This window comes from Streptomyces sp. NPDC090077 (assembly GCF_044747545.1).
In the GTDB taxonomy this organism is placed as follows: Bacteria; Actinomycetota; Actinomycetes; order Streptomycetales; family Streptomycetaceae; genus Streptomyces.
In genome coordinates, this window is the sequence record NZ_JBIVEG010000036.1 from 1 (window position 1) to 55,540 (window position 55,540).

The window sequence follows — 55,540 nt, forward strand, 5'->3', positions numbered from 1 at the left end:
TCCGCCCCTGACCCCGTTGCGCTCAAACGCCGCGCGGGCTGGAGGATCCAGCCCCGCCGGCGTTTGAGGCGCGGGGGTCTGGGGGCGGAGCCCCCGCAAGGGGTCCGGGCGCAGCCCGGGGAACGGGCGAAGGGCGGGTAGGGGACCCAGCCCCGCGCAGCGGGAGCCCACCCGCACCCCGGTACATCACGAACCGGCGGCGCCCCCGCCTACACGGCCGACTCGGGGGTGATGCGGCTGCGGACCGCCGACTGGACGTCTTCCTCCTCCGCCGGGTCCGCCGCCAGGCGGCGCAGGCGGGGGGCCACGCGGGCGTCGGCGGTCTCCGCGTGGCGGGCCGCGACCTCGCGGGTGGTCTCCTCGCAGTCCCAGAGGCACTCGACGGCGAAGCCCGCCGCGAACGTGGGGTCGGTGGCGGCCAGGGCGCGGGCCGCGCGGCCGCGCAGGTGGGAGGAGGCCGTCTCGCGGTAGACGTGCCGCAGGACCGGGGCCGCGCAGCCGATGGAGAGCCGGCCCGCGCCGTCGACCAGGGCGAAGAGGCGGACGGAGTCCGGGCCGGAGCCGCGGACGGTGTTGCGGAGGGCGCCGAGGACCAGTCCGGCGTCCCCGATGCCGCCGCGGGCCGCCAGGAGGGCCGCGGCGGCCGCTCCGAGCGCGTCGGGGCGGTGGACCCAGAGCCGGGCCCGGTCGAGGGCGGCGGGGCCGCACATGCGCTCGTAGGCGGCCACGGCGGGCTCGTCCCCGGCGGCTTCGATGAGGTCCAGGACCGCCGGGTTCTCCGGTTCGGCGAGGACCAGGTGGTGCAGGGCGGTGGCCCGGGCGGCCTCGCCGGAGGCTCCGGCGGCGGCCGCGAGGATCGCGGGCCGGTCCTCGGGGGCGGCCACGGCGGCGAGACACCGCGCGGCGGGGACGTGCAGGGGGGTGCCCCGGCGCAGCCCGTCGGCGGCCCAGTCGAACACGGCCTGGACGCCCCAGCCGGGGCGGGGGCCGCTGGGGGTCATCTGGCGCTGCCAGCGGTCGAAGGAGCCCTGCTGGCGGGCGGCGCGCAGGCGTTCCGCGTAGGCGGGCGACTCCTCCCACAGGGCCCAGGGGCGCGGCTCGTAGGCGTCGCGTACGGCGGCGGCCAGCCGCGCCTCGCCCTCGGCGGTGGCGGGGAACCGGGCGAGGACGGGCTCGGCGAGGGAACGCAGGCCCGCGTCGTCGTCGCGCAGGGCGAGCTCGTCGAGGGCCCAGGCCCAGTTGGAGCCGGAGGCGGCGTAGCGGCGCAGCAGCATGAGGGCGTCGTCGCGGCCGTACGAGGCCAGGTGGCCGAGGACGGACAGGGCGAGGCCCGTGCGGTGGTCCTCTTCGTCGAAGAGGTCGTCGGCGCCGAAGAGGTGGGCCTCGATCTCGCCGAGGGGGCCGTCGAGGTCCAGGTACAGGCGCGCGTAGTACAGGGAGCGGTTCTCGACCTGCCAGTCCTGGCGCGGGTCGCGCAGCACGCACTGGTTGAGCGCCGCGAGGGCCTCGGGCCTGGGCGCGGCGAGGGCGTGCAGCGTGCCGTCGCCACGGCCCCGCTGGAGGAGCCCGAGCAGGGTACCGCTCGGCGCTATGACTGGTTCGAACATGGGAATGGCCTCAAATCAAGCTGGGGACGCGACCGGGAATCGGGATTCACAGAGCCGCGTAACAGCATGTGAGGACGTCCGCCGTCTGGTTCCGCTCGATGTAGACCATTGCCTTCTCACTCTCGTCGGTGCTTCGCGACCACGGCGGCCGGTGCGGCAGGGGTGGGTGTGGACACCCGTCGTGTCCAGCCCGCTCCTGCCCGTCCGTCATGTCCGCGAATCGAATCCGACGCCATGATGACCCAGGCGGTTTGTGCGCCGCGACCACATTTAAGGGCGCCGTGACCAAGCCGTGAGGTGGCGGGGCCCGTCGGGACCCGGCCCGCCCCGGGAAAAAGCGGACTACTTGGCTCCGAAGAGTTCCAGCAGGTCGGCCTTGTTGAACATGCGGGCCGTGTCCACGGCGGAGGGGGTTCCGGCGTTCGGGTCGGCCCCGCCGTCGAGCAGCGCGCGGATGACGGCTTCCTCGCCCTTGAAGACGGCTCCCGCGAGGGGGGTCTGGCCGCGGTCGTTGGCCCGGTCCGCCTCGGCGCCGCGGGCCAGCAGCACCGTGACGGCCTCGGCGTGGCCGTGGTAGGCGGCGAGCATGACGAGGGTGTCGCCGCGGTCGTTGGTGAGGTTGGCCGGGACCCCGGCGTCCAGGTAGGCGGCCAGCGTCGCGGCCTCACCCTGACGGGCCAGGTCGAAGATCTTGCCGGCCAGTTCGACGACGTCCTCGTCGGGGGCGTCCTGGTGCTCGCTCATCGGTCGTACCGCCTTTCGGTCTCTGGCTTCCCGGCGCGCCGGCCGTGGCGCGCCGCCCGCGCGCTCCCCGCGGCCTCTGGAAGGAGTTTCCCCAGGCCGGGAGGGCAGGACGGCGCACGGCACTGCGTCCGTACGGGTGAATCGCCAGGGTAGCGCCCGTCCGGGGACATGACGGGGCCGGTCCGAGGCAAGGATGCCCGGCAGCGGTGCCCCCACACCGCGGACGCCCGGGGCGCCAGTCAGGCGCGTCCGGTCAAGTGAAAAAACCCAGGATTCACCTGTATGCACCTTTTATCGCATTGATACTTCCTGTGAGCCTGGAACAACTGATGGTGACCGTAACCACCCACCAGGAGCCTCGACTCATCAGGAGAACGTCACATGGTCCTGTCCATCTCAGGTGTCGTCCTGCTCGGCATCATCTGCTTCCTGTTCTTCAAGAAGGACGGGATGAAGCTGACGCACGCGTTCGTCTGCGCGCTGTTCGGCTTCTTCCTGGCCGGCTCCGCCATCGCCCCGAGCATCACGGCCAGCACGGCCAGCCTCGCGAGCCTGCTGGGCGGGATCAAGCTCTAGCCCGCCCGGGCTCCAGGCCCGCACGGGTGCCGGCCCCGCCGGGGCTCCGGCCCCGCACGGGCCGCACACGATCAGGCCCGCGGCCTCGGCCGCCTGGGTTCCGCCCAGTCCCGCAGCGCCCGGGCCCTGACGCCACACTCCCGCACCACCACGACTCCAGGAGACGACCGTGGCCCGGCGCCCACTCCCCCGCATCCTCAGCAGCGGCAGCGCGTCGCTCACCCGGGGCCGCGACCTCGCCCGCACGGCCGCCGACAGCGCCACCGACGTGCTCCACCCGCTCCTCGTCATCGGGCGGGGCCTGCGCGTGCTGGCCTCGGCCGGGCGGCGCAGATGGGCGGAGACCCCGAAGGACAAGCGCGGTCCGGCGTTCTTCCTCGGGGCCGCCTGCGTCCTGGTCGTGGCGATCGTCCCCTACGGCCCCCTCTGCGCCCTGATCGGCGTCATGGCGGCCGCGGCCTGGCACGGCCGCGACCGCTCCCCGGCCCGCACCGGGCCCGGTGACGCCGAGGCCGAACGGCTGCGCTCGCTGTACGAGGCGCTGGTGCCGTACTTCTCCGCCCCGGAGGACCCCAGCCCGCTTTTCACCCACGGCGGGGCCTGGGAGGAGGCGTTCGGCGACTACGAGTTCGACGACGCGGGGCGGGTCACCCGGCTCCGCATCCGCTACCCCGCCTACTTCACCGACGGCGAGACCGCCTCGCGGGCCCGGATCGAGGCCCTGTTGCACGCCAAGGCCGGGCGCGGCCGGGAGTACCTCTTCGACTGGGACGAGGAGGCCAACCGGCTCGACCTGCGGGTGCTGGCGGCGCTGCCGACCGACATCGCCGCCCAGCGCTTCGTGACCTCGCCGGGCGAGACCGTCCTCGGCTTCACCGACCCCGGCGGCGTGCAGCGCACCGTGCCCGTCCTGGAGGGGGAGGAGCCGGCCGACGTGCCGCCGGTGATCTGGCGGACCGGCCCGCGCTCGGCCGAACCGCACCTGCTGGCCGTCGGCCAGCCCGGCAGCGGCACCTCCACCCTGCTGCGCTCGATCGCCCTCCAGGCCCTGGGCCAGGGCGGCGACGTGATGGTCGTCGAGGGCGGCGGCAGCGGCGAGTACGCCTGCCTGGCCGGCCGGGACGGCGTCCTCGCCGTCGAGTGCGGGCCCACGGGGGCGCTGGCCTCCGTGGAGTGGGCGGCGCACGAGACCGAGCGGCGGCTGATCGCCACGCACCGGGCCCGGGAGGCGGGCCGCCCCGCGCCCGAGGACTCCCGGCGCCCGTTGTGGATCCTGCTGGACCGGCCCAGCGTGCTGGCGCACCTGGCCGCCGCCGAGGGCCGCCCCGATCCCCTCGCCCAGCTCCAGGTGCCGCTGCGGCACGGGCGCGCCGCGCACGTCACGGTGGTCGTCGCCGAACACTTCGACCACCTGGAGCTCCTCAACGACGCCGTCTGGCAGCACACCCGCGCCCGAGTGGTCCTGGGGCCCGCCCCGGTCCAGCAGGTCGCGGACGTACTGGGGCTGCCCCCGCACACCACCCCGCCCCCGCAGCTGCCGCCGGGGCGCGGGTACGCGCGGCTCGGCACCGGACCCGTGCACCGCCTCCAGGTGCCGGCCACGCCGGACCCGTACGACGACGCCGCGCACCCCGCCCACCGGCAGGCGGTGCTGGAGCTGCTGCCCGAGCGGCAGGCGCCGGGCCAGGGCGGCGAGGACGCGCCGGCCCCCGGCCGGCCGCTGCGGATCCGGCCGCAGGGGTCGCCGGTCGAGGCCTCCGACATCCCGGAGGTCCCGGCGGAGGCTCCGTAGCCGGCCCGGCGGGAAGGGCTACGCGACGAAGGTGCGCGGGGGCTCCGACCCGCTGCCGCCCGCCCCCGTGCCGACCAGCCGGGCGGCCGCGGCCAGCCGGGCGGCGGCCTCCTCGGCCACCGGCCCGCCCACCGTGAACGGCAGCCGCACGTAGCCCTCGAAGGCCCCGTCCACGCCGAACCGGGGGCCCGAGGGGACGCGGACGCCGACCCGCTCCCCCACCTCGGCCAGCCGCGACCCGGACAGGCCGCCCGCCCGGGCCCACAGCGTGAGCCCGCCGCTCGGCACCTCGTACTCCCAGTCCGGCAGTTCCCGGCGCACCGCCGCGACGAGCGCGTCCCGGTTCTCCCGGGCCTGGGCGCGGCGCATCCCGACGGCCTCGGCCCAGCCGCCGGTGCGCATCAGCCAGTTCACCGCGAGCTGTTCGAGCACCGGGGTGCCGAGGTCCGCGTACGCCCGCGCGGCGACGAGGCTGCGGATGACGTCGGGGGCCGCCCGGACCCAGCCGATGCGCATGCCCGCCCAGAAGGCCTTGCTGGCGGAGCCGACGGTGATCACCGTGGAGCCGGCCGGGTCGAAGGAGCAGACCGGGCGGGGCATGGCGAGGTCCGGGTCCAGCCGGAGTTCGGCCATGGTCTCGTCGGCGATCAGCACGGTCCCGGCGGAGCGGGCCGCCTCGACCATCGCCCGGCGCTTGTCCTCCGAGGCCAGGGCCCCGGTCGGGTTGTGGAAGTCGGCGACGACGTAGGCCAGGCGCGGGGCGGAGTCGCGCAGCACCTGCCGCCAGACGTCCATGTCCCAGCCGGTCAGCCCCGTCCCCATCGCCACGGGTACGAGGCGGGCCTCGGCGGCGCGCATCAGCTGGAGGATGTTGGCGTAGGAGGGGGACTCGACGGCGATCCGCTCGCCCCGGCCCGCGAAGAGGCTGCAGATGGCGTCTATGGCGCCCATGGCCCCGGTCGTGACCATGATCTGCTCGGGCATGGTCGGGATGCCCCGCTCGGTGTAGCGGTCGGCGAGCATCCGGCGCAGCGCGGGCAGGCCGGCCGGGTAGTCCCCGTGGGTGTGCGCGTAGGGCGGGAGTTCCTCCAGGGCGCCCTGGACGGCCTTGGTCAGCCAGGGCTCGGGGGCCGGGAGGGCGGCGCAGCCGAGGTCGATCATCGAGCCCAGGGACTCGGGGGGCAGCGGTTCCAGGCCGCGGGCCGGCAGCGGATTCCCGGCCGGGACGGAGGTCCAGCTGCCCGCGCCCCGGCGGGATTCGAGGAAGCCCTCCCCGCGCAGGGCCTCGTACGCGGCGGCGACGGTGGTGCGGCTCAGCGACAGGGCGACGGCGAGCTCCCGCTCGGCGGGCAGCCGGGCGGCGACGGGGACCCGGCCCTCCAGGACGAGGAGCCGGATGCCGTCGGCCAGGGTGCGGTAGGCGGGCGGCTTGCGGGCGCCGGGCGGCGCGGGCCGCTCCTGCTGGGAGCCGATGAGCCGGGCGAGCTGCGCGGCACCGACCGCCGAGGTCCACTGAGCCATGGTGTCCGGTCCACCTTCGTCGGATTGGCCCCCGGACGGTGGTCCCGGGGCCGGTATTGGATTGGTCGTGGGGCCCCAGACTGTCACGGGCCGGTCCACCGGGGCCAGAGGGGGTGCCGCACGGCTCCGGCCGTTCACACCGCGGCCGCTCCCCGGCCCCCGTGGCGCTCCCGCCCGGCGGGGCCGATTGGGCATACTGCCGCCGTGACTCACGTACGCCTCCGGCACCCCTACCTCGACCACCCGGCCCCCATCCCCTTCGCCCACCGGGGCGGGGCCGCGGACGGGCTGGAGAACACCGCCGCCGCCTTCCGCAGGGCCGCCGGGGCGGGCTACCGGTACTTCGAGACCGATGTGCACGCGACGGCGGACGGGAAGCTGGTGGCCTTCCACGACGCCACGCTGGACCGGGTCACCGACATGGGCGGCCGGATCCGGGAGCTGCCCTGGAGCCGGGTGCGCGAGGCGCGGGTGGCGGGGAGCGAGCCGCTGCCCCTCTTCGAGGACCTGCTGGAGGAGTTCCCCGGGGCCCGCTGGAACGTGGACCTCAAGGACGAGTCGGCCCTGCACCCGCTGGTCAACCTGATCGCGCGGGCCGGGGTCTGGGACCGGGTGTGCGTGGGCTCCTTCTCGGAGAGCCGGGTGGCCCGGGCCCAGAAGATCGCCGGGCCCCGGCTGGCGACCTCGTACGGGGTGCGCGGGGTGGTCGGGCTGCGGCTGCGTTCCTTCGCGATCCCGGCGGCGCTGCGCGTCGGCGCGGTGGCGGCCCAGGTCCCGGAGACCCAGGCGGGGATCCGCGTGGTCGACCGGCGCTTCGTACGGACCGCGCACGAGCGGGGGCTCCAGGTGCACGTGTGGACCGTGAACGAACCGGAACGCATGGAGGCTCTCCTCGACCTGGGTGTCGATGGCATCATGACCGACCGGATCGACATCTTGCGCACGGTGCTGGACCGGCGCGGCGCCTGGGCCTGACACCGCCCGGAGGCCGCGCCGGCGCCCGCGGCCGTGCGGCACGGGGACCAGCGAGGGGGCTCTCGAATGAGCGCGCAGACGACGGACGGGACGGAGCCCGGGGCCGAGGACGGCAGACCGCCCGGGGAGGCGGCGGCCGCGCGCAAGCGCGAGCAGCGCGGCTGGTACTTCTACGACTTCGCCGTGTCCGTGTACTCGGCGAGCGTGCTGACGGTGTTCCTGGGCCCGTACCTGACCTCGGTAGCGAAGGCCGCCGCGGACGCGGAGGGCTACGTCCACCCGCTGGGCGTCCCGGTGCGGGCCGGGTCCTTCTTCGCGTACTCGGTCTCGGCGTCGGTGATCCTCGCCGTGCTGCTGATGCCGCTGGCGGGGGCGGTAGCCGACCGGACCGGGCGCAAGAAGCCGCTGCTGGCCGTGGCCGCGTACACCGGCGCCACGGCGACGGCGGCCATGTTCTTCCTGGGCGGCGAGCGCTATCTGCTGGGCGGGTTCCTGCTGATCGTCGCGAACGCGGCCCTGTCCGTGTCGATGGTGCTCTACAACGCGTACCTGCCGCAGATCTCCACCCCGGACGAGCGGGACACCGTCTCCTCCCGGGGCTGGGCCTTCGGCTACACGGCGGGCTCGCTGATGCTCGTCCTGAACCTCGCCCTCTACACGGGCCACGACTCCTTCGGCCTCTCCGAGGGCGAGGCCGTGCGCATCTGCCTGGCCTCGGCGGGCCTGTGGTGGGGGGCCTTCGCGCTCGTCCCGCTGCGCCGGCTGCGGGACCGGGCGGTGGTCCGGGAGGCGGGCGGCGCGCCGGCCGTGAGCGGCTGGAAGCAGCTGGTGGCCACCTTCAAGGACATGCGGCGCTACCCGCTGACCCTGTCGTTCCTGCTCGCGTACCTGATCTACAACGACGGCGTGCAGACCGTGATCTCCCAGGCCTCGGTCTACGGCTCGGAGGAGCTGCAGCTGGAGCAGTCCACGCTGATCGGCGCGGTGCTGCTGGTCCAGGTGCTGGCGGTGGCGGGCGCGCTGGCGATGGGCCGGCTGGCGAAGGTGTACGGGGCCAAGCGGACCATCCTGGGTTCGCTGGCCGCGTGGGCGCTGACGCTGGCGGCCGGGTACTTCCTGCCGGCCCGGACCCCGGTGTGGTTCTTCGCGCTCGCCGCGATGATCGGGCTGGTGCTGGGCGGCAGCCAGGCGCTGTCGCGCTCGCTGTTCTCGCACCTGGTGCCGGCGGGCAAGGAGGCCGAGTACTTCTCGGCGTACGAGATGAGCGACCGGGGGCTGAGCTGGGTGGGGCCGCTGGTCTTCGGCCTGACCTACCAGGTCACGGGAAGCTACCGGGACGCGATCATCTCGTTGGTGGTGTTCTTCGCACTGGGTTTCGTGCTGCTCGCGCGGGTGCCGGTGCGGCGCGCGGTGGAGGCGGCGGGCAATCCTGTTCCCGTACGCCTCTGACGCGCGGATCCGGGCCCGGGCCGGGCCCGGATCCGACCCCTCCGCCGCCCGTCGAAATCCGGACTCACGAACGAATCCCGAACGAATTTCGACGTTGCGGCAAAGGGCCGGTAGTGTACGCCTTTGGCCTGCCAGGCGGACCGTTACTGCGCGCTCAAGAAATATGGACGTTGGGTGACATCTGCTGCCAGATGTGACAAAACGGGCACTGGTGGGTACAACAAGGGGCGGCACGACGGGCGACGCATGACCCGGAGCGGGAATCTATACCGCCGACCGGACGTTGACCGGATGACGACGACAGCGACACCTGTCCTGTGGGCGACAAGCCCGGGAGGCACGATTCATGAGTGAGCGAGCTCTCCGCGGTACGCGGCTCGTGGTTACCAGCTACGAGACGGACCGCGGCATCGATCTGGCCCCGCGCCAGGCGGTGGAGTACGCATGCCAGAACGGACATCGATTTGAGATGCCGTTCTCGGTTGAGGCAGAGATTCCGCCGGAGTGGGAGTGCAAGGCGTGCGGCGCCATGGCACTCCTGGTGGACGGGGACGGGCCCGAAGAGAAGAAGGGCAAGCCTGCGCGAACGCACTGGGACATGCTCATGGAGCGGCGCACCCGCGAGGAGCTGGAGGAGGTGCTGGCCGAACGGCTGGCCGTCCTGCGCTCCGGCGCCATGAACATTGCCGTGCATCCGCGCGACAGCCGCAAGTCCGCCTGACCCGCGGACACCGCGCAGTAGCCGAGGGGCCCCGCCACATCAGTGGCGGGGCCCCTCGGCGTCGTGCTGCTACGGCTTACGGGGCCAGCGGGGGCCGGTACCCGTCGTCCGGGCCCTGCTGCCGGGCGGGGCCGTCCTCGCGGATCACCTCGCCCTGGACCACCTTGCCGTCGGGGTAGTGGATCCGGGCCTGGGTGAAGGCGTCACCGAAGCCGCCCGGGGCTCCCGAGGCCATCTTCCGCTCCAGGGTGCGCTCGGCCCGGCGGGCCGCGAAGGCCCGTACCGGCGGCAGCAGCAGGAGCAGGCCGGCCAGGTCGGAGAGCAGGCCGGGCATGATCAGCAGCAGGCCGGCCAGCATGGTCAGCGCGTTGCCGGAGCCCTTCTGGGGCTGCGGGGCGGACGGTATGCCGCCCGCCATCGCCTGCTCCTGGGCCTGCTGGAAGCTGCGGGTGAGGTTCTTGAAGGCGCGCCTCCCGGCCCGCTTGATGACCACCACGCCGAGCACCAGCCCGCCGGCCAGCAGCGCCGCGACGGTGAAGCCGCCGGCCGCACCGGCGACCAGGCTGAGCAGCCAGATCTCCAGGATCAGCCAGGCGGCGACCGCCAGGGGGATGAAGGTACGGGCGGGCGAACGCCGCCGGGGGGCGGTCGGGGTGCCCGTACGCGAGGAGCCAGTGCCGGTCGTCATACCCCCCAGTGTGCCTGGACCCCGGTGAAAGCGGGCTCAGCCGGAGGTACCGGACACCCCCTAGGGGTCGCCCCCCGTCAGCGGCGCTTGCCGGCGAGCTTGGCCGCGCGCTCCTTCAGGCCCCACTGGGTGACCCGCCAGAGGGCCTCGACCACGATGTCCTTGCTCATCTTGCTGTCGCCGAGCTCGCGCTCGACGAAGGTGATGGGCACCTCCACGACCCGGAAGCCCATGCGGACGGCCCGGCGGGCCAGGTCGACCTGGAAGCAGTAGCCCGCCGAGGCGACCTCGTCGAGGCCGAGACCCTCCAGGGTCTCGCGGCGGAAGGCGCGGTAGCCGCCGGTCACGTCGCGGATCGGGACGTCCAGCATCAGCCGGGAGTACGTGGACCCGCCGCGGGAGAGGAACTCGCGGCTCTTGGGCCAGTTGACCACCCGGCCGCCCGGCACCCAGCGGGAGCCCAGCACCAGGTCGGCGCCGGCCAGCGCGGTGAGCAGCCGAGGCAGCTCCTCCGGCTGGTGGGAGCCGTCGGCGTCCATCTCGACGATGACCCCGTAGCCCTGCTCCAGGCCCCAGGCGAAGCCCGCGAGGTAGGCGGCGCCGAGGCCCTCCTTGCCCTTGCGGTGCAGGACGTGGACGTGGTCGTCGGCGGCCGCCAGCTCGTCGGCGAGCTTGCCGGTCCCGTCGGGGCTGTTGTCGTCCGCGACGAGGACGTGCGCGTCGGGGACGGCGGCGCGGACCCGGCCGGTGATCAGGCCGATGTTCTCGGCCTCGTTGTACGTCGGAATGATCACCAGGGTGGTGCCGAGCGGTCCGTGGGTCCGCTGTCCGCCGTCGCTCACTGGTTCCCCTTGCGTGTTCTTCGTCCGTCCCGTCACAACAGGACGATTTTAGAACAGCCGGAGACCGGGACCGGCGGCCCTTCGGGCCGGCCCGGCTCCCGCTGGCCGCGGGCCGCCGTGGCCGTTGTCTACTGGGCCGCCGGGCCCGGTCCGGGGCCACCCTGCCCGGCGGGTGCCGGGGGCCGCCCCACCGGCGAAACCTTCCCTCGCCCCGGGGCGCGGGCGGAGCCGTCCGGTGGGGACGTCCTGGGGTGGGCCCGGCCGAACCTATCCGGGCCGGGCGCGCGGTACCGCACCGGTGCCCGGCGGATCACCCCTGTGGCCGTACGAAAACCTCCCGGCCGCCGACCACGGTGGCCAGGCACACCGGCAGGGCCCCGCCCGGGCTCAGGTCGGGCAGGCCCGGCGTGCCGGAGCGGGGGTCGGTGGACCAGCGGGCGACCCGGTCGTCGGGGGCCTGGACCACCAGTTCGCCGGTCTGCCAGACGGCGTAGTCGGCGGGGGCGCCGGGCACGAGGGTGCCCGCGTCGTCGCGGCCCAGCGCCCGCCAGCCGCCCCGGGTGTGGGCGGCGAAGGCGGCCCGCACGGAGATCCGGTGCTCGGGGGTCCGGTGGAAGGCGGCGGCGCGGACGGTGCCCCAGGGGTCGAGCGGGGTGACGGGCGCGTCCGAGCCGAAGGCCAGCGGGACGCCGGCCTTGAGCATGGCCGCGTACGGGTTGAGGGTGCGGGCGCGCTCGGCGCCGAGCCGGTCGGCGTACATGCCGTCCTCCCCGCCCCAGGCCGCGTCGAAGGCGGGCTGCACGGAGGCGGTGAGGCCGAGCTCCGCGAAGGCCGCGATGGTCTGCGGGGTCATCATCTCGGCGTGCTCGACGCGGTGCCGGGCGGCCCGGATCCGGTCCAGGCCCACCGTTCCGGCGGCCGCGCGGACGCCCTCGACGACGGCGCTGACGGCGGCGTCCCCGATGGCGTGGAAGCCGGCCTGGAGCCCCGCCCGGGTGCAGGCGGCGACGTGCTCGGCGACCTCGGCGGCGTCCAGGTAGCCCGTGCCGGTGTGCGCGGCGTCGGCGTACGGGGCGTGCAGGCAGGCGGTGTGCGAGCCGAGGGCGCCGTCGACGAACAGGTCGCCGGCGGCGCCGACCGCGCCGAGCTCCTTCGCCAGGGCGAGGTCCCGGTCGGCCCAGTAGCCGTGGACGCGCGGCCCGGGGTGCTCGGCGGCCAGGGCCAGCAGGCCCGTGAAGTCCTCCGCCGAGGAGATGTCGGGGCCGCCGCACTCGTGCACCGAGCCGATGCCCAGGGAGGCCGCCCGGTCCAGGGCCGCCCGCTGCGCCTCGGCGCGCTGGGCGGGGGTGACGGCGGCGAGCGCGGCGCGGCGGACGGCGTGGTGGTCGTCCTTGGTCAGCGGCGCGTCGTCGCCGTGCGGGTGCACCTGGGGGACGAGGTCCAGGAGGGCGGTGGTGACCACCGCGGAGTGGACGTCGATGCGGCTCAGGTAGAGCGGGCGGCCACCGGTGGCCTCGTCGAGCTCGGACCGGCGCGGGGCGCGGCGCTCGGGCCAGCGGGCGGCGTCCCAGCCGTGGCCGAGGAGCACCCGGTCGGCGGGCCGCCGGCCGGCGTACGCGCGGACGAGGCCGAGGGCCTCGGTGAGGGAGCGGGCACCGGTCAGGTCGAGGCCGGTGAGGGCGAGGCCGGCGGAGGTGGTGTGGACGTGGGCGTCGGTGAAGGCGGGGGTGACGAGCGCCCCGCCGAGGTCGACGACCTCGTCCACGCCCTGTGCGAAGGCGTCGGCGGCGCCCTCGGAGCCGACCCAGGCGACGTGGCCGCGCTCGACGACCATCGCGGTGGCGAAGGGGTCGGCGGGGCTGTGCACCTCGCCTCCGCGGAGGAGGACGGTTCGGGTGGCGGCTCCGGCGGCGTCGGCGGAGGCGGGGGTGCGGTCGGTCATGCCGACCAGTCTCGCCCCTCCGCTCGCCGCGGTTTCCCCCGGGTGGGGTGGGGCGGTGCCGTGGGCGGGTGCGGGCGGGATGCCGCTGCGGCGGGCCGGATTCGGCTAGACGCGCGGTGGACGGGCCTCGTAGGGGGTGCTGAGGACCACTGTGGTGCGGGTGGAGACGTGGGCCAGGGCGCGCAGGCGACCCAGGAGGTCCTCCAGTTCCAGCGGGGTGGCCACGCGGACCTTGAGGATGTAGTTCTCGTCGCCCGCGACGCTGTGGCAGGCCTCGATCTCGGGCACGCCCGCCAGCCGTTCCGCGATGTCGTCCGGCGCGCTCGGGTCGAACGGCTTGACCGAGATGAAGGCCGTCAGGGGGAGCCCGACGGCCTCGGGGTCCACCACGGCCGCGTACCCGCGGATGACCCCGCGCTGCTCCAGCCTGCGTACTCGCTGGTGGACCGCCGACGTGGACAGGCCCGTGGCCTTGCCCAGGTCCGTGTAGCTCATCCGCCCGTCCCGCACGAGCAGATCCACGATCTGGCGGTCCAGCTCCTCCATTGCGCTCATAGCCGCACAACCTATTGCCCCGAGCGGCTTCCGGCACAGCGGTGTCCACGCAGAAGTGGCACCTGCGGCGGGCATGTGACCAAAGCCACAGACGTGTACGGGCGTACATCCCGCTCTGGTGGTTACTCGTGCCGCGCGGCGGGAAGTGCTTGGTGTGGCCGTGGCCGAAGTACCTGCCCGCCCGGCCCACCCAAGGGGGAGTACATCCATGCTGAACACCAAGCGCGCCGGTCGCACCGAACCGGAGCCCCTGGAATCCGTCGAATCCGACTACGCCGACGACGGGGAGTACCTCGAACCCGGCGACGCCGAGGACTTCGACGTCCACCACGCGGTCTGCCCCGACTGCGGGCAGTCGATCGCCCTCGTCGCGGACGAGGAGCACCTCCCGCAGCACGCGCTGTGCCTGACCCCGTGGAACCCCTTCGGGCTCACGGTGTGCGCCGGCACCGGCCGTCCGGTTGCGGACGCGCTGCCGACGCTGGGCGCGCTCCTGCCGGAGCAGCAGGAGCTGGACGCCGTCGTGCACCTCGACCTGCCGCAGGGGCTGGACTGGCGGACGCAGCCGTTCTCGCACGTCGGCGGGCCGGGCTCGCGTCCCGTGCGGCCGGTGGCGGCCCCGCTGCCGAGCCGGAGCCAGCACGCGCAGGCCGCCTGATCCGCGGCTACCAGTACGTGCCCTGCACCATGTCGGCCAGGCTGGCATGGTGCAGGATCAGCCCGTCCGGGTCGGACGGGACCTCGACCTCGCCGAAGTGGGCCTGCCGGTAGGCGATGCGCAGCATGACGATCCCGTGGCGCAGGGCCGCGTACAGGGTGTGGAACTCCATGTCCCTCGGGGTGTGCCCGGTGAGCTCCGCGTAGCGGCGTTCCAGGTCCTCGCGGCGCAGGAAGTCCGGCAGGCCGGGCTGGCCGAAGCCCACGGTCAGGTCCTGGAAGAACCGGTGCAGGTAGACGGTCCAGCCGAGGTCGACCTCGCGCGGGGCGTAGGCGGCCATCTCCCAGTCGAGGACGGCCGCCGGCCGGAAGCCGTCGTAGATGACGTTGCCGATGCGGGCGTCGCCCCAGTTGAGGACGGGGTCGCCCTCGTCGGCGGGCCAGAGTTCCTCCAGCCGGTCGAAGGCCCGCTCCAGCAGGGGCGAGCGCGCCAGGCCGGACACCACCCACGCGTAGTAGGCGCGCTGCGCGTCGACGTGGCGGCGCAGCGGGCTGCCCTCGCCGGCGGGGAGCAGGAACTCGGCCTCCTCGGCGGGGAACCGGTCGTGCAGCCGGGCGAGGAGGGAGATGCTGGCCTCCTGGAGTTCGGCGCGTTCGGCGTCGGTGGCGGAGTGCAGCCAGTTCCCCTCGTAGGTGTAGGGCATGACGTCGGGCGGTACGCGGCCTTCGGCGCGGGCCATCACGAAGAACGGCGCCCCGAGCGGTGCCGGGTCCTCCTCCAGCCACAGCACGCGGGGGACGGGCAGGTCGGTGTGTTCGGCGACCAGGCTCATCACGCGGTGCTGGCGCGGCATGTCGTAGGTGGGGAAGACGGTGTAGGCGGCCGGGTCGGCGGCCAGGCGCAGGGCGCAGGCGCGGACGGGGGCGTCGGGGTGCTCGATGTCGAAGAGCAGGGTCTCGCTGGACATGCCGTTGGAGCCGGGGACGGAGGTGTTGACGACCTTCGCTCCGGGGAGGCGGCCGTCGAGCCAGGCCGCGAGGCGGCGGCCGAGTTCCTCGGGTTCGCGGGTGGAGGTGCGGGGGCGGGGTGCCGTGGCCATGGCCGGCCCTTCCTGTCGGGGTGGCTGGTCAGGGTGCGACGGAGGAGTAGTCGGCGAAGCCGCTGGGGTCGTGGCGGCCGAAGCTGCCGTGTTCGAAGATCCCGAAGCCGGTGCGGCCGTCGAGGGTGAAGCGGGCGGAGTGGTCGGTGACGCCGAAGGCGGCCATGGGGTGGGCGGCCGGGTCGGAGAGGTCGTAGGTGCGGCGGTCGGTCCAGCCGCGGCCCTGCCAGGTGCCGTGCTGCCAGTCGGCGGCGGGCGGGTAGCCGGCGCCCACGGCGAGCGGGGAGGAGTTCAGGATCTCGACGCCGAGTTCGAGGGGTTTGCGGGAGGGGTCGGCGAGGTGGACGACGGCGCTTTCGGGGTGGCGGCTGCCGGAGCGGTAGCGGATCTCGGTCTGGGGCCAGCCGAGCTGGACGTCGTGGCGGCCGCTGTCCTCGGGGAAGACCTGGACCGCCTCGTTGAGGGTGCGGTGGCCGTCGGCGTCCTCCTGGGCGATGACCATGAGGAAGCGGTCCTCGAAGCGGACGGGGATCCAGAGCCAGTGGAAGCCCTCGGGGCGCAGCTCCTCGGCGGCCCGGCCGCCGTCCTCGCCGGGGATCGGGCGGACTCCCCAGCTGCGGTCGCGGGTGCCGGTCCACTCCCCCGGCGTGAGGACGAGCTCCTCGCCGCGGGCCCGGACGGTGCCGGTGACGTTGCCGGCCTGGACGAAGCGGCGGCCTTCGAGCATGAGGCGGTCGCCGCGGCGCTGGACGTGGTGGGGCTCCCAGACGGCGGGGAACTCGGCGGTCCAGGTGAGGTCGTACGAGAGCCCGTGCGGGTCGGCCGGGTCGGGTGCGCAGCGCAGGGTGAGCCGCCGGAGCGGTACGTCGACGGTGATCGACAGGGGGCCGACGGAGAGGTTCATCCGGTCGTCGGTGAGGGCGTCGGAGGCGCGGACGGCGAGGAGTTCGTCGCCGAGGCGCAGGGTGGCGTAGGCGTCGATGACCCCGGCGTTGGGGTAGACGCCGAGGCCGAGGATGAGGACGGCCCGGCCGGCGTGGTCGAAGACGTGGAAGATGCAGCGGTCGTAGGCGTTCCGGTCGCCGCTGACGTGGTGCTTCATCGACAGCGGGGCCTGGTGGACGGGGTACTCGTCGAGGGGGACGGGGCGGTCCGCGGGCACGGCAAACCTCCTGGGGCACGGGGGCGGTCAGGGCTGCTGAGCGGATATGACGGTACGTCAGAAACCGCGCCCGGTGCCAGGGTTCCGGCACGCTCTGCCAAGGCGGCACGGCGAGCCACCGCACGGCTCCGCGAGACCCCGCCCCGCCCCGCGCCGGAGGTCAGGGGCAGGTCTCGCCGAACCTGACGACGTTCAGCTCCACCGGCCCGCCGTTCAGGGGGTTGCCGGCTTTCGGGAGCTGGGCGCACACCTGCCAGTTCGTCTCCTGGAGGACGGCCCGGCCCTGCCGCGCGTCCTTCACGGTGACGCTCACGCCGGAGGGCAGGGCGTCCCGGGCGGCCTTGACGGACTTGCGGTAGAAGTCCGGCGTCGTACCGGCCGCCGCCGAGGGCAGGCCGGGGTCCGAGGCCGGGCAGGCCTCATCGGCCTTCACCGCGCCGAAGTCGATCCTGGCGTCGGTGGACGCGGCGCCGGGACCGGGGCTCTGGAAGCACACCTTCCAGTTCCGGTCGAAGGCCTGGGCGCGACCCCGGCCCAGGCCGTCGTGCGAGACGAGGCGGTGGAAGCCGGCGGCCTGCGCCTCGTCCTGCGCGGCCTGGAGCCCCTTGCCGACGAGGTCGGGGAGGGTGCCCTGCTTCGCGGCAGGCGGGGACGCGGGGGCGGGGGCCGAGGCCGGGGCGGAACCGGCCGCGGCTCCGCCGGCGGGCTTCGCCTCCTGGCAGCCGGTGAGCGCGAGGAGCGCGGCGGCGGCCAGGACCACCGGTAGGGCGTGATGTGTACGCATCAGCCCATGATCGCCACTCCCCGGCCCCGCGGACAGTGGGACGCCTCGAACGGATGGGCGCGGACGGGGACGGGTTACCCCCGCGCCGGATCCGGCGTTGGCGGTGCATGACCACTCTCGAAACGCCGTCGGCGAGAGCGGGGCGCAGGCGGCGTCCCACCCCGCCGGATTGCGAAGAATCGGTTCAGCAGCCGGTCCCCGCGCCGGGCGGGCAGCACGGCCGGCCGGGCCGGCCCGACCCGCCGATCTACGGCGACCTCCTGGCCCGCTGGGCCGCCGACGGCCGCACCCTGCCGGGACGGCGCGACCCGGAGTGGTCCCGCATCGCGTCCTCCCCGATCTGGCCGAGCGGGCCGCTGTACGGGGGCTGAGCGGATGCGGCCCGGGGTCCTCAGGGGGCCGGGGGTGGCGCCAGCGGGCCCCCCTCCCGCAGCGTCTTCCAGATCGTGGCAAGGGCCAGGAGCTGGGCCAGGGCGAACGCCACCGACGCGAAGCGCATCTGGTAGACGTACGCGACGAGGCCGGCGCTGGTCGGCCAGTAGCGGCGCTCGCTCTGGAACGTCTGCACGTCCATGACGAGGCCGGTGAACGTCATGACCGAGGCGAAGCCGGCCATGGCCGGGGTCGACCCCTCCATGCTCTGCCCGATGGCCTGGGCGATGACCTGGTGGACCGCGACCGGTACGGAGAAGGCGGCGGCGACACCGAACGCCTTGGTCGGCCCGTGCCGGCCGGGAAGGTCACGCCAGAGCGCACCCAGGAAGAACCCTCCGGCCACCCAGGTCGACTGCCAGAAGGCGATCTCAAGGACGATGTCGAGGAAGCCGGTGCTGGCCTGGGTCGTCAGGAGCCACGATTCGTTCCGGATCATGTCCGTCCAGTACATCAGCGCGGTGGCGGGCAGGCCGACGAAGCAGGCGACGAGGGCCCCCCGGCACGCGTTGCCCCACCAGGTGGGCATGGGCCCGCAGGCGAACGGCAGGTCGACCGGCCGCACCCCTTCCGGCAGGCACCGGTCCAGCTCGTCGATCTCGTGCTCGATCGACTCCTGTGTCGGGGTGCGTTCGCCCGACGAACCCGCGCCCGCCCGCTGGAGCCGCGACTGGAGCTGCCGGAAGCGCCGCGCGAGGCGCAGCAGTTCGGAGCGGTCGGTCCGCGAGACGGTCTTCCCGAGCGGGGCGTTGTCCGCAGAAGGCTGCTCCAGTACGGATCTGGCCTGGCCCAGCGCCAGCAGGCCCCAGGCCACGGCGAGGCTGACGATCATGACGATGATGTCCCCCGAGAACCCGTAGTACGAGGCGTAGCTGGGTACGACGGTGAGCGCGAACAGCACCACCAGCAGGAACTTCTCCGCCTGGTTCGGCGTGAACGAGTCCTCCTCGCGCTGTTCGGAGCGGCAGACACGGAGCACCCCCACCAGTGCCAAAGGCGTCAGGTATCCGGCGCCCTCCAGCAGTGATGCGACAGAGTAGTAGGAGAACCACCACCACCATCCGTCGTAGAAAAGCGCCCACTGGTCCCCGTACATCTGCCAGCCGGGGTCGGCGAGCCAGCTCGCGCGTTCCCACGTGCGCTCGAAGGCGAAGTAGGACCACAGGAGGATCGAGACCGCCACCGCGAAGGAGATCGATGCCAGCACTCTTCTCGGCAGCCCGCCGTCGCCCATGATCAGGAGCCGCTGCCCCGACGAGAGCAGCCCCTGGACACACACGAAGAGCACCGCCAGCAGGACGAGCGGCACAATCCAGGAGCCGGACCGGTCGATCGGGAAGTCACTGTTGAACAGCAGACCGGACTCGGACCATTCGACGTAGGCATAACCTGCGGCCAGAAGTAGCGTGAAGGCGCACGCCCCGATGAGAATGGGCTTCCCCACTCTGCCCAGGAAGCAGAGGGCGAGCCCGAGCAGCAACTGGATGAACAGCCAGAAGGTCGGCTCGTAATCTCCCTTCCAGGACACCTGTCTGCGCAGGAAACGGAAGGCGTTGTCACCCAGGTAGACCATGAGGACGAGCAGCACCTGCAGGAGCGCCCAGGTCTTCATCAGCTTGAGCGACCGCTCCTCCCCCGGCATCCGATCGCTCCCCAGGCTTCGCCGGAGCCTCCTGGCGCAGAGCAGCAACAGCGCGCTCGCCTCCAGGAACCAGAAGGCACCCGAGGCGCTGTCGTAACCGAAGGTCTCCCAGAACTCGTCCTCCGTCGCGGTAATGGCACTCCACTGCTGTGCCGTGGGCGGACGGAATGCCACCCGGCAGGCCTCCCCACCCTTCCGCTGCCGCCATTTCAGTTCCGTGCCCTTTTCACCGAAGGCCGGCGCGGGGCTGGCCGACATCGCACCGGGGCCGCCCAGCCGGACGTGCACGTCCTCCCATGTGGCGTCGACAAGGTTCGGCGGCGGTTTCAGTCCGAGGATCCACTCGTTCTCTCGCGCTTCGAGCAGCCAGGGCCCGACGGGATACATACCGAGCGCCTGTACCCACGCGACGGCCTCATAGTGGACGGTGGTCCATTTGCCGTCGGCCGTCACCGTCAGCGGTTTGAGCCGCCACTCGTAGTCGAAGAAACCGTCATCCGTTTCCGTGACTTTCCCCAGCAGACAGCGCAGGGCCGATCGGTAATGTGGTGAGCGGGGGTCAAGGAGCAGGTCGGGGGCGGGCCCCCAGTCCGTCGGGACCCGGATCTCCATGACGCTGGTGAGCAGGCTGTAGTCACGGCCCCGGTGGTCGAATTCCGCCGAGGCGGTGACCTTCGCCGCGCCGAGCTGGTCCGCCCGGCAGGGGTCCGCCGGTGCTGCCCGGGCCGCTCCCCCTCCGGCCTGTACGGCGAGGAGGGCGAGCAGCAGCAGGACGTACGGCAGGAACAGCCCGGAGCGTCTGAGGCGGGTCACCGCCCATGATCTTCTCCGGCGCCGCCGTGCGGCTCCCGGCGACACGGCAGAACCCCCGCGGGTTCAGCCCGGCGGCCGAGAGCCTTTCACGCGTCCGGCGTCAGCGGGTCTCGGGGCCGGCCAGGTGGCGGGCGATGACCATGCGCTGGATCTGGTTGGTGCCCTCGACGATCTGGAGCACCTTCGCCTCGCGCATCAGCCGCTCCACCGGGAAGTCCGCGGTGTAGCCGTAGCCGCCGAGGATCTGCACCGCGTCCGTGGTGACGGCCATGGCCGCGTCCGTGCAGAAGAGCTTGGCCATCGCCGCCTGCCGGGAGAAGGGCTTGCCCGCGTCCCGCAGCCGCGCCGCCGCGAGGTAGAGCGCCCGGCCCGCCTCGATCTTGGTGGCCATGTCGGCGAGCATGAAGCGCAGCCCCTGGAAGTCCGCGATCGGGTGCCCGAACTGCTTGCGGCCGAGGGCGTACGAGACGGCCTCGTCCAGGGCCGCCTGAGCCACGCCTATGGCGCAGGCCGCGATCCCGAGCCGGCCGGCGTCGAGGGCCGCCAGCGCGATGGTGAAGCCCTGCCCCTCCTCGCCGATCCGCCGGGAGTCGGGCACGCGGACGCCGTCGAAGTGCAGCTGGGCGGTGGGCGAGCCCTTCATGCCCATCTTCTTCTCGGGGACGGCCGCGGTCAGGCCGGGGGCGTCGCCGGGCACGAGGAAGGCGGTGATGCCCTTGGCGCCCGGGGCCCCGGTGCGCGCGAGGACGGTGTAGAAGTCGGCGACGCCGCCGTGGGTGATCCAGGCCTTGGTGCCGGTGATCACCCAGCCGTCGCCGTCCCGGACCGCCTTGGTGGTCAGCGAGGCGGCGTCCGAGCCGGCGGCCGGCTCGGAGAGGCAGTACGCGCCGAGCAGCCCGCCGCCGAGCATGTCGGGCAGGTGCGCGGCCTTCTGTTCCTTGGTGCCGTAGCCGGCGAGGCCGTGGCAGGCCAGGGAGTGCACGCTGACGCCGAGGCCGACGGTCAGGCGGGCGGCCGCCAGCTCCTCCAGCACCTGGAGGTAGACCTCGTACGGCTGCTCGCCGCCGCCGAACTCGCCTCCGTACGGGAGGCCGAGCAGTCCGGCCTCGGACAGCAGGGTGAAGACCTCGCGCGGGAACCGGCCGGCCTCCTCCTCGTCGGCGGCGTGCGGGCGGATCTCCCGCTGGGCGATCTCGCGTACGAGCGCGAGGAGGTCCCGGGACTCCTCGGTGGGCAGCTGACGGTCCACCGGCTGCGGGGCGCGGTCTGTCATGGCGGCGCTCTCCTCCCTCGTCGGGCACGGCGGCGACGCGCGAGGTGTGGGACGCGCCGCCGGGTCTCGGTGCTCTCACAGCCGATGCTGCCCTCCCGGGTCACGGAATGGCTCGCTCAGCGGCTGCGGCGGGTTGAGTATGCCCGATCAGGCGCTTTACGTCACCGGTACATGATTGCCATGATCATTCGATCCGCTCGCGGTCTCCTCGGGGGGCACTGGAGGAGCCGGACAGTCGGGGACGAACTCCTCGATCACGGTCAGCGTCGCCCTGAGCTGGCGTACGAGCAGGGCGGCGAGCTCCTCCCGCCCGGGGCGCTCCCCGGCCGGCGGGGCGCCGATCCAGTCGAGGGTGGCACCCTCCACCCCGGCCAGCCAGCCGACGAGGGCGAGCCGGGCCAGGGGCGGGACCTCGCGGCGGCCGTAGGCGCCCTCGGCGATGGTGGCGACGAGCTCCTCGCGGACGGAGTCGCGGATGGCCAGCACCTCGGCGTCGGAGCCGACCCCGCCGGCGGCGATGGTGCGGTAGGCGGCGCGGTGGTGCTCGGCGTAGTGGAGGTAGCCGTCGATCGTGCGGCGGAGCCGTTCGGCGGCCGGCAGGCCGGTGTCCCCGCCCGCCCGGGCGACGAGTCCGGCGACGGAGTCCTCGACGATCGCGAGGTAATAGCCGCGCTTGCTCTTGAAGTAGTAGTAGACGAGCCCCTTGGCTACGCCGGCCTGGCGCGCGATGTCGTCCATGGAGAGGGCGTCGTACGGGGTGTCGGCGAACAACTTCCTGCCGATGGCTATGAGTTCGGCCCGGCGGACCTGCGAACGGGGGCCCGTTCCGCGCTGTTGACTATTATTCAAATCCGGCCCTAGCCTCGAACTGCCACAGGATGCCGGAAGTATGGCAGACCTGCGTGCCGCGCTCCTTTCGCACCGATCCTCCGTAATTGACACGGGAGGCACGTCATGGGCAAGGGCAAGGGCAACAGAGCGGCCGTCGAAGGACGGGTCGACTGGCGGAAGTCGGCGCTGGTCGCGCTGCCGGCGGCCGCCCTGGTCGGAGTGCTGGGGGTGGTGACGGCACAGGGGGCGCTCGCCGCCTCCTTCGCCGTCTCCGGGACCTCCTTCCAGGTCTCCTCCTCCAAGCTGAGCAGCAAGGGGCTCGCCTCGTACGTGCACACCGACCGCTCCGTCGACGGCACGGGGCACCCCGTCGCGCTGCTGGGCATCGGGGAGGCCGTCCTCAGCGACATCTGCCAGTCCGCCGAGGTGAACACCCCTGTGGGAAAGGTGGTGTTCAAGCTGACCGCGGGCGGTCCCGCCGGGGAGGTGACGGCCTCCAACCTCGTGATCGACGGCGAGGACCTCCAGGGCGACGCCACCTTCGGCACGGCGCAGATCGGCCGGGACGCCTCCACCCTCGACCAGGTGGAGGGGGTGCGGGGCGAGCCCGGAAAGTTCGGCCTCCAGGCCGGGAACATCGAGGTCGCGGGCGTACGGTCGCACGCCTGGTCCGCGACCGGCGGCAACTTCCGGCTCAAGGGCATGAAGCTCGACGTGAGCCTGGACGGCCGCACGTGCTTCTAGGGCTTCCCGGGCCGCCCCCGCCCGGCCCGCGGGCCCGGCTGCGGGCCTGGCGGCGGACCCGGCCGTTCTGGGGCGGGCTGCTGCTGGTGCTGGGCGGGGCCGAACTGCTGCTGGTCCCGCTCTCCCCGCTGACCGTGCTGGTCAGCCTGGGCCTGGGCGGGATCGCCGCGATCGGGATCGGGGCGGCGCTGATCACGGCGGGGCTGTTCCTGTGGTTCCTGCCGCAGGCGCGGGCCTACGTGTCGGTGCACGCCCTGCTGCTGTCGGTGCTGTCCTTCGTGGCGACCAACCTGGGCGGGTTCCTCGTCGGCATGCTGCTCGGCATCGCGGGCAGCGCCCTGGGCTTCGGCTGGACCCCGCTGACCGGGGAACGGGAGGCCGCGGACGCCGAGGGGGCCGCGGACGCCGAGGGGGCGCAGGAGACGGAGGAGGCCGGGGAGGCCGGGGAGGCCGAGGGAGACGTCCGCGGCGGCGGGGGCGGCGGGACCCGGGTGCTGGCCGCGGCGCTGCCGGTCGTCCTGCTCGCGGCGCTGGCGGCGGGCACCCCGCGGGCGCGCGCGGAGCCGGCCGCCGCCGGGCCGCCCACGGCGGCCCGCACTCCCCCGACGGTCACCACCTCACTGTTCGCACCCCGGGGTTTCGCGCTGGCCGGGGTCACCGAGGTGCCGACGGCGGACGGACCCCGCAGGGTCCTGGTGCTGAGGATGGCGGCGGCGTCGCTGCGCGACTACCGGCTGCGCACCCGCGACGGGCGTGAGGAGTACGCGCTCGCGGCCGACTCCCTGGAGCTCCGCGGGGACGTGACCCTGTACCTGACGCGGTTCAGCGGGTGCATCGAGGGGCTCCTGTGCGTCACCTTCAGCCCGGACGGGCTGCCGGCCCCGCCGGTCATCCCGCCGTTCGTGTTCATGACCCGGGTCACCGCCGAGCAGGCGCTGGTCACCTCGGACGTCATCGTCACCGAAGGGCTACGGCTGGGGGCCTCGTGACGGCGGAGGTCAGATCAGGCCGAGCCGGGTGACGAACATGGCCACGACGACCACCAGGGTCCAGCCGAGCACGTGCTCCAGCCAGGCGGAGTCTTCCTTGGGGCCACCGGTGCCGACGAGGCGTCGGGCGCGGGCGGTGAGGGCGGCGGTGTGTGCGGTCATGCCGTCCAATGTGCCAGCGTTCGCGGCTTTCGCGGTATATGACGAGGGTCACTGGTGGCGCCGGTCACGCCGCCGGGCCCCGGCGCCCTCCGGTGGCCGGAGGTGCTGCCGGGGCCCGGCGGCGGGATGCGCTCCCGGTCGGGTCGTCCGGTCAGGTCGTCGTGCGCCGGCTTCCGCCCATGGAGACCATGGCCAGACCCAGGCACAGCATGACCGCGCCGGTGATGACGTTGCTGACGACACTGCGGGTGGTGTCCATCTCACCGGCCATGACCCAGGGGGCCACGATGGTCCAGGCGCCGATCGCGACGGCCGTCCAGGCCATCGCGTGCGTGCGCTCGTACGCCGACCCCAGTCCGCCCATGCACAGGCAGAAGGCCAGACCGGCGATCAGGTTGTTGACTGCCAGCGGGCCCAGCGTGCTGAACCCGGCTATCCAGGGCGAGGCCGCCAGGTACAGGCCCGAGATCAGGGCCAGTGCCTCGACGGCCTGCGCGGCGGGAGTGCTCGTCACCCGCTCGAACCGAGTCCGCATCTCGGCAAGGTCCGGGTGTTGTTCGATGCTCGAATGGGTGGTCATGGTGGGCTGCCTCCTAGAGAAGCCTTATATGCCCTTTATGCCCATATTCCGCCCGTTAAGCCATGGTGGCCATCGGGCCTTCTCCGGGCCCGCGCCTCACAGCACCCCGACCTCCCGCAGCGCCCTGACCTGGTCCGCGCCTGGCCGGGCCGGGGTGTAGAGGTAGCAGACGCCGCCCGTGCCCGAGACGGTCTTCCCCGCGGCGTTGCGGCGCTTGGTCCGCAGCCACGCGTTCTCCCACTCCCGGCGCTTGTAGACCCGGCGGACGGACGCGTTGTCCCGCGAGTTCGGGTCGTTGGCGATCACGTCACCGGCGGCGGTGAAGCCGATCACCGTCATCAGGTGCCCCGCGGTGCCGTAGCCGGCCCCGGTGAGCTCCTGCGCGAGGAAGGACAGTGAGGTGATGACCGGGATCCCCGCCCGGACGAGGGTCTCCAGGTCGGTGAGCGAGGTCAGGCGGGTGACCACGCCGGCCAGGTCGCGGTAGGTGGCCGCGTAGGCGGCGTTGAAGGGCCAGTTCCCGCAGCCCTTGTACGCGGCGTCGTAGGTGGAGCGGGCCGCGTGGCAGACCTGCGGGTCGGTGTATCCGGGGCGGACCCAGCCCAGGGAGGCGGCACTGGGCTTGCGCCCCCAGTACTCGATGACCATCTGGGAGGAGGTCGGGCTGCACCAGGCCTCGCCGCCGTTGTCGTACTCGGGGTACCGGCCCGCGTGCACCTCCTGCGAGTAGCGCGGGACCTTCAACTCGTGTGCCCGGCCCGAGGGGGCGGCGGCGGGGACGGTGGTGCGGTCGGGGACGGCGGAGGCCATCGCCCCGGCCAGCCAGACCCGGGGGCCCCGGCCGGTGCCGGGCTTGCGGTACAGGGTGAGTCGCAGCTGCCAGCCGGTGATGCGCAGCCCGGCGGCCGCGGCGGGGGCGTCCACGGCCAGGGTGTCGGTCCAGACGGTGGTCCGGCCGTCGGTCTGGCCGTCGACGGAGGTGCGGCGGACGTCGCCGTCGCCGGCGGCCCAGCGGCCCATCACGTACCAGCGGCCGGCCGTGCCGTCGCCGTACGAGGGGCGCAGCTCGGTCTGAATCCAGCTGCCGGCCGGGGTGCGGGCGTTCCAGGAGGCGATGGCCTCGGTGGCGGCGACGGCGGTGCGGTGGACCGGGGAGGTCCACACGGCGTACTCCCAGGTGGACTTCCGGGCGGTGTGCGGGTCGGTGTACTCGGTGCGGCCGGCCGGGGCCGCGATCTCCAGGCCCGGCCGGGCGCCGGCGACGGCGGTGGTGCCGCGGTGGGTGCCGGCCTGCCAGTCGGCGTACGCGTACCAGAACCGGTTGTCGACCGTCCGGGCCGCGGCCGCCCCGGCGGCTTCCGCGTCGGCTTCGGAGGCTTCCGCGGCGGCGGCTCCGGGGGCTTCCCCGGGGGCCGCCCCGGGGGTGGCGGCGGCCGGGTCGGAGGCGTCGGGGCCGGACGCCGCCGAGGCCCGTCCGCCGGGGACGGTGGCCGCGGTGGCGGCGGCGAGGGCGACGGCCAGCAGGGCCCTGCGTGGCGTGGGTGCGGTCATCGGCTTGTTCCCCCAGGGGGTCGGTCTGGTGGTGCGGCTGCTCCACCCTTCCAGTTCCCGGCCGCGCGGCGGCGAAGCCCGGGGGCCGTGTCGGGGGCCCGTACGCTGGCCGGGTGGAGTCACAGCAGTCACTTGAGTCACTCGCGCGGGAGCTCGCCGCCCTGCCGCCCTCGCTCGGCCCCGTCCGGCTGATCGGCATCGACGGGCACGCCGGATCGGGCAAGAGCACCTTCGCGGAGCGGCTCGCCGGGGCCCTGGGCGGCGCGCCGGTGCTGCACCTGGACGACGTGGCCACGCACGAGGAGCCGTTCGGCTGGACGGCGCGGCTGCGGACGCAGGTGCTGGAGCCGCTCGCCGCCGGACGGGCCGCGCACTGGGCCCCGTACGACTGGGTGGAGCGCCGCTTCGGCCCGCACCGGGTGCTGGAGCCGGCGCCGGTGCTGCTCGTCGAGGGCGTGGGGGCGGGCCGACGGGCGCTGCGGCCCCGTCTGGCCCGGCTGCTGTGGATGGAGACCCCCCGGGAGAGGTCCTGGGGTCGCGGTCGAAACCGGGACGGGCAGGAACTTTCCGACTTCTGGGACGGATGGGAGCGCGCGGAACTCGCGCACTTCTCGGACGACCCTTCACGCCCCTTCGCGGACACCTTGGTACACCAGAGCGGTACGGGATACGAGTGGACTTCCGGGGTTTCTGCGACCCCGCGAACAGCTCCTTCCGTCACCGAACGTAACGGACTCCCCCAGGCCTGAGCGGTCGCGCGCCGACGGCCGCACGGGGCTTCCCCGACCCGCTTGACCCGGGCCCGGGAACCGCCGTACGTTCTGAATGCGCGGTCTGCGAAGGCCGCCGCGGACGCGAAGCCCCCGATTGTTCCCCCGTGATCGGGGGCTTCGTTCTGCCCCGGGCCGGTGCCGCGCGCGTCGCTCCGCCCGCCCCTCTTCACCCTGAGTTACCCTGCGCTTCCGGGGCACGCCCACGACCCGTGCCCACCGCACCCTGGGTAAGGTGCGTCACCGCAGGTACGATGCAGCCCTGATTTCATCGGCGGGGTCGACAACTCTGGTGCGCGACGCGGAGTTTGCCGCGCACCACGGGGCATGCTTGTGGGGGATGTGATGGACTTCGGCATGCCGGGCAGCGCACACGCTCCGGCCGAACTCGCCTGGCTGCGCGGTGTCGACGCCTGCACGATGGGCGCGTACCCGCAGGCCGAGGAGGAGTTCCGCACGGCCGTCGGGCTCGACCCCGCCATGGCCGACGCCTGGCTGGGACTGCACGCGCTGCGGGTGGACACCACCAACGCCTTATTGCGGATGTACGCCCACCGGGACCGCTTCGGCGAACAGCGCACCCGGCACCGGCGGACGCTCAACTCCTGGTACTGGCTGGGCTGGTGGGTGCAGCCGGTGCTGGAGAGCCGGCGCGACCTGCTGCTGGCCCACGCCTCGCACTGGCTGGACGGCCGCCACGTGCCCGAGCTGGACCAGGCCCTCGCCGCACTGCCGCCGGTGGACACCGACCCCCAGGTCCGCTTCCTGCACGCCTGCCGGGCCTACCTGGTCAAGGACTGGGAGCAGCTGGTGCGGCACACCGAGCCGCTGGTGCTCGACCCGATGCTCGGCATCGAGGCCGGGCTGTTCGGCGGGATGGCCCGGGTCCGGCTGGAGATGTACGGGCAGGCGGAGCCGATGCTGTCGGCGGCGCTGATGCGCTGCCGCAGCGAGCAGCCCCAGCGCAAGGAGCTGCGCTACTGGCTGGCACGGGCCCGCGAGGGCACCGGACGCAGTGCGGCGGCACTGCCGCTGTACCGGGCCGTGCACCGGGTGGACCCGGCGTTCATGGACACCGCGGCGCGGCTGACGGCGATCGAGGACAGCACCGACCCCGACGACATGGCCGGCCTGGCCGACGCCTTCGGGTACGGCGGCTACGGCGGCCACCTGAGCGAAGGCCTCGCCGGGCACTACGCGGCGGTCGCGCTGGGCGGCGGGGGCGGGGGCGGCGGGGGCGGCCCGGTCCAGGACATCGCGCCGGACGGGCAGGTGGACGCCGATCCGCCGACGCCCGGGGAGCCGCCGGGAACGGGCCGGCTGGAGGGCGTACGGCACCGGCTGCCGGTGCCCCCGCAGGGTGCCCCGACCGGGCTGCCGGCCGGGCCCGCCGATCCGGCGCTGCTCGCCGAGGCGCTGGCGGAGCTGGAGCGGATGGTGGGCCTGGAGCCGGTGAAGCGGCAGGTGAAGGCGCTGTCGGCGCAGCTGCACATGGCCCGGCTGCGGGCCGCCCAGGGCCTTCCGGTGCAGCCGCCGAAGCGGCACTTCGTCTTCTCGGGACCCTCGGGTACCGGCAAGACCACGGTGGCCCGGATCCTGGGCCGGGTCTTCTACGCGCTCGGGCTGCTGGGCGGGGACCACCTGGTGGAGGCGCAACGGGCCGACCTGGTCGGGGAGTTCCTCGGGCAGACGGCGGTCAAGGCGAACGAGCTGATCGACTCCGCGATCGGCGGGGTGCTGTTCGTGGACGAGGCGTACAGCCTGTCCAACTCGGGCTACAGCAAGGGCGACGCGTACGGCGACGAGGCCCTCCAGGTTCTGCTGAAGCGGGCCGAGGACAACCGGGACCACCTCGTGGTCATCCTGGCGGGCTACCCGGCGGGGATGGACCGGCTGCTGGCCGCCAACCCGGGGCTGTCCTCGCGGTTCACCACCCGGGTCGACTTCCCGAGCTACCGGCCGGCGGAACTGACCGCGATCGGCGGGGTGCTGGCGGAGGCGAACGGGGACTGCTGGGACGAGGAGGCCCGGGAGGAACTGCGCAGCATCAGCGGGCACGTGGTGGAGCAGGGCTGGATCGACGAGCTGGGCAACGGCCGGTTCCTGCGCACCCTGTACGAGAAGAGCTGCGCGTACCGGGACCTGAGGCTGGCGGGCTTCGCGGGCGATCCGTCGCGGGAGGACCTGGCCACGCTCCGCCTGCCGGACCTGATGCAGGCCTACGGCGAGGTCCTCTCGGGCCGCGGCCCGAGCCCGGCCTGAGCCTCCCCCTGCCGGGGGCTGCCGCCGGGCTCTGCCGGGCGGGGCGCCGGCGGGGCCGCCGTCGGGTGCGGGGCGGGCCGCTGCGCGGGGCGGTCCCCTACCCTCCCTTCCACCGTTCACAGGGGCTCCGCCCCTGACCCCGGTACCGGGCGCTGCGCGCCCGAGGAGCCACCCCTTTCCGCCCGGCGCCCGGGTCCCAGGTCCCGGGTCAACGGCTGCGCGTGCGGCCGGTGTTGGGGACGACCCCCGTACGCGGCGGAAGATCGCGGGGCGGTAGGGTCGATCTGCAACACGACGCGAAGGGGAGCCTCAGTGGCGCGGGTTGCAGTGATCGGCGGGGGTATCAGCGGGCTGGCGACGGCCCTCATGCTCGGGCGGCGGGGCCATGCGGTCACCCTCTACGAGCAGGACGCCCGGGGGCCCGGGGACGACCTCGACCGGGACTTCTTCGACTGGGACCGGCCCCGGGTCCCGCAGGCCGTCCAGCCCCATTCGTTCCTCGCGCCCGTCCGCACGGTGCTGCGCGCCGAGACCCCCGACGTCTACGCGGACCTGCTGGCGCGCGGTGCCCGGGAGTACCACGACTTCGACTGGTTCGGCGAGCACCCGCCCGTCCGGGACGGGGACGAGGAGCTGGTGACCCTGCGCACCCGGCGCATCGTGCTGGAGGCCGCGCTGGCCTCGGCCGTGCGCCGGGAGGCCGCCGTCGAGGTGCGCCGCGGCAGCCGGGTGGGCGGCCTCGCCTTCGCCGAGGGCAGCCCGCCCCGGGTCACCGGAGTACGGGTGGGGGCCGAGGAGCGGCCGGCGGACCTGGTCGTCGACGCGTCCGGGCGGCGTTCGCCGGTGCCGGCCTGGGTCGAGGCGGCCGGCTGCCGGCCGCCCGTGGTCGAGACCCACCGCACCGGGCTCGCGTACTACTGCCGCTGGTACGGGCTGCGGGCCGATGGTCCGCGCAGCCCCGGGAGGGTGAAGACCGGCTCGGCCGCGCCGTTCGCGCTGGCCGGGGTGTTCCCCTCCGACAACGACACCTTCGCGCTGCACCTGGTGCTCTCCACGGGCGATCCGACGCGGAGCGCGGTCACCGACCCGGCCGTGTTCGAGGCCGCCGCCCGCCGGTTCCCGGCCGCGGCGGCCTGGCTCGGCCTGGACCCCGAACCGCGGTCGCCGGTCCTGCCCATGGCGGGCCTGCCCAACCGCTGGACCTCTCTCACCGACGCCGCGGGCCCCGTGGTCACCGGCCTGGTCAACACGGGCGACAGCCTCGTCCACACCAACCCGACGCTGGGCCACGGCGTGGCCTTCGGCCTGCTCTCCGCCCAGTACCTGGCCGCCCACGCCGAGGAGACCGCCGCGGACCCGGCCGGGTACCACGACTGGGCGGTCCGGAGCCTGCGCCCCTGGTTCGAGGACCAGGTGGCCGCCGACCGGGGGAACGAGCAGCGCCTCGCCGGGGGCGCCCCGCCCCCGGACCGGCGGTCCGCCGCCGTGGGCGCCTGTGCCTTCGAGGACCCGGTGGTGATGCGGGCCCGGGCCCGGGTCCGCCACCTCCTGCAGCCCGCCGCCGAGGCCTACGGGAGCGACGAGGTGGACCGGCACGTCACCGCCTGGCTGGAGGCCAACCCGGACTTCTCCCCGGCGCACGACGGCCCGACCCGGGACGAGTGGGAGGCACTCGTCCCGGGCTGAGCCGGACCGGGGTCAGGCGCGGGCGAAGGGGCGGTGGGCGGGGTCGCGGACCTCGCCGACCAGCATTTCGAGTACGTCCTCCAGGGCCACCAGGCCCAGGATCCGGCCCGCGGGGTCGGCCACCTGGGCCAGGTGGGTGGCGTCCCGGCGCATGACGGTGAGGGCGTCGTCCAGCGGGAGGGTGGAGCACAGGGTGGTCATCCGGCGCCACACCCGCTGCGGCACCGCCCGCTCGCGCTCCTCCAGGTCGAGGACGTCCTTGACGTGGAGGTACCCCATGAAGGCCCCGGTCTCGGAGCGGACGGGGAAGCGGGAGTAACCCGTGCGGACCGTCAGCTGCTCGATCTGCCGGGGGGTGACGGCCGGGCCCACCGTGACGAGGCGGTCCCGCCTGAGCAGGACGTCGGTGACCGGGCGGCTGCCCAGTTCCAGGGCGTCCTCCAGGCGCTCCTGCTCGACCGGTTCGAGGAGCCCGGCCTGCCGGGAGTCCTCCACCAGCCGGCCCAGCTGCGCGCTGGTGTAGACGGCCTCGACCTCGTCCTTGGGCTCGACCTTGAACAGGCGCAGGACGAGCGCGGCGCACGCCCCGAGCGCCGTGGTGACGGGGCCGCAGACGCGGGCGAAGGCGACCAGGCCGGGGCTGAACCACAGGGCGGTCTTCTCCGGGGCGGCCATGGCGAGGTTCTTCGGGACCATCTCGCCGATGACCAGGTGCAGGAAGACCACCGCCGACAGGGCGACCACGTAGCCGAGGGGGTGGATCAGGCCCTCGGGCACGTGGAGGGCGTGAAAGACGGGCTCCAGCAGCCGGGCCACCGTGGGCTCGGCGACCGCGCCGAGGGTCAGCGAGCACATGGTGATGCCGAACTGGGCGGCGGCCATCATGCGCGGCAGGTTCTCCAGGCCGTACAGCACCTGGCGGGCCCGCTTGGACTCGCCGGCCAGCGGTTCGATCTGGCTGCGGCGCACGGAGACGAGGGCGAACTCGGCGCCGACGAAGAAGCCGTTCGCCAGGACGAGGAGCAGGGCGAAGACCAGCTGGAGCGCGTTCACCGGGCGGCGCCTTCCAGCTCGGCGGCCGGGCGGCCGCTCGCGGGGGCCGGCACCGCCGTGAGGCGTACCAGCCGCACCCGCTCCGCGCGGTTGCGGCGGACCTGGCGGACGGACAGCCTCCAGCCGGGCAGCTCGGCCCGGTCCCCGGGTGAGGGGATCCGGCCGAGGAGGTCGGCCACGAGCCCGGCGACGGTCTCGTAGGGCCCCTCGGGCACTTCGAGGCCTATCCGGCGCAGGGTGTGCACGCGGCAGCTGCCGTCGGCCTCCCAGGAGGGCCGGCCGTCCTCGCCGGGTACGGCGGCCAGTTCGGGGCTGTCGTCCTCGGCGAGGTCGTGCTCGTCGCGGACCTCGCCGACGAGTTCCTCCACGATGTCCTCCAGGGTGACCACGCCGGCGGTGCCGCCGTACTCGTCGACGACCACGGCCATCGGCTGTTCGCTGCGCAGCCGCTCCAGCAGCGGCTGGACCGGCAGGGAGCCGGGGACCAGCAGCGGGGCGACGCAGATCCGTCCGACGGAGGTGCGGGCGCGTTCGGACTCGGGCACGGCGAGGGCGTCCTTGAGGTGGACGACGCCGGTGACCTCGTCGATGCGCTCGCGGTAGACCGGGAAGCGGGACAGGCCGGTGGCGCGGGTCAGGTTCAGCACGTCGGCCGCGGTGGCCGTGTGCTGGAGGGCGCTGACCTTCACCCGGGGGGTCATGACGTGCTGGGCGGTGAGTTCGCCCAGCGACAGGGTCCGTACGAAGAGGTCGGCGGTGTCCTGTTCGAGGGCGCCGGCCTGGGCCGAATGGCGGACCAGGGAGACCAGTTCGCCGGGGGTGCGCGCGGAGGCCATCTCCTCGGCGGGCTCCACCCCGAGCGCCCGCACGAGGCGGTTGGCGACGGAGTTGAGGCCGGCGATGACGGGCCGGAAGGCCCGGGAGAAGGCCTGCTGCGGGCCGGCCACGAAACGGGCCACCTGGAGCGGCCGGGAGACCGCCCAGTTCTTCGGGACGAGTTCGCCGACGACCATCTGCACGGCGGAGGCGAGCAGCATGCCGGTGAAGACGGCGACGCCGGAGACCGCACCCGGGGGCAGGCCGGTGGCGGCGAGCGGCCCCGACAGCAGGCCCGCGAGGGCCGGTTCGGCGAGCATGCCGACGACGAGGGAGGTGATGGTGATGCCGAGCTGGGTGCCGGAGAGCTGGAAGGACAGCTCCCGCAGGGCTTCGACGACCGTGCGGGCACGGCGGTCGCCCTCGGCTGCGGCGCGCTCGGCCTCGGGCTTCTCGACGGTGACGAGGCCGAACTCGGCCGCCACGAAGAAGCCGTTGGCGAGGATCAGTGCGAAGGCCGCCACGAGCAGGAGTAGCGGGATGGTCATGCCGCCGCCTCCGTGGGGAGGGCGGCGCGGGTACTACCGGACGATCCGTCCATTGCTGGAGGGAGTCACTCCTCTGGTCGCAGGTGCCCACGGGCCACGGGGTCCCGGGGCGGTGGGAGGGCGCACGGGTGCGCCCCGCCACCAGGGTAGTCATTGAGATCGCCGCCGCAATGGGACGCAGCGACGGGGCCCGGCCGGGTCAGTGGTCGTTTGTGCCGGTTCCGCGGGTTTCGGCGAGGGCGCGCAGGGCGCGGGCGTCGCCGATGGCGCGGGCCTTGGCCACGCCGGGCTGGATGCCGAGGACGGGCAGGCTGGTGCCGTCGCTGAGGTCGAGGAAGACCCACGGGTCGCCGGGGCGGAGGTTGACGCGGAGGATCTGCGCCCACTCCAGGCGGCGGGTGGTGGTGAGGTTCACCACGGTGACGCCGGTCTCGTCCGCGACCACCTTGGGGCGGCTGAGCAGGACGAGGACGGAGGCCATCAGGGCGGCGGTGAAGACGAAGCTGATCCGCTCGCCGGGGCTGAGGTTCTCCAGGAGCATCGCGATCGCCGTGATGGTGGCGAACATGACGGACCCGACGCTGAGCAGCACCGCCCGGGTGCGGTTCGGCCGGAAGGTGACCGGCAGGGCGGGGGGTGCGGGCTGGGCGGCGGACTCGCTCATGGTGCGCTGGGCCTTCTGGGGTGGCGTACGGGAGGACGGCGCGGGGGTGCTGCGCCGTACGGGGAGGCGGCGGGGCCGGGGAGGGTCCGGGTGGGACCCTCCCGCGGCCGGGACCGTCCTAGAGGCGGCAGGCGTGGATCGAGGTGGTGAGGATCGCGCGCGCGCCGAGCTCGTACAGGTCGTCCATGATCCGCTGGGCTTCCTTGGCGGGGACCATGGCGCGGACCGCGACCCAGCCCTCGTTGTGGAGCGGGGAGATCGTCGGCGACTCCAGGCCCGGGGTGAGGGCGACAGCGCGCTCCAGGTGCTCGGCGCGGCAGTCGTAGTCCATCATCACGTAGCTGCGGGCCACGAGGACGCCCTGGAGGCGGCGCAGGAACTGCGCGACCTTGGGGTCGTCGTTGTCGGCGCCGGTGCGGCGGATGACGGTCGCCTCGGACTTGAGGATCGGCTCGCCGATGACCTCCAGGCCGGCGTTGCGCAGGCTGGTGCCGGTCTCGACGACGTCGGCGATGACCTGCGCGACGCCGAGCTCGATGGCGGTCTCGACGGCGCCGTCCAGGTGGACGACGGAGGCGGTGATGCCCTGGTCGGCGAGGTGCTTGGCGACGATTCCCTCGTACGAGGTCGCGATCGTCATCCCGCCGAAGTCCTCGGGGCCCTTGGCGGTGCCGGGCTTGGTGGCGTAGCGGAAGGTGGACCGGCCGAAGTTCAGCGGCAGGATCTCCTCGGCGTTCGCGCCGGAGTCGAGGAGCAGGTCCCGGCCGGTGATGCCGATGTCCAGCTTGCCCGAGGCGACGTAGATCGCGATGTCCTTCGGGCGGAGGTAGAAGAACTCGACCTCGTTGTCGGGGTCGACCGTGACGAGTTCCTTGGACTCCTTGCGCTGGCGGTAGCCGGCCTCATGGAGCATCGCCGACGCCGGTCCGGAGAGTGAACCCTTGTTGGGGACGGCGATGCGCAGCATGGGCTTCCTTTGGTGCGTGGGTGCGAAAGGGTGTGGGCGGGGCGGGGCCCCGGTACTACGGGCTCCGGCCTAGAGGTGCGCGTAGACGTCGGCGAGGGAGATCCCGCGCGCCACCATCATCACCTGGACGTGGTAGAGCAGCTGGGAGATCTCCTCGGCGGCGGCTTCCTTGCCCTCGTACTCGGCGGCCATCCAGACCTCGGCGGCCTCCTCGACGACCTTCTTGCCGATGGCATGGACGCCCTTGCCCACGAGCTCGGCGGTACGGGAGGTGCTGGGGTCGCCGTTGGCGGCCTTGAGCTGGAGCTCTGCGAAGAGCTCTTCGAAGGTCTTAACGGATTCGTTCGCCATGATGCCCTTAGAGTACGGGCTCGGCCGGGTCCCCCGGTGCCGGGGTTCACTCCTTGGACTACCGCCAGGGCTCGCTGACGGTGCGCAGCGTCATGGCGGTGGAGACGGCGGCGGTGACCGCTTCGTGCCCCTTGTCCTCGTTCGATCCCTCAAGGCCGGCGCGGTCCAGCGCCTGCTCGTCGTTGTCGCAGGTCAGGACGCCGAAGCCGACCGGGACTCCGGTGTCGATCGACACCTGCACCAGGCCCTGGGTGACGCCCTGGCAGACGTAGTCGAAGTGCGGGGTGCCACCGCGGATGACCACGCCGAGGGCGACGATGGCGTCGTAGCCGCGGCCGGCCAGCACCTTCGCGACGACCGGGAGCTCGAAGCTGCCGGGGACGCGGAGCAGGGTGGGCTCGTCGATGCCCAGCTCGTGCAGGGCCCGCAGGGCGCCGTCGACCAGTCCGTCCATGACCTTCTCGTGCCACTGGGCCGCGATCACGGCCACCCGGAGGTCTCCGCAGTTCTTCACGCTCAGTTCGGGTGCGCCCTTGCCGCTCACAGCTCTGCTCCTCGGTGTTTCGGTCCGCGTGGTGGGTGGTTGGTGGTGACTGGTTACTGGTTACTGGTTGCCGCAGGCGGAGGTGGGTACGGCACCCTCCAGCCAGGGCAGGTCGTGGCCCATCCGGTCCCGCTTGGTGCGCAGGTACCGCAGGTTGTGCTCGCCGGCCTCGACGGGCATGGCCTCCCGGCCGCTGACGGCGATGCCGTGGCGGACCAGGGCGGCCGACTTGTCGGGGTTGTTGGTCAGCAGCCGGACGCTGCGGACGCCGAGGTCGGCGAGCATCTGGGCGCCGGCCCCGTAGTCGCGGGCGTCGGCGGGCAGGCCGAGTTCCAGGTTGGCGTCCAGGGTGTCGCGGCCGCGCTCCTGGAGCTCGTAGGCGCGCAGCTTGGACAGCAGTCCGATGCCGCGGCCCTCGTGCCCGCGCAGGTAGACGACCACGCCGCGGCCCTCGGCCTGGATGCGGGCCATGGCGGCCTGGAGCTGGGGGCCGCAGTCGCAGCGCTGGGACTGGAAGATGTCGCCGGTCAGGCATTCGGAGTGCATCCGGACCAGGACGTCCTCGCCGTCGCCGACCTCGCCGTGGACGAGGGCGACGTGCTCGACGCCGTCGGCGGTGGAGCGGTAGCCGTACGCCGTGAACTCGCCGGCGGCGGTGGGCAGGCTGACCTCGGCCTCGCGGCGCACGGTCGGCTCGGCGGAGCGGCGGTAGGCGATCAGGTCCTCGATGGAGATGATCGTCAGGCCGTGCTTGCGGGCGAAGGGGATCAGCTCGGGCAGCCGGAGCATGACCCCGTCCTCGCCGGCGATCTCCACGATGGCGCCGGCCGGGCGCAGGCCCGCGAGGCGGGCGAGGTCGACGGCGGCCTCGGTGTGGCCGTTGCGGACCAGGACGCCGCCGGGCTTGGCGCGCAGCGGGAAGATGTGGCCGGGGCGGACGAAGTCGCCGGGCTCGGAGGTCCCGTTGGCCAGCAGGCGCAGGGTGGTGGCGCGGTCGGCGGCGGAGATGCCGGTGGTGACGCCGTGCGCGGCGGTGGCGTCGACGGAGACGGTGAAGGCCGTCTTCATCGACTCGGTGTTGTTCTGGACCATCTGCGGGAGCTCCAGGCGCTCCAGCTCGGGGCCCTCCATCGGTGCGCAGATCAGGCCCCGGCACTCGCTCATCATGAACGCGACGATCTCGGGGGTGGCCTTCTCGGCCGCGATGACGAGGTCGCCCTCGTTCTCGCGGTCCTCGTCGTCGACGACGACCACGGGGCGGCCGGCGGCGATGTCGCGGATGGCCTGCTCGACGGGGTCGAGGCGGAAGGTCTCCTGGGCGGCCTGCTCGGCCGGGTCCGGCACGGACTTGAGGATGGTGGTCATGCCGTTGCTCCTTCGAGAACCGTGGCGGGGGTGGTGCGCGAGCGCTGGTACCAGTCGTAGGCGCCCCACAGGACGAGCGCGAAGTAGACGACGTAGACGAGGCCGGAGAAGGCCAGGCCGCTGTTGAAGGCGAGGGGGACGCCGACGAGGTCGACGAGGAGCCAGGCGAACCAGAACTCGACCAGGCCGCGGGCCTGGGCCACCATCGCCACGATCGTGCCGACGAAGATGTAGGCGTCGGCCCACGGGCTCCACGACAGGTCCGGGAAGAGGGTGAACAGGCCGCCCACGGCGAGGGTTCCGGCGGCCGCCCCGGCGAGGAGCAGGCCGCGCTCCTTCCAGGTGGCGGTGCGGACGGCGATGGAGCCGTCCTGGGCCTTCTGCCGGCCGAGCTGCCAGGCGCGCCAGCCCCAGACGGCGACCGCGATCACCAGGAGCTGCTTGCCGACGCCGCCCGCGAGGTGGGCGGAGGCGTAGGCGGCGACCAGGATCAGGCCGGAGAGGAGCTGGGCGGGCCAGGTCCATATGGAGCGGCGCCAGCCGAGGGCGAGGGCGGCCAGGCCCATCAGGTTGCCGATCATGTCGGACCAGATGACCTTCTGGCCGAACACCTCGAAGGCCTGGGTGTTGAGCCAGGTCAGGGCGGTCACTGCTCCGTCTCCTTCGCGTGGAGGGGGTTCACGCCGGCGGCCAGCAGGCGCTCGACGTACTTCGCGAGGACGTCGACCTCGAGGTTGACCGGGTCGCCGCTCTGCTTGATGCCGAGGGTGGTCAGCGCGAGGGTGGTGGGGATGAGGCTGATGGTGAAGTAGTCGGCGGCGGCCTCGACCACGGTGAGGCTGACGCCGTCCACAGTGATAGAGCCCTTCTCTACGACGTACCTTGCGAGGTTCTCCGGCAGCGAGACCTTGACGATCTCCCAGTGCTCCGAGGGGGTGCGGGAGACGATCCGGCCGGTGCCGTCCACGTGGCCCTGGACGAGGTGGCCGCCGAGCCGTCCGCCGAGGGCCATGGGGCGCTCCAGGTTGACCCTGGAACCGGCGGCGAGGGCGCCGAGGCTGGAGCGGTCGAGGGTCTCCTGCATGACGTCGGCGGTGAACTCGCCGTCCTCGGTCTCCACCACGGTCAGGCAGACGCCGTTGACCGCGATCGAGTCGCCGTGCTTGGCGCCCTCGGTGACGACGGGGCCGCGCAGGCGGAAGCGGGAGGCGTCGGCGAGCTGCTCGACGGCGGTGACCTCGCCCAGTTCTTCGACGATTCCGGTGAACACTCAGTGCTCCTTGTGGGCGTTGGCGGGAACGGCGGTGATGCGCAGATCGGGGCCGGTGCGGACGGCCTCGGTGATGTCGAGGCGTACCGCGTGGGCGATGTTCGTGATGCCCGCGCCCGCGAGGGCGGCGGGGCCGGCGCCGAGGAGGGCCGGGGCGATGTAGCCGACGACGCGGTCCACGGCCCCTGCTTCCAGGAAGGCTCCGGCGAGGGTGGGGCCGCCTTCGAGGAGGACGGAGCGCACTCCGCGCCCGTACAGCTCGGCGAGGAGCCGGTCGAGGGGGAGGCGGCCGTCGCGCAGGGGCAGCCGCAGCACCTCGGTGCCGGGCAGGTGCGCGGTGTCGGCGTCCTCCCCGGTGACGATCAGGGTGGGGCCGGCGCCGTCGAGGATGCGGGCGGTGGCCGGGAGGCCGGCGCGGGTGTCGAGGGCGACGCGCAGCGGCTGGACGGCTCCGTCGACGCCCCGGACCGCGAGGTGGGGGTCGTCGGCGCGCAGGGTGCCGCCGCCGACGAGGACCGCGTCGGCCTCGGCGCGCAGCCGGTGGACGTCGGCGCGGGACTCCGGGGAGGTGATCCAGCGGCTGCTGCCGTCCTCGGCGGCGCTGCGGCCGTCGAGGGTGGCGGCGTACTTCCAGGTGACGTGCGGCCGGCCCAGGCGTACGGAGGTCAGCCAGGCGGTGTTGCCCTGCTCGGCCTCGTCGGCCAGGAGCCCCGCCTCGGTGGCGATCCCGGCGGCACGGAGGGTGGCTCCGCCACCGCTGGCCTGCGGGTTCGGGTCGGAGACGGCGTAGACCACGCGGGTGATGCCGGCCTCGACGAGGGCTTGGGCGCAGGGGCCCGTGCGCCCGGTGTGGTTGCAGGGTTCGAGGGTGACGTAGGCGGTGCCGCCGCGGGCGGCGTCTCCCGCCGCGCGCAGGGCGTGGACCTCGGCGTGGGGGCCTCCGGCCCGCTGGTGCCAGCCTTCGCCGACGACGGCGCCCGCGGGGTCGGTGATGACGCAGCCGACGACGGGGTTGGGGCTGGTGGAGCCGAGTCCGCGGGAGGCCAGCTCGATGGCCCGGCGCATCGCGGTGATGCTCGGGTCGGGTGCTGCCTGCGCGGCGTGTATCGCCACCGGGTCCTCCTGCCTCATCGGGCACGGACTCCGGGGCCTGTCGGGATACGACAGATGAAGCGGGTAGCGCACGCGGGGACGCCGAGGCCGGACAACACGGTCCGTCCGACACGTATCCGCTGGGAATACGCCGATGGACCGCCGACGGCGGCGTACCGGTGACTGGCCCGCCGCGCACTGCCTCCCATCCGGACTTTAACCGTCGGTCCAGGAATTTCACCTGGTCAACCGGCCGCTGGATGCGGACGGGTCGCGGACTATACCGCCGGTTCGGAATTACACCGACCCCGGAGTGCGCTGCTACTGGTACTAGGGCCAGTGTGCCACGGGCGATCGGGGGCCATGCGGGTGAAGCGCTGTGGCCTGGCTCACAGGAGTGCCGCTCTCGAGCGCTCCTCTTGCGCCACCTGTGTCCCGATCTCGCCCTGCGCGGCTTTGGTCCAGACCTATTGACGGGTTGGTCTAGTCCTTTTAACGTTCCCTTCATCTTCCCCGGGAGCCGGCCCGCCGACGTGCGCACGTCACGGGTCAACCAGCGCCACCTTCCTGCCTGTTGCCGCACGTTGGCCCTGCCATCCTCCCCTCCCCAGGAGGCACCATGCCGTCCCCCACACGTACGAGAGCGATGCTCCTGGCATCCGGCGCCACGATCGCCGGACTGCTGGTCGGCGGGCTCTCGACCGGCGTCTCGCACGCCGCCGACAACGAGTCCTGTCGCCCGGACGGGCTCTACAAGACCACCGGCGTCGACGTCCCGTACTGCTCGGTCTACGACACCGAAGGCCGCGAGAAGATGGGCGCCGACCACCAGCGCCGCGTCATCGGATACTTCACCGGCTGGCGCACCGGCAAGGACGGCAGCCCCGCCTACCTCGCCAACAACATCCCGTGGTCCAAGGTCACCCACCTGAACTACGCCTTCGCCCACGTCGGCGCCGACAACAAGCTCTCGGTCGGCGCGGACAACGCGAACAACGCCGCCACCGGGATGACCTGGCCGGGCGTCGCGGGGGCCGAGATGGACCCGGCCCTCCCCTACAAGGGCCACTTCAACCTGCTGAACAAGTTCAAGAAGCAGTACCCGAACGTGAAGACGCTGATCTCGGTCGGCGGCTGGGCCGAGACCGGCGGTTACTTCGGCGACGACGGCAACCGGGTCGCCTCCGGCGGCTTCTACTCGATGGCCACCAACGCCGACGGCTCGGTGAACACGGCCGGCATCAACACCTTCGCGGACTCCTCCGTCGAGTTCATCCGCAAGTACGGGTTCAACGGCGTCGACATCGACTACGAGTACCCGACCACCATGAAGGACGCGGGCAACCCGCTGGACTGGCAGCTGTCCAACGCCCGCCGCGCCGGCCTGGTCAAGGGCTACGACGTCCTCATGAAGACGCTGCGCGAGAAGCTCGACCGCGCGGGCGCCGCCGACGGCAAGCACTACCTGCTCTCGGTCGCCGCCCCCTCCTCCGGCTACCTGCTGCGGGGCATGGAGACGTTCCAGATGCAGCAGTACCTGGACTACGTCAACATCATGTCCTACGACCTGCACGGCGCCTGGAACGAGTACGTCGGCCCCAACGCCTCCCTCTTCGACGACGGCAAGGACGCCGAGCTGGCGGCCGCGGGCGTCTACTCCACCTCCCAGTACGGCGGGGTCGGCTACCTCAACACCGACTGGGCCTACCACTACTTCCGCGGTTCGATGCCGTCGGGCCGGATCAACATCGGCCTGCCGTACTACACCCGCGGCTTCAAGAACGTGCAGGGCGGCACGGACGGCCTGTGGGGCAAGGCCCCGGCCACCAGCTGCCCGGCGGGCGCCGGTCTGACCAAGTGCGGCGACGGCGCGGTCGGCATCGACAACCTGTGGCACGACAAGGACACCAACGGGGTCGAGTCCCCGGCGGGCTCCAACCCGATGTGGCACGCCAAGAACCTGGAGAAGGGCGTCGTCGGCGACTACGTCACCAAGTACGGCTTCCCCGCGAACACCACCCTGACCGGCACCTACGCCCGCAAGTACGACTCCACGCTGGTGGCGCCGTGGCTGTGGAACGCCCAGAAGAAGGTCTTCCTCTCCACGGAGGACGAGCAGTCGGTGGCCGCCAAGGCCGACTACGTGGTCGACAAGGGCATCGGCGGCACGATGGTCTGGGAGCTGGCCGGCGACTACGCGTACAACGCGGCCAAGGGCCAGTACGAGATGGGCGACACCCTCACCTCGCTGATGTACGACAAGTTCAAGGCCGCCACCCCGTACGGGGCGAAGAAGGCGGGCGCCACCGCGCTGCCGACGCAGGCCGTGGACATCAAGACGGAGTTCACCGAGTTCAAGCTGGGCGACTCCAACTACCCGATCACCCCGAAGCTCAAGATCACCAACAACACGAAGACCACGCTGCCCGGCGGCACCGAGTTCCAGTTCGACTACGGCACCTCGGCCCCGGCCAACGCCTCGGACCAGTCCGGCTTCGGTACGAAGATCATCGCCACCGGCCACTCCGGCAACAACGTCGGCGGCCTGAAGGGCGACTTCCAGCGGGTCTCCCTGAAGCTCCCGGCCTGGCAGACGCTGGCCCCGGGCGCCTCGGTCGACCTGGCGTTCAACTACTACCTGCCGGTGTCCACCCCCTCCAACTGGACGGTGAACATCTCCGGCACCACCTACGCCCTCGCCGGTGACCTGGCGCGCGGCACCACCACCGGCGAGCCGGGCGGCGGCAGCACCCCTCCGACCACCCCTCCGACGACCCCGCCGACCACCCCGCCCACCACTCCCCCGACGACCCCGCCGACCACCCCCGGGACCTGCACCTCCCCGGCGTACGTGGCGGGCACGGTCTACAACTCCGGGAACGTGGTCTCGCACAAGGGACACACCTGGAAGGCCCAGTGGTGGACCCAGAACGAGGAGCCCGGCACCACCGGCCAGTGGGGCGTCTGGAAGGACCAGGGCGCCTGCTGACCCGCGGTGACTGAGCAGAGGTGAGGACCCGGTGGCCCGGCGGCCACCGGGTCCTCGCGCGTACGGGCCCTCCGCGCGCGGCACGTCACATTCCGCGGCCCTGTTCTGTCATCTGGGGGAAGGCACTCCCCACGGAAGGACACCCCCATGAGCACGATCCTCGTCACCGGCGGCACCGGAAACCTCGGGGCACTGGTCGTCGACCGGCTGCGGGCCCGGGGCCACGAGGTCCGGGTCCTGAGCCGGCACTCCCCCGAATTCCCCGTGGACCTGCGGGACGGCAGCGGGCTGGACGCGGCGATGACGGGTGCGCAGGTGGTGGTGCACTGCGCCAGCTCGCCGCGCGGCGGCGACGACCTCGCGGCCCGGCACCTGATCGCGGCGGCCCGGCGCAGCGGGACCGTCACCAACGTCGTCTACATCTCGATCGTCGGGGTGGACGTGGTGCCGCTCGGGTACTACGCGGTGAAGCGGCGGGTGGAGCGGATGCTGGAGGACTCCGGGCTGGGCGTGACCGTCCTGCGCACGACCCAGTTCCACGACCTGGTGGCGCAGGTGGTGGCCACGGCGGCGAAGCTGCCGGTGGTCCCGCTGCCCGGGGGCGTACGGGTCCAGCCGGTCGCCGTCGAGGAGGTGGCGGACCGGCTCGCGGAGCTGGCCGTGCCGGTCCCGGCGGGCCGGGTGCCCGACATGGGCGGCCCGGAGACCCGCACGCTGGCGGACTGGGGCCGCGCCTACCTCGCGGCGACCGGGAGCAGGCGGCGCGTGGTCCCGCTGCCGCTCGCGGGCAAGGCGTACGCGGGCTTCCGGCGCGGCGGGAACCTGGCTCCCGGGCGGGCGGTGGGCCGGATCACCTTCGGGGAGTTCCTCCAGCGGAGGAAGTGAGCCGGGGGCTCAGCCGGGGGGCTCAGCCGGGAGTGCTCAGCCGGGAGGGGCTCAGCCGAACAGCTCGTCCTGGGCGGCCGCCCGGGCGGCCAGGCGGGCCCCCTCCAGGACGGCCGGGCCGCCCAGCCCGGTGGCGCGGACCTCGGTCGGGACGGGGGTCAGGGCGGCCAGGCGCTCCGCGACGCGGGCGGCCAGGGCGTCGCCGCCCGCGCGGCCGAGCTCCCCGCCGAGGACCACGCAGCCCGGGTCCAGGACGGCGGCGACGGCCGCCGCCCCGAGGGAGAGCCGGCCGGCGAGGGCGTCGAGGAAGGCCTCCCCGGCCGCTCCGGCCACCGCCTCCTCCGGGGGCCCGGTGAAGCCGTGTTCCGCCGCCAGGGCGGCCACCGCGGCGCGTCCGGCCAGGGAGTGGAAGCCGCCGGCGCAGTCGGTGGCGGAGGGCAGCCCCGCGGTCCCGGGGACGGGCAGGAAGCCGATCTCGCCGGCCCCGCCGGAGGCGCCCCGGCGCAGCCGCCCGTCCAGGACGACGGCGGCGCCGACGCCCGCGCCGAGCCACAGCAGCACGAAGGAGTCCAGGTCCCGGGCGGCGCCGACGCGCTGCTCGGCGAGGGCCGCCAGGTTGGTCTCGTTCTCCACCAGCACCCGGGCGGGCAGCCCCTCCTGGAGCGCGGCCACCAGGTCCCGGTGCCAGGCGGGGAGGCCGCCGGTGTCGCGCAGTTCGCCGCTCGCCGGGGCGACCAGGCCGGGGGCGCCGACGACCACGGTGTGCAGTTCCCGGGCTCCGGCCTCCCGGGCCAGCTCCGCCAGCCGGGCCACGGCCTCGCCGACCGCGTCGACGGGCAGGGCGGCGCGGGCCAGGGGGCGGCCGAGGAGGTCGGTGACCACGGCGGTCGCGCTGTCGGTCCGTACGTCCAGGGCGGCCAGGTGGGCGCGGCCGGCGACGATCCCGTAGAGGCGGGCGTTGGGCCCCCGGCGCTGTGCGCCGGACTCCCCGACGACCTCGATCAGCCCGGCCTCGCCGAGCCGTTCGACGAGGTCGGCGACGGAGGGGCGGGACAGCCCGGTCAGCCGCTTGAGCTGGGCCGCCGTCAGGGGCCCCTCCTCCTGGAGGAGTCCGAGGGCGAGGCGGTCGTTGATGGCCCGGGCCGTGCTCGGCGAGGCGGGGGACGGCGGGGCCGTCGCGGCGGGGGTCAGCACCTTGGCAGGGGTCACGGCGCCCATCTTAGGGAGGCGGGAACTCTAACTATCAGGCAGGCTCCCTGATAGTTTACGTCCATGACCGGGGAACAGGACCTCAGCCCGGCGCGCCTGCGCCGCGCCCGCTTCGCGATAGCCGCCGTCTTCTGCGTCCACGGGGCCGTCACCGGCTCCTTCGCCACCCGCATCCCCTGGATCCAGGAGCACGCCCAGCTCGGCGCGGGCACCCTGGGGCTGGCGCTCGCCTTCCCCGCCCTCGGCGCGGCGCTCGCGATGCCGCTGGCCGGGCGGATCAGCCACCGCTTCGGCGCCCGCGCCGCCCTGCGCGGGCTGCTGGCCCTGTGGACCCTGTCGCTGGTCCTGCCGGGCCTGGCCCCGAACCTGTGGACCCTGTGCGGGGCGCTCTTCGTCTACGGGGCGACCTCCGGGATGTCGGACGTGGCGATGAACGCCCTCGGCGTGGAGACGGAGAACCGGCTCGGCCGCTCCGTGATGTCCTCGCTGCACGGCATGTGGAGCGTGGGCGCGCTGCTGGGCTCGGCCCTCGGTACGGTCGCCGCGCACGCGGGGGCCGACGCCCGGCTGCACCACCTGGTCGCGGCGCTGGCGCTGACCGCCGCCGGGCTGGTCGCCGTACGCGGGGTGCTGGACCTGCGCGCCGGGCACGGGGAGGAGGCCCCGCCGCGCTTCGCCCGGCCCCCGAGGGCGGCCCTGCTGATCGGCGGGGTGGGCTTCTGCGCGGTCTTCGCGGAGGGGGCGAGCCTGGACTGGTCGGCGGTGTACCTGCGGGACGTGCTGGGCGCGGCGGCGGGTCCGGCCGCCGCCTCCACCACCGCGTTCGCCCTGACCATGGCCGTGGCCCGGCTGGCCGGGGACCGGGTGGTGGACCGGTTCGGGGCGGTGCGTACGGTACGGGCGGGCGGCGCACTGGCCGTCGCGGGCGGGCTGGTGGTGATCGGCGTCCGGCACCCGGCGGCGGTCATGGCGGGCTTCGCGATGATCGGGCTCGGCATCGCGGTGGTGGTGCCGCTGGCCTTCGCGGCGGCGGCGCGCAGCGGGCCGGCTCCGGCGCAGGCGATCGCCGGGGTGGCGACGATCACGTACACCTCGGGGCTGATCGCACCGTCGGCGATCGGGGCGGTGGCGGACGCCAGCTCTCTGGTGGTGTCCTTCGGGCTGGTCACCCTGCTGGCGTGTGCGCTGACCGTGGGGGCGGGGGTGCTGCGGCCCGGGCGGGTGTCGGGAGCGGCCGGTGCCGCCAATCGGGACGAACCAGCTCCTATCCGGCCGTAATATATCCGCTGGCCCGCTGCGGTGATCTCCGTGGTGATCGACCGGCAGGCGGCCAGGATGCTTGATCGGCCGACGGAACGGAAGTGGTGGGACATGGGCTTCGGCGTGCGCTGGACCCTGCACGGAGACGGGCGGACCCCCGCCCCCGGCGCGGTGGTGCGGCCCGAGGAGCGGCTCTCGTGGCCGCGCACCGCCGGGCTCGGCGCCCAGCACGTCGTGGCGATGTTCGGCGCCAGCTTCGTCGCCCCGGTCCTCATGGGCCTGGACCCGAACCTGGCGATCATGATGTCGGGCGTCGCGACGGTGATCTTCCTCCTGGCGACCCGCGGCCGGGTCCCCTCCTACCTGGGCTGCTCGCTCTCCTTCGTGGGCGTCGCGGCGGCGATCCGGGCGGGCGGCGGGGACAGCGCGGTGGTCACCGGCGCGGTCTTCACCGTCGGCGCGGCGCTCTTCCTCGCGGGTCTGGCCGTCCAGCGGTTCGGGGCGCGGATCATCCACGCGGCGATGCCGCCGGTGGTGACGGGCGCGGTCGTGATGCTGATCGGCTTCAACCTGGCGCCGGTGACGGCCTCGACGTACTGGCCCCAGGACCAGTGGACGGCGCTGCTGACCATGCTGTTCACCGGGCTCGCGGTGGTCTGCCTGCGCGGCTTCTGGTCGCGCATCGCGATCTTCCTGGGCCTGGTCTTCGGGTACGCCGTCTCCTGGGTCTTCGACCTGGTCTTCGGCAAGATCCACTCCCCGGTGGGCGGCACCGAGGCGGTGGACCACTGGCGGCTCGACCTCTCCGGCGTCGGCAAGGCCGACTGGATCGGCCTGCCGTCCTTCCACGCGCCGTCCTTCGAGTGGTCGGCGATCCTGATCGCGCTGCCGGTCGTCATCGCCCTGATCGCCGAGAACGCCGGGCACATCAAGGCCGTCGGCGAGATGACCGGCGACCCGCTCGACGACAAGCTCGGCACCGCCATCGCCGCCGACGGCGCCGCGTCCATGCTCTCCACCGCGGTCGGCGGCCCGCCGAACACCACGTACTCCGAGAACATCGGCGTCATGGCGGCCACCCGCGTCTACTCCACCGCGGCCTACTGGGCGGCGGCCGGATTCGCCCTGCTCTTCGGCCTCTGCCCGAAGTTCGGGGCCGTCGTGGCCGCGATCCCCGGCGGGGTGCTGGGCGGCATCACCGTGATCCTGTACGGCATGATCGGCCTGCTCGGCGCGCAGATCTGGCTGAACGGCCGGGTGGACCTGCGCAATCCGCTGAACCTGGTGCCGGCCGCGGCGGGCATCATCATCGGCGTCGGCGGGGTCACGCTGCGCTTCACCGACAGCTTCGAGCTGGGCGGCATCGCCCTCGGCACGATCGTGGTGATCACCGGCTACCACACGCTGCGCTACTTCGCCCCGGCGCACCTGAAGGAGCAGGAGCCGCTGCTGGACTCCGGCACCTCGGCCTACGACGCCGACGCCGGGGGCGACAAGCGGGGTTGACGGGTCTTCGCCCGAACCGGCGAAGCGCACGGCCAAGTTCCCCGCACGGGCCGCCCCGGCTGGGACGCTGCCTCCCATGGAAGCGGTACTCGCGCGGATGCGCGCCCTGGACGAGCGGCTCCCCGCGCAGGACGGTGTGGCCGTCTTCAACCGGGTGTACATGACCGTGACGCAGACCCTGCACCGGCGGATCGGCCAGGGCGAGTTCCCGGCGCCCCGGCGGGCCGAGACGCTGGCCGTGCGGTTCGCGGAGCGGTACCTGACGGCGGTGGAGGCGGACCGGGCCCCGGCCTGCTGGCGCCCGCTGCTCCAGTACCGCCGCCACCCGGGCGTGCGGCCCCTCCAGCACGCGCTGGCCGGGATCAACGCCCACATCGGGCACGACCTGGCCCTCGCGGTGGTGTCCACCTGCCGCGTGCTGGACTGCCCGCCGGCGGCCCTCGAAGCGGACTTCCACCGGGTCGGCGACACCCTGGTCTCCCTGGAGGAGCGCATCCGGGAGGACCTGATGCCGGGCCCGGACCTGCTGGAGGTCGCCGACCCGCTCACCCATCTGCTGGGCTCCTGGAGCCTGGAGCGGGCCCGCGCGGGGGCCTGGGCCTCGGCGCGGCTGCTGTGGACCCTGCGGCGCTCGCCCGACCTGGCCGAGGAGTTCGAGGAGTCCCTCGACGCGGGGGTGGGGCTGGTATGCCGCTGCCTGCTCACGCCGACGGGCCGGTCCGCTGCGCGGTGCGGGCCGTCTCTCTGGTGACGTTCCGCTGCGCGTGACGGGCATGCCGCTGCGCGGGGCGAGGTCCCCTACCCGCCCTTCCACCGTTCCCTGGGGCTCCGCCCCAGACCCCGCGCCTCAAACGCCGGCGAGGCTGATTCAGCCCCGCGCAGCGGCCAACCACCTGCACCCGACCCACCGGCCCCCGCAACGCGAACCGGCTCCGCTCCGCATCCGCCGGACGGAGTCCGGCGCAGCGGCGCGAAGCCGGGGAGGCCCGCCAGGGCCGAGCCGCGCGAGCGGCGCGTGAAGGATCAGTCCTCGGGGAGTTCGACCGGGGCGATCTCGTCGAAGACGTCGCCCGGGCCCGGGTTGGCGGCGTCCGTGGACCCGCCGAGGTGGTGCATGACGCCCCAGACCGCGTTCAGGGCCGTCTGGACCGCGCCCTCGGCCCAGCCGGCCGTCCAGGAGATGTCGTCGCCCGCGAGGAAGATGCCGCGCTTGTCCTCGGGCAGGCGGTCCTGCATGAAGTGCGTGTACAGGCGGCGCTGGTAGCGGTAGTGCCCCGGCAGGTTGGCCTTGAACGCGCCCATGAAGTAGGGCTCGTTCTCCCACGACACGGTCACCGGGTTGCCGATGATGTGGCGGCGGATGTCGACCTTGGGGTAGATCTCGCCGAGGGACTTCAGCATGACCTCCATCCGCTCGTTCGCGGACAGCGGAAGCCACTTCAGGCTGTCGTCGCACCAGGTGTACGAGAGGCAGATGACGGCGGGCTGGTCCGGGCCGTTGTCCAGCAGGTAGGTGCCGCGGGTCATGCGGTCGGTCAGGGTCATCGACATGACGTCGCGGCCCGTCTCCTCGTCCTTGTCCAGCCAGAACGGCCGGTCCACGGGGATGAAGAGCTTCGAGGACTCCATGTAGTGGGTGCGCTCGATCGCCGTCCAGTGGTCGATCGGGAAGAGCGTGTCGTCGCACGCGATCTTCGACAGCAGCATCCACGACTGGGCCGTGAAGATCGCGGCGCGGTACGTGCGGATGTCGCCGGAGGCGTCCGTCACGGTGATGCGGTTGCCGGCCGTGCGGTGCAGGCGGGTGACCGCGGGGCGCGGGGTGCCGTCGTGCAGGGAGGACAGGGACGTGCCCTGGGCCCAGTGCAGGATCTTCTCGGGCTCGCGCTCCCACAGGCGCAGCGGCAGCTGCTGGGAGCCGCCGACGATGCCGCGGTGGTGGTCGTCCGCCTCGGTGTAGACGACGCGCAGGATCTCCAGGATGGAGTTCGGGAAGTCGGTGTCCCAGCCGCCGGTGCCGAAACCGACCTGGCCGAAGATCTCGCGCTTGCGGAAGGACTGGAAGGCCTCGGACTTGCAGAGGAAGCCGTAGAAGGTCTCGTCGTCGAGCTTCTCGACGAGCTTCGCCCAGATCTCGCGGATGCGCGGGACGTCCCGCTCGCGCATCGCGGTGTTCATGTCGGAGAAGTCGGCGCCCTCGTCGAGGCAGGCGTTCCACGCGGCGGCGACGTCGCGGTAGACCTGCGGGAGGTCGGCGATGGTCTCGGCGTAGTGGGTCTCGCCCTTGAGGTCCACGACCGTCGAGGGGGTGGCCTCGGACAGCGGGTTCGGGAAGGGCTCGGTGTGCAGGCCCACGAGGTCGATGTAGTGCTGGAGCGCGGTGGAGGACGGCGGGAAGCGCATGGCGCCCATCTCCGCGGTCAGGCCCTCGGTGCCGGCGCCCTCGAAGCCGACGGTGCGCAGCCGGCCGCCGATCTGGTCGGCCTCGTACACGACGGGCTTGAGGCCCATCTTCATCAGCTCGTAGGCGGAGATGATGCCGGACAGGCCGCCGCCGATGACGGCGACCTCGGTGCCGTGCTCGGTCGCCGGTATCTGGCCCAGGCCCGCCGGGTGGGCGAGGAAGTCGTCGTAGGCGTACGGGAAGTCCGGCCCGAACATGGTGATCGGGGGCTGGCCGTCGCTGTGCGGAACGGCGGTGGTGGGCACCGTGGACGTCATGGGGGCACGTCTCCTTGCGGCAGAGCAGGCAGGGCGGGGAGGGCGGAACGGGCGGAGCGGAGGGCTCAGACGAGGGAGGCGTAGAGCCCCGGGCGGCGGTCGCGCAGGTACGGGTTGGTCTCGCGCGAGGCCTCGAGGAGCTCGGGGTCGACCTCGCCGAACACCATTTCCTCGCCGCGGCCCGCACGGGTGCGGGTGGCCCCGTCGGGGGCGGCGAGGCAGCTGAGGCCGACGAACTCGAACTCGCCCTCGGGGCCGGTCCGGTTGACGTACGCGACGTACATCTGGTTCTCGAAGGCCCGTACGGGGACCAGCTGTTCGGCGACGAACTGGAAGGGGTGCATCTGCGCGGTCGGGACCAGGAGGAGGTCGGTCCCGGCGAGCGCGTGCGCCCGTACGTTCTCGGGGAACTCCACGTCGTAGCAGATCATGATGCCGACGCGGAGGCCGTTCAGGTCCGCCTGGACGACGGGGGTGTCGCCCGGGGTGAAGGCGTCCCGTTCGAAGCCGCCGAACAGGTGGGTCTTGCGGTAGTTCGCCAGCCGGGCGCCGTCGGGGCCGATCAGCTGCGCCGAGTTGTAGACGGTGTCGCCGTCCCGCTCCGGGTAGCCGTACAGGACGGCGATCCCGTGGCGGCGGGCGATGCCCGCGATGGCGTGGGCGGACTCGCCGTCGGCCGGTTCGGCGTACCCCGGCACCTCCTGGAGGTCCAGCGCGTAGCCGGTCAGGAACATCTCCGAGGTCACGAGGAGCCCGGCCCCGCCCTGTGCGGCGCGCGACGCGGCCTCGTCGAGCCGCTTCAGGTTCTCGGCGGTGTCGCCGAGCCGTCCGGAGCTCTGGAGGAGTGCGGTGCGCAGCGGGGGCATGGGCGTACCTCTGTGACAGGTGGGGTGGGGGTCATAAAACGGTACGTTCGCGCGTTCGATCCGGACAAGCCGTGACCGTTGCGCTGGGCGCATCGATTCGTTGCGCGTTCCGGCGGATGTGCGGCGATTCGTTGCGCGGCCGGTTTCCGATGGCCCCCGGGCCCGTGCGGGGTCCGGTGCGGTGGCCGCTGCGGGACCTGACGGCCGCGGGAAAAGCGGCTGCTCAGCAGGGCCCCGTGGGCTTACCCTGCGCCCGACCGCCAAGGCCCTCAGGAAGGATCCCGCACCGACATGTCCGCCGAGAATCCCGCCTCCCCGCTCGACAACCCGGTGTGGGCCTCCCTCAACGGCCCGCACCGCGCCTTCGCCGAGTACTCGGGGAGCGGGGCCGCCCGCTACGTCCCCGACGCGAACCCCTTCGCAGCCCTGGCCGACCCGGAGGATCCGGCGTCCTGGGCGGACCTGGCGGCGCTGGCCGGGCCCGGCGAGGAGGTGTGGCTGACGGGCCTGCCGACCCCGCCGCCGGGCTGGGAGACGGTGCTGAGCATCCCCGGGGTCCAGCTGGACGGCAGCGGGGTGCGGGCGGAGCACGCGCCGGACGCGGTCCGGCTCGGTCCGGCGGACGTGGCGGAGATGACGGCCCTGGTGAAGCTGACCGAGCCGGGCCCCTTCCTGCCCCGCACCGTCGAGCTGGGCACCTATCTCGGGATCCGGCACGAGGGCCGGCTCGTGGCGATGGCCGGCGAGCGGATGAAGCCGCCGGGCTGGACGGAGATCAGCGCGGTGTGCACCCACCCGGACTTCCGCGGCCGGGGCCTGGCGGCCCGGCTGGTCCGGTCGGTGGCCGCCGTGGTCCGGGACCGCGGGGAGCTACCCTTCCTGCACGCGGCGGCGGGCAACACGGGCGCGATCCGGCTGTACGAGTCGATGGGCTTCACGCTGCGCCGGGAGCCGGTGTTCATCGGCGTGCGCTCCCCGAAGCCGTAGGGGACCTCCCCTCCCGTAACACGCTTTAACACAGGGTTCATTGAGTGCCGGCGGAGTTCCCCGTAGCGTCGGTGTCACGGGAGCGCGGGCGGCGGAAGGCCGGCCGTGGCGATGAACACGCGGCAGATCAGCGGTCGTCCGGACCGCCGCCGCGCTCCCGGTTGCGGACGGGCTGTTTCAGCGGGCTCCCAGCGGTCACACGCGGGGCGAGGCCACTGGAAGGAGCCGACATGACCGACCTCTCACACCTGCCCGGCGCCGCCCTGCACCACTGGCAGTGGCAGGCCCGGGCCGCCTGCCGCGCGCTCGGCCCCGGCCGCTTCTTCCACCCCGCCGGTGAGCGGGGGGAGGAACGCGAGGACCGGGACCGGGCGGCGAAGGAGGTCTGCGCCCGCTGCCCGGTCCGTGCGGCCTGTCTGGAGCACGCCCTGCGCACCCGTGAGCCCTTCGGTGTCTGGGGCGGGCTGACCGAGGAGGAGCGCCGCGCGCTGACCGGCCCCGCCGGCCGCCGCCGGATCCTGGCGGTCTGACGGGGCCCGTACCGCCCTCCCCTACCGGCCGGTCGCGGCCCAGGCGCGGGCGAAGAGCTCGTGCGGGGGCAGCGGGGCGAGCAGGCGCAGCAGCGGCGGGTGGAGGGTGGTGCCGGAGACCGGCGCCAGGTGCGCGGCGAGCTTGGCGTGCTCCACGGGCAGGTGCGGGGCCTTGAGCTCCGTCCACTGGCCGGGGACGAACAGGGTGCGTCCGGCGCGGGCCCGCTTGCCGCTCTCCACCGCCCCCGAGGCCGCCAGCTCCGCCTGGGCGGCCTTGTGCCGGGCCGCCGTCCAGCCGTTCCAGCGGCGTACGGCGCGGTCCGTCGGGCGGACGAGGGCCAGCAGCTGGAGGTACAGGGCGGCGGCGTCCGCGCCGACCCCCAGCGCCGCGGCCGCCTCGGCGACCAGCCCGGGGGCGCTCAGCGCCGGGTTCGCCTCGTGGCCGCCCTCGGGCACCGGGGTGTCCCGGGCGCGGGCGGCCAGCCGGGCGAGGCCGTCGAGGAGGTCCCGGTGCCGGCGCAGGACGGTCAGCAGGTAGCCCTCCCGGACGGTGGAGGCGATCCGTTCGGCCCGCTCCAGCCGCTCCGGGTCGGCGAGGGCCGGGACCCGCAGGAAGGCGTCCCCGCTGGGCACCGCCACCACGAACACCCCGTCGTCGAGGGCGGTGGAGGTCCCGGCGGCGCCCTCCCACAGCGGCTCCGGGCAGGGCAGTACGGGCCCCTCGTACGGGGTGAACGCCGGGTCGTGCTCCGCGACGGCGACCAGCTCCTTGAAGTAGGAGCCCAGGGGGAGGAGCGCGTCCGGGCCGTCGAGCTGGGCCCGGAGCCGCTCGTACAGGGCCAGGGCGCCCCGGGCACCGGCGTCGCCGACGGGCCGTTCCGTCAGGGCCCAGGCGATCACGGAGGCGGCGGTGTGGTGGGCGGGCTCCGCGTGGATCCAGTGCCCGGCGGTGCCGTCGGGACGGGCGTGGTGGAGGTTGATCCCACCCATCCGGTTCCCGGCGAGGACGAGGCCCTCCTCGCCGAAGGGGGCCGCGGCCGGGGTCCGGCCGGCGGGCAGGGCCCGGGCCCAGGGCAGCGGCAGGCCCAGCTCCGCTTCCAGGGCGGCGGCCAGCTCCTCGTCCACGGGCTCCTCGGCGCCGAGCAGGCCGGTCCACACGGCGGCCATCCGCTCGGCGGCCCGGACGGTCCCGGCGGGCTCCCACAGGTCGGCCACGTCCTCGGGCAGGCCGGCGGCGAGGACGGCGCAGCGGCCCGCGTCACCGAGCCGCCGGGACAGCTCCCCGTACTCCGCGGCGAGGGACTTGTTGGCCTTGAAGGGCGCTGCGGCCAGCAGCTTGAGGTGCTCGTCGTGGTCCTCGCGGGCCGGGAATCCCGCCAGGACCAGGGCGGCGACCGCGCCCCGGACCCCGGTCAGCCGGGTGAAGGCCTCGCGGGCGGCGGGCTCCGCGGGGAGCGGGCCCCGCTCGGCGAGCAGCTCCAGCAGCCGGGGCAGGCGTACGTTGTCCGCGTCCCCGACGGTGGTGGTCACGCAGTCCTCGGCGCCCTCGGGGGCGGGGTCCTCGGCCCGCTGGAGGAACGGGGCCCGCCCGTCGCGGACGGCCCCGGGGACCAGGGCGTATCCGGCGGCCCGGAGCGCGGCCAGCTGCCGCTCCCCGGCCCGGCCGGTGCGCCAGGTGCCGCCCGCCTCGGCGAAGGGCTGCCCGCTCCAGGTCTCCAGCAGCGCGGCCAGCGCCGTCCGCTCCTCGTCGGGGGTGGTCGCGGCGGCGGCCCGCCAGGCGACGGCGCCGATCCGGCCGAGCAGCGGCTCCCAGGGCTCGGGGACGGCGGGCCGGGCCAGCAGGCGGACCTCGTCGTCGATCTCGCCGCGCAGGTGGCGCCCGTCGGCGGCGAGGGCGGTGAGCATCGCGGGCTGCCGGGCGGGCTCGGGCTCGTGGTGGTAGCGGGGCCGGTGGGGCAGCAGCGGGTGGAGGGCGGGGGCGAGCACCGCGTCGGGGACCTCGGTGCGCAGGGAGACGACCGGCGCGGCCCGCATCACGGCGACCCGGCGGGCGAGCTCGCGCAGCCGGCGCAGGACGTCGGCGGCGAGCAGGGCGGCGCGGGCGGTCCCGGCGGCGACGTGCGGTTCGAGGCCGCCGGGCAGGGCGGGGGCCGGGTCTCCGGCGAGGGCGGAGTCGAGCAGGGCGCGTACGGCGGCGTCGTCGACGGTGCGCAGGGCCTGGGAGGAGGCCTCGCAGCGCGGGGTCAGGAAGTGCCAGTAGGCGGGCGGCGGGACGGGGCCCGCGCCCGCGCCGAAGCCGGGGGTGCGGCGCTCGTCGGAGCCGGGGAAGCCGTGCACCTGCCACAGGAGGGAGTTGTCCTCGGCTGCGTGGCAGCGGATGGTCTCGTGGCCGGCGAGCACCCCGTCCTCGCCGCCCCGGGGCATCCGTACGACGGCCCAGGGCTCGCGGCCGAAGCGGCGGCTGCGGTAGGTGGCGCGGCGGCCGTCGACGCCCTCCAGCAGGAACGCGCGGGGCGAGGGGCGGGCGTAGGGGGTGCGGTGCAGGACGCGGAAGCCGGTGAGCCGGCCGTCCTGGCCGAGCGGGGAGGCGGGGGCGCCTTCGGGGAGGACGGCGAGGGTCTGGCAGGACTGGCTGAACCGCTCGGTGCCGGGCGGGAGTACGGCGGAGGCGTGGAACTCGGGGGGCGTCGGGTCGGCGAGCACCGCGCCGGTCTCCGGGTGGACGCGGGTCAGGGTCTGGCCGGTCCGTGGGCCGACGCCGCCGGAGCTCCAGTAGCGCCGGCCGTCGCTCATCTGGGAGTCGTAGGAGCCGATGCCCTCGCGGCCGCCGGGGCGCAGAACGGAGCCGCCTTCGTGGCGGCCGCCGCCGTCCGGGGTCGCGAAGTGGTAGCCGAGGTCTCCCCTGCCGCCGTAGCGGCGCATGCCGAGCTGCTGTTCGGGCTCGAAGACGTCCTCGGGGTGGTCGGCCCAGAAGGCCCGGTCGCAGAAGGAGGCCTTGGGGGTGGTGCCGAAGCCGATCAGGAAGGCGCCGCCGACGTGGTGCACGGTGTGTGCGGTCGCTTCGTCG

The 55,540-nt window shown here is 73.8% G+C and carries 49 protein-coding genes and 1 riboswitch (1 of these 50 cut by a window edge); of the genes, 19 read left to right on the forward strand and 30 right to left on the reverse strand.

The genetic code is table 11. The features are described 5' to 3' along the window. Window positions 1-209 precede the first annotated feature (209 nt). Complete coding sequence (locus ACIPW5_RS34960; RefSeq protein WP_401253932.1) at window positions 210-1,607, reverse strand: HEAT repeat domain-containing protein; 1,398 nt, start codon at window positions 1,605-1,607, stop codon at window positions 210-212. Between the two features lie 342 nt (window positions 1,608-1,949). Beyond that, window positions 1,950-2,351, reverse strand: a complete 402-nt coding sequence (locus ACIPW5_RS34965; protein WP_401253934.1) for an ankyrin repeat domain-containing protein — start codon at window positions 2,349-2,351, stop codon at window positions 1,950-1,952. 381 nt (window positions 2,352-2,732) lie between these two features. On the opposite strand from ACIPW5_RS34965, the gene ACIPW5_RS34970 reads away from it, so the two are divergent. After that, complete coding sequence (locus ACIPW5_RS34970) at window positions 2,733-2,927, forward strand: hypothetical protein (protein ID WP_007262923.1); 195 nt, start codon at window positions 2,733-2,735, stop codon at window positions 2,925-2,927. Between the two features lie 169 nt (window positions 2,928-3,096). Continuing rightward, on the forward strand, window positions 3,097-4,719 hold the full coding sequence (locus tag ACIPW5_RS34975; protein WP_401253937.1) for a hypothetical protein: 1,623 nt from the start codon (window positions 3,097-3,099) through the stop codon (window positions 4,717-4,719). Between the two features lie 18 nt (window positions 4,720-4,737). On the opposite strand, the gene ACIPW5_RS34980 is transcribed toward ACIPW5_RS34975, so the two are convergent. Then, a complete protein-coding gene (locus ACIPW5_RS34980) occupies window positions 4,738-6,240 on the reverse strand; it encodes a PLP-dependent aminotransferase family protein (RefSeq protein ID WP_401253940.1) in 1,503 nt (500 codons plus the stop codon). 204 nt (window positions 6,241-6,444) lie between these two features. Here ACIPW5_RS34980 and ACIPW5_RS34985 point away from each other — a divergent pair, with 204 nt between their 5' ends. The 3 genes from ACIPW5_RS34985 to ACIPW5_RS34995 all read left to right on the forward strand — a co-directional run bounded on the left by ACIPW5_RS34985 (window position 6,445) and on the right by ACIPW5_RS34995 (window position 9,385). After that, window positions 6,445-7,215, forward strand: coding sequence for a glycerophosphodiester phosphodiesterase (locus ACIPW5_RS34985; protein WP_401253943.1), 771 nt, complete (start codon window positions 6,445-6,447; stop codon window positions 7,213-7,215). A gap of 66 nt (window positions 7,216-7,281) precedes the next feature. After that, the gene (locus tag ACIPW5_RS34990) at window positions 7,282-8,664 is read left to right on the forward strand and encodes an MFS transporter (protein ID WP_401253946.1); all 1,383 of its coding nucleotides are present in this window, start codon (window positions 7,282-7,284) and stop codon (window positions 8,662-8,664) included. Window positions 8,665-9,010: 346 nt separating this feature from the next. Then, the gene (locus ACIPW5_RS34995) at window positions 9,011-9,385 is read left to right on the forward strand and encodes an RNA polymerase-binding protein RbpA (RefSeq protein WP_007262928.1); all 375 of its coding nucleotides are present in this window, start codon (window positions 9,011-9,013) and stop codon (window positions 9,383-9,385) included. A gap of 76 nt (window positions 9,386-9,461) precedes the next feature. Here the strand turns inward: ACIPW5_RS34995 and fxsA are convergent, their stop codons facing one another. From fxsA to ACIPW5_RS35015, 4 genes are all read right to left on the reverse strand, one after another. Beyond that, window positions 9,462-10,073 carry an FxsA family membrane protein gene (fxsA, locus tag ACIPW5_RS35000; protein WP_401253948.1) on the reverse strand — a complete coding sequence of 204 codons (612 nt, stop codon included), beginning with the start codon at window positions 10,071-10,073 and terminating at the stop codon, window positions 9,462-9,464. Between the two features lie 77 nt (window positions 10,074-10,150). Continuing rightward, complete coding sequence (locus ACIPW5_RS35005; protein WP_401253951.1) at window positions 10,151-10,915, reverse strand: polyprenol monophosphomannose synthase; 765 nt, start codon at window positions 10,913-10,915, stop codon at window positions 10,151-10,153. Window positions 10,916-11,225: 310 nt separating this feature from the next. Beyond that, window positions 11,226-12,857, reverse strand: a complete 1,632-nt coding sequence (locus ACIPW5_RS35010) for an amidohydrolase (protein ID WP_401253954.1) — start codon at window positions 12,855-12,857, stop codon at window positions 11,226-11,228. A 105-nt stretch (window positions 12,858-12,962) separates the two neighbouring features. After that, window positions 12,963-13,403 carry an Lrp/AsnC family transcriptional regulator gene (locus ACIPW5_RS35015; protein WP_030240692.1) on the reverse strand — a complete coding sequence of 147 codons (441 nt, stop codon included), beginning with the start codon at window positions 13,401-13,403 and terminating at the stop codon, window positions 12,963-12,965. 217 nt (window positions 13,404-13,620) lie between these two features. Here ACIPW5_RS35015 and ACIPW5_RS35020 point away from each other — a divergent pair, with 217 nt between their 5' ends. Then, window positions 13,621-14,070, forward strand: a complete 450-nt coding sequence (locus tag ACIPW5_RS35020; protein ID WP_401253957.1) for a hypothetical protein — start codon at window positions 13,621-13,623, stop codon at window positions 14,068-14,070. Window positions 14,071-14,077: 7 nt separating this feature from the next. On the opposite strand, the gene ACIPW5_RS35025 is transcribed toward ACIPW5_RS35020, so the two are convergent. The 3 genes from ACIPW5_RS35025 to ACIPW5_RS35035 form a co-directional block, all read right to left on the reverse strand. Continuing rightward, the gene (locus ACIPW5_RS35025; protein WP_401253960.1) at window positions 14,078-15,169 is read right to left on the reverse strand and encodes a phosphotransferase family protein; all 1,092 of its coding nucleotides are present in this window, start codon (window positions 15,167-15,169) and stop codon (window positions 14,078-14,080) included. Window positions 15,170-15,197: 28 nt separating this feature from the next. Continuing rightward, complete coding sequence (locus ACIPW5_RS35030; RefSeq protein ID WP_401254070.1) at window positions 15,198-16,271, reverse strand: hypothetical protein; 1,074 nt, start codon at window positions 16,269-16,271, stop codon at window positions 15,198-15,200. 220 nt (window positions 16,272-16,491) lie between these two features. Beyond that, window positions 16,492-17,115 (reverse strand): hypothetical protein, encoded by a 624-nt coding sequence (locus ACIPW5_RS35035; RefSeq protein ID WP_401253963.1) that lies wholly within the window; start codon window positions 17,113-17,115, stop codon window positions 16,492-16,494. A gap of 107 nt (window positions 17,116-17,222) precedes the next feature. Here ACIPW5_RS35035 and ACIPW5_RS35040 point away from each other — a divergent pair, with 107 nt between their 5' ends. Beyond that, window positions 17,223-17,486 carry a hypothetical protein gene (locus tag ACIPW5_RS35040; protein ID WP_401253966.1) on the forward strand — a complete coding sequence of 88 codons (264 nt, stop codon included), beginning with the start codon at window positions 17,223-17,225 and terminating at the stop codon, window positions 17,484-17,486. Between the two features lie 20 nt (window positions 17,487-17,506). Here the strand turns inward: ACIPW5_RS35040 and ACIPW5_RS35045 are convergent, their stop codons facing one another. The 3 genes from ACIPW5_RS35045 to ACIPW5_RS35055 all read right to left on the reverse strand — a co-directional run bounded on the left by ACIPW5_RS35045 (window position 17,507) and on the right by ACIPW5_RS35055 (window position 22,124). Continuing rightward, window positions 17,507-20,002, reverse strand: coding sequence for a DUF6185 family protein (locus tag ACIPW5_RS35045; protein ID WP_401253969.1), 2,496 nt, complete (start codon window positions 20,000-20,002; stop codon window positions 17,507-17,509). Between the two features lie 100 nt (window positions 20,003-20,102). Continuing rightward, on the reverse strand, window positions 20,103-21,275 hold the full coding sequence (locus ACIPW5_RS35050; protein ID WP_401253971.1) for an acyl-CoA dehydrogenase: 1,173 nt from the start codon (window positions 21,273-21,275) through the stop codon (window positions 20,103-20,105). A 156-nt stretch (window positions 21,276-21,431) separates the two neighbouring features. After that, window positions 21,432-22,124, reverse strand: a complete 693-nt coding sequence (locus ACIPW5_RS35055; protein WP_401253974.1) for a TetR/AcrR family transcriptional regulator — start codon at window positions 22,122-22,124, stop codon at window positions 21,432-21,434. Between the two features lie 105 nt (window positions 22,125-22,229). Between ACIPW5_RS35055 and ACIPW5_RS35060 the strand changes: the two genes are divergently transcribed. Both ACIPW5_RS35060 and ACIPW5_RS35065 read left to right on the forward strand, forming a co-directional pair. Further along, on the forward strand, window positions 22,230-22,850 hold the full coding sequence (locus ACIPW5_RS35060) for a DUF6230 family protein (RefSeq protein ID WP_401253977.1): 621 nt from the start codon (window positions 22,230-22,232) through the stop codon (window positions 22,848-22,850). After that, a complete protein-coding gene (locus tag ACIPW5_RS35065) occupies window positions 22,841-23,839 on the forward strand; it encodes a DUF6114 domain-containing protein (protein WP_401253980.1) in 999 nt (332 codons plus the stop codon). Before ACIPW5_RS35060 ends, ACIPW5_RS35065 begins: the two co-directional genes overlap by 10 nt. A 9-nt stretch (window positions 23,840-23,848) precedes the next feature. Here the strand turns inward: ACIPW5_RS35065 and ACIPW5_RS35070 are convergent, their stop codons facing one another. From ACIPW5_RS35070 to ACIPW5_RS35080, 3 genes are all read right to left on the reverse strand, one after another. Next, window positions 23,849-24,001: an SCO1431 family membrane protein gene (locus tag ACIPW5_RS35070; protein ID WP_401253982.1), complete on the reverse strand. Its 153-nt coding sequence runs from the start codon at window positions 23,999-24,001 to the stop codon at window positions 23,849-23,851. A gap of 151 nt (window positions 24,002-24,152) precedes the next feature. After that, window positions 24,153-24,581 carry an SPW repeat protein gene (locus ACIPW5_RS35075; RefSeq protein WP_401253985.1) on the reverse strand — a complete coding sequence of 143 codons (429 nt, stop codon included), beginning with the start codon at window positions 24,579-24,581 and terminating at the stop codon, window positions 24,153-24,155. Window positions 24,582-24,677: 96 nt separating this feature from the next. Beyond that, a complete protein-coding gene (locus ACIPW5_RS35080) occupies window positions 24,678-26,132 on the reverse strand; it encodes a peptidase C39 family protein (protein ID WP_401253987.1) in 1,455 nt (484 codons plus the stop codon). Window positions 26,133-26,245: 113 nt separating this feature from the next. On the opposite strand from ACIPW5_RS35080, the gene ACIPW5_RS35085 reads away from it, so the two are divergent. The 3 genes from ACIPW5_RS35085 (at window position 26,246) to ACIPW5_RS35095 (ending at window position 30,850) form a co-directional block, all read left to right on the forward strand. After that, on the forward strand, window positions 26,246-26,881 hold the full coding sequence (locus ACIPW5_RS35085; protein ID WP_401253990.1) for a uridine kinase: 636 nt from the start codon (window positions 26,246-26,248) through the stop codon (window positions 26,879-26,881). Between the two features lie 378 nt (window positions 26,882-27,259). Beyond that, window positions 27,260-29,164, forward strand: a complete 1,905-nt coding sequence (locus ACIPW5_RS35090) for an AAA family ATPase (RefSeq protein ID WP_401253992.1) — start codon at window positions 27,260-27,262, stop codon at window positions 29,162-29,164. Between the two features lie 312 nt (window positions 29,165-29,476). Then, complete coding sequence (locus ACIPW5_RS35095) at window positions 29,477-30,850, forward strand: FAD-dependent oxidoreductase (RefSeq protein WP_401253995.1); 1,374 nt, start codon at window positions 29,477-29,479, stop codon at window positions 30,848-30,850. A 12-nt stretch (window positions 30,851-30,862) separates the two neighbouring features. On the opposite strand, the gene ACIPW5_RS35100 is transcribed toward ACIPW5_RS35095, so the two are convergent. The 10 genes from ACIPW5_RS35100 to ribD all read right to left on the reverse strand — a co-directional run bounded on the left by ACIPW5_RS35100 (window position 30,863) and on the right by ribD (window position 39,559). Next, window positions 30,863-31,903 carry a hemolysin family protein gene (locus ACIPW5_RS35100; protein ID WP_401253998.1) on the reverse strand — a complete coding sequence of 347 codons (1,041 nt, stop codon included), beginning with the start codon at window positions 31,901-31,903 and terminating at the stop codon, window positions 30,863-30,865. Then, complete coding sequence (locus ACIPW5_RS35105) at window positions 31,900-33,267, reverse strand: hemolysin family protein (protein ID WP_401254001.1); 1,368 nt, start codon at window positions 33,265-33,267, stop codon at window positions 31,900-31,902. Before ACIPW5_RS35105 ends, ACIPW5_RS35100 begins: the two co-directional genes overlap by 4 nt. Before the next feature lie 199 nt (window positions 33,268-33,466). Then, entirely contained in the window at window positions 33,467-33,931 is a 465-nt protein-coding gene (locus ACIPW5_RS35110; protein WP_401254004.1) for a PH domain-containing protein, read from the reverse strand. 118 nt (window positions 33,932-34,049) lie between these two features. Next, window positions 34,050-34,898, reverse strand: a complete 849-nt coding sequence (gene hisG, locus ACIPW5_RS35115; RefSeq protein WP_401254006.1) for an ATP phosphoribosyltransferase — start codon at window positions 34,896-34,898, stop codon at window positions 34,050-34,052. A 69-nt stretch (window positions 34,899-34,967) separates the two neighbouring features. Continuing rightward, window positions 34,968-35,249, reverse strand: coding sequence for a phosphoribosyl-ATP diphosphatase (locus ACIPW5_RS35120; protein ID WP_401254009.1), 282 nt, complete (start codon window positions 35,247-35,249; stop codon window positions 34,968-34,970). Between the two features lie 58 nt (window positions 35,250-35,307). Further along, window positions 35,308-35,793, reverse strand: coding sequence for a 6,7-dimethyl-8-ribityllumazine synthase (gene ribH, locus ACIPW5_RS35125; RefSeq protein ID WP_007262951.1), 486 nt, complete (start codon window positions 35,791-35,793; stop codon window positions 35,308-35,310). Window positions 35,794-35,853: 60 nt separating this feature from the next. Further along, entirely contained in the window at window positions 35,854-37,158 is a 1,305-nt protein-coding gene (locus ACIPW5_RS35130) for a bifunctional 3,4-dihydroxy-2-butanone-4-phosphate synthase/GTP cyclohydrolase II (RefSeq protein WP_401254012.1), read from the reverse strand. Next, the gene (locus ACIPW5_RS35135) at window positions 37,155-37,808 is read right to left on the reverse strand and encodes a nicotinamide riboside transporter PnuC (RefSeq protein WP_401254015.1); all 654 of its coding nucleotides are present in this window, start codon (window positions 37,806-37,808) and stop codon (window positions 37,155-37,157) included. Before ACIPW5_RS35135 ends, ACIPW5_RS35130 begins: the two co-directional genes overlap by 4 nt. Then, the gene (locus ACIPW5_RS35140) at window positions 37,805-38,428 is read right to left on the reverse strand and encodes a riboflavin synthase (RefSeq protein WP_401254018.1); all 624 of its coding nucleotides are present in this window, start codon (window positions 38,426-38,428) and stop codon (window positions 37,805-37,807) included. The genes ACIPW5_RS35135 and ACIPW5_RS35140 overlap by 4 nt, the downstream gene beginning before the upstream one ends. Next, complete coding sequence (gene ribD, locus ACIPW5_RS35145) at window positions 38,429-39,559, reverse strand: bifunctional diaminohydroxyphosphoribosylaminopyrimidine deaminase/5-amino-6-(5-phosphoribosylamino)uracil reductase RibD (RefSeq protein WP_401254020.1); 1,131 nt, start codon at window positions 39,557-39,559, stop codon at window positions 38,429-38,431. A 152-nt stretch (window positions 39,560-39,711) separates the two neighbouring features. After that, window positions 39,712-39,841: riboswitch (FMN riboswitch) on the reverse strand. A 298-nt stretch (window positions 39,842-40,139) separates the two neighbouring features. On the opposite strand from ribD, the gene ACIPW5_RS35150 reads away from it, so the two are divergent. Together ACIPW5_RS35150 and ACIPW5_RS35155 are read left to right on the forward strand one after the other, a co-directional pair. Continuing rightward, window positions 40,140-42,509 (forward strand): chitinase C-terminal domain-containing protein, encoded by a 2,370-nt coding sequence (locus tag ACIPW5_RS35150; RefSeq protein ID WP_401254023.1) that lies wholly within the window; start codon window positions 40,140-40,142, stop codon window positions 42,507-42,509. A 147-nt stretch (window positions 42,510-42,656) separates the two neighbouring features. After that, on the forward strand, window positions 42,657-43,394 hold the full coding sequence (locus tag ACIPW5_RS35155; RefSeq protein WP_401254026.1) for an SDR family oxidoreductase: 738 nt from the start codon (window positions 42,657-42,659) through the stop codon (window positions 43,392-43,394). Between the two features lie 51 nt (window positions 43,395-43,445). Here the strand turns inward: ACIPW5_RS35155 and ACIPW5_RS35160 are convergent, their stop codons facing one another. Further along, complete coding sequence (locus tag ACIPW5_RS35160) at window positions 43,446-44,612, reverse strand: ROK family protein (RefSeq protein WP_401254029.1); 1,167 nt, start codon at window positions 44,610-44,612, stop codon at window positions 43,446-43,448. Window positions 44,613-44,666: 54 nt separating this feature from the next. Between ACIPW5_RS35160 and ACIPW5_RS35165 the strand changes: the two genes are divergently transcribed. From ACIPW5_RS35165 to ACIPW5_RS35175, 3 genes are all read left to right on the forward strand, one after another. After that, on the forward strand, window positions 44,667-45,881 hold the full coding sequence (locus ACIPW5_RS35165; protein ID WP_401254031.1) for an MFS transporter: 1,215 nt from the start codon (window positions 44,667-44,669) through the stop codon (window positions 45,879-45,881). 93 nt (window positions 45,882-45,974) lie between these two features. Beyond that, window positions 45,975-47,369 (forward strand): uracil-xanthine permease family protein, encoded by a 1,395-nt coding sequence (locus ACIPW5_RS35170; RefSeq protein ID WP_401254073.1) that lies wholly within the window; start codon window positions 45,975-45,977, stop codon window positions 47,367-47,369. Between the two features lie 76 nt (window positions 47,370-47,445). After that, entirely contained in the window at window positions 47,446-48,120 is a 675-nt protein-coding gene (locus ACIPW5_RS35175; RefSeq protein WP_401254034.1) for a DUF5995 family protein, read from the forward strand. A gap of 272 nt (window positions 48,121-48,392) precedes the next feature. Here the strand turns inward: ACIPW5_RS35175 and ACIPW5_RS35180 are convergent, their stop codons facing one another. Then, window positions 48,393-50,090 (reverse strand): flavin monoamine oxidase family protein, encoded by a 1,698-nt coding sequence (locus tag ACIPW5_RS35180; protein ID WP_401254036.1) that lies wholly within the window; start codon window positions 50,088-50,090, stop codon window positions 48,393-48,395. Window positions 50,091-50,155: 65 nt separating this feature from the next. Further along, entirely contained in the window at window positions 50,156-50,956 is an 801-nt protein-coding gene (locus ACIPW5_RS35185; RefSeq protein WP_401254039.1) for a carbon-nitrogen hydrolase family protein, read from the reverse strand. Window positions 50,957-51,247: 291 nt separating this feature from the next. On the opposite strand from ACIPW5_RS35185, the gene ACIPW5_RS35190 reads away from it, so the two are divergent. Together ACIPW5_RS35190 and ACIPW5_RS35195 are read left to right on the forward strand one after the other, a co-directional pair. After that, entirely contained in the window at window positions 51,248-51,943 is a 696-nt protein-coding gene (locus ACIPW5_RS35190) for a GNAT family N-acetyltransferase (protein ID WP_401254042.1), read from the forward strand. A gap of 230 nt (window positions 51,944-52,173) precedes the next feature. Further along, window positions 52,174-52,473: a WhiB family transcriptional regulator gene (locus ACIPW5_RS35195; RefSeq protein WP_401254045.1), complete on the forward strand. Its 300-nt coding sequence runs from the start codon at window positions 52,174-52,176 to the stop codon at window positions 52,471-52,473. Window positions 52,474-52,494: 21 nt separating this feature from the next. On the opposite strand, the gene ACIPW5_RS35200 is transcribed toward ACIPW5_RS35195, so the two are convergent. Further along, window positions 52,495-55,540 carry the 3' portion of a hypothetical protein gene (locus ACIPW5_RS35200; RefSeq protein ID WP_401254048.1) on the reverse strand. It continues 1,553 nt past the right edge of the window, so only the last 3,046 of its 4,599 coding nucleotides appear in the window; its start codon lies beyond the right edge, outside the window; it ends in the stop codon at window positions 52,495-52,497.

What these genes read in the sequence shown, in the direction of transcription:
- ACIPW5_RS35025 (WP_401253960.1), bottom strand. Translation starts at nt 15,169, where the DNA reads ATGGCCACGGCACCCCGCCCCCGCACCTCCACCCGCGAACCCGAGGAA.
- hisG (WP_401254006.1), bottom strand. Translation starts at nt 34,898, where the DNA reads ATGCTGCGCATCGCCGTCCCCAACAAGGGTTCACTCTCCGGACCGGCG.
- ACIPW5_RS34960 (WP_401253932.1), bottom strand. Translation starts at nt 1,607, where the DNA reads ATGTTCGAACCAGTCATAGCGCCGAGCGGTACCCTGCTCGGGCTCCTC.
- ACIPW5_RS35040 (WP_401253966.1), top strand. Translation starts at nt 17,223, where the DNA reads ATGACCACTCTCGAAACGCCGTCGGCGAGAGCGGGGCGCAGGCGGCGT.
- ACIPW5_RS35010 (WP_401253954.1), bottom strand. Translation starts at nt 12,857, where the DNA reads ATGACCGACCGCACCCCCGCCTCCGCCGACGCCGCCGGAGCCGCCACC.
- ACIPW5_RS35080 (WP_401253987.1), bottom strand. Translation starts at nt 26,132, where the DNA reads ATGACCGCACCCACGCCACGCAGGGCCCTGCTGGCCGTCGCCCTCGCC.
- ACIPW5_RS35075 (WP_401253985.1), bottom strand. Translation starts at nt 24,581, where the DNA reads ATGACCACCCATTCGAGCATCGAACAACACCCGGACCTTGCCGAGATG.
- ACIPW5_RS35090 (WP_401253992.1), top strand. Translation starts at nt 27,260, where the DNA reads ATGCCGGGCAGCGCACACGCTCCGGCCGAACTCGCCTGGCTGCGCGGT.
- ACIPW5_RS34970 (WP_007262923.1), top strand. Translation starts at nt 2,733, where the DNA reads ATGGTCCTGTCCATCTCAGGTGTCGTCCTGCTCGGCATCATCTGCTTC.
- ACIPW5_RS35110 (WP_401254004.1), bottom strand. Translation starts at nt 33,931, where the DNA reads ATGAGCGAGTCCGCCGCCCAGCCCGCACCCCCCGCCCTGCCGGTCACC.
- fxsA (WP_401253948.1), bottom strand. Translation starts at nt 10,073, where the DNA reads ATGACGACCGGCACTGGCTCCTCGCGTACGGGCACCCCGACCGCCCCC.
- ACIPW5_RS35070 (WP_401253982.1), bottom strand. Translation starts at nt 24,001, where the DNA reads ATGACCGCACACACCGCCGCCCTCACCGCCCGCGCCCGACGCCTCGTC.
- ACIPW5_RS35175 (WP_401254034.1), top strand. Translation starts at nt 47,446, where the DNA reads ATGGAAGCGGTACTCGCGCGGATGCGCGCCCTGGACGAGCGGCTCCCC.
- ACIPW5_RS35155 (WP_401254026.1), top strand. Translation starts at nt 42,657, where the DNA reads ATGAGCACGATCCTCGTCACCGGCGGCACCGGAAACCTCGGGGCACTG.
- ACIPW5_RS35060 (WP_401253977.1), top strand. Translation starts at nt 22,230, where the DNA reads ATGGGCAAGGGCAAGGGCAACAGAGCGGCCGTCGAAGGACGGGTCGAC.
- ACIPW5_RS35030 (WP_401254070.1), bottom strand. Translation starts at nt 16,271, where the DNA reads ATGAAGCACCACGTCAGCGGCGACCGGAACGCCTACGACCGCTGCATC.
- ACIPW5_RS35015 (WP_030240692.1), bottom strand. Translation starts at nt 13,403, where the DNA reads ATGGAGGAGCTGGACCGCCAGATCGTGGATCTGCTCGTGCGGGACGGG.
- ACIPW5_RS35165 (WP_401254031.1), top strand. Translation starts at nt 44,667, where the DNA reads ATGACCGGGGAACAGGACCTCAGCCCGGCGCGCCTGCGCCGCGCCCGC.
- ACIPW5_RS35180 (WP_401254036.1), bottom strand. Translation starts at nt 50,090, where the DNA reads ATGACGTCCACGGTGCCCACCACCGCCGTTCCGCACAGCGACGGCCAG.
- ACIPW5_RS35035 (WP_401253963.1), bottom strand. Translation starts at nt 17,115, where the DNA reads ATGCGTACACATCACGCCCTACCGGTGGTCCTGGCCGCCGCCGCGCTC.
- ACIPW5_RS35190 (WP_401254042.1), top strand. Translation starts at nt 51,248, where the DNA reads ATGTCCGCCGAGAATCCCGCCTCCCCGCTCGACAACCCGGTGTGGGCC.
- ACIPW5_RS35160 (WP_401254029.1), bottom strand. Translation starts at nt 44,612, where the DNA reads ATGGGCGCCGTGACCCCTGCCAAGGTGCTGACCCCCGCCGCGACGGCC.
- ACIPW5_RS35120 (WP_401254009.1), bottom strand. Translation starts at nt 35,249, where the DNA reads ATGGCGAACGAATCCGTTAAGACCTTCGAAGAGCTCTTCGCAGAGCTC.
- ACIPW5_RS35150 (WP_401254023.1), top strand. Translation starts at nt 40,140, where the DNA reads ATGCCGTCCCCCACACGTACGAGAGCGATGCTCCTGGCATCCGGCGCC.
- ACIPW5_RS34990 (WP_401253946.1), top strand. Translation starts at nt 7,282, where the DNA reads ATGAGCGCGCAGACGACGGACGGGACGGAGCCCGGGGCCGAGGACGGC.
- ACIPW5_RS35020 (WP_401253957.1), top strand. Translation starts at nt 13,621, where the DNA reads ATGCTGAACACCAAGCGCGCCGGTCGCACCGAACCGGAGCCCCTGGAA.
- ACIPW5_RS35185 (WP_401254039.1), bottom strand. Translation starts at nt 50,956, where the DNA reads ATGCCCCCGCTGCGCACCGCACTCCTCCAGAGCTCCGGACGGCTCGGC.
- ACIPW5_RS34980 (WP_401253940.1), bottom strand. Translation starts at nt 6,240, where the DNA reads ATGGCTCAGTGGACCTCGGCGGTCGGTGCCGCGCAGCTCGCCCGGCTC.
- ACIPW5_RS35105 (WP_401254001.1), bottom strand. Translation starts at nt 33,267, where the DNA reads ATGACCATCCCGCTACTCCTGCTCGTGGCGGCCTTCGCACTGATCCTC.
- ACIPW5_RS35050 (WP_401253971.1), bottom strand. Translation starts at nt 21,275, where the DNA reads ATGACAGACCGCGCCCCGCAGCCGGTGGACCGTCAGCTGCCCACCGAG.
- ACIPW5_RS34995 (WP_007262928.1), top strand. Translation starts at nt 9,011, where the DNA reads ATGAGTGAGCGAGCTCTCCGCGGTACGCGGCTCGTGGTTACCAGCTAC.
- ACIPW5_RS35195 (WP_401254045.1), top strand. Translation starts at nt 52,174, where the DNA reads ATGACCGACCTCTCACACCTGCCCGGCGCCGCCCTGCACCACTGGCAG.
- ACIPW5_RS34965 (WP_401253934.1), bottom strand. Translation starts at nt 2,351, where the DNA reads ATGAGCGAGCACCAGGACGCCCCCGACGAGGACGTCGTCGAACTGGCC.
- ACIPW5_RS35130 (WP_401254012.1), bottom strand. Translation starts at nt 37,158, where the DNA reads ATGACCACCATCCTCAAGTCCGTGCCGGACCCGGCCGAGCAGGCCGCC.
- ACIPW5_RS35170 (WP_401254073.1), top strand. Translation starts at nt 45,975, where the DNA reads ATGGGCTTCGGCGTGCGCTGGACCCTGCACGGAGACGGGCGGACCCCC.
- ribD (WP_401254020.1), bottom strand. Translation starts at nt 39,559, where the DNA reads ATGAGGCAGGAGGACCCGGTGGCGATACACGCCGCGCAGGCAGCACCC.